The organism is Acetobacter senegalensis, from assembly GCF_001499615.1.
Lineage (GTDB): Bacteria > Pseudomonadota > Alphaproteobacteria > Acetobacterales > Acetobacteraceae > Acetobacter > Acetobacter senegalensis.
This window is the reverse complement of sequence record NZ_LN606600.1, coordinates 3,653,186-3,710,856: the sequence shown is the minus strand read 5'-3', so window position 1 is coordinate 3,710,856 and position 57,671 is coordinate 3,653,186. Positions and strand designations below refer to the sequence as shown.

Sequence of the window (57,671 nt, the reverse complement as noted above, 5' to 3'; positions counted from 1 at the left end):
TACCTTCGTAAAGCTGGCGGCGACGGGCCATGGTCATCCTTACCTGTATGTCACTAGAAACCGATCCCTGATAACCGGTCTGGCGGAAGGGCTGATCCATGCCCTCCCCTGTTCAGACGCCGTCATAGCAGGCTTCGGAAATTGAAGATATAGTCGCGCACCCAGCCTTACTGAGCGGGTCCCGGCTCACCGAACACTTTTTCATAAAGGGCATCGATCGCTTTGAGGTGCTGACGACTATCCATTGCGGCATCCAGTAAATCTGGTGCAATCCGACCGGAAATTTCAGGGTCAGCATCCAGATTTTCGCGGAATGTCCGGCATTCTGGCGTCCCGAGCTTGGTCCAGGTCGCCATGGCATTACGTTGCACGATGCGATATGCATCCTCCCGAGAGAGGCCTGCACGGGCGAGTGCCAGCAACACTTCACCAGAGTGCACAACACCACCAAGGCTCTCAATATTGGCAGCCATGCGGTCTGGGTAAATCAACAGCTTGCTGATTAGACCAGAAAGGCGGGCCAGCGCAAAGTCCAGCCCAATGGTGGCATCCGGACAGATGTTCCGCTCAACCGATGAGTGGCTGATGTCGCGTTCATGCCATAGCGCCACGTTTTCAAGTGCCGGGATGGCGGCAGACCGGACAAGGCGAGCCAGCCCCGTCAGGTTTTCGGTCAGGACAGGATTCCGCTTGTGCGGCATGGCAGAAGAGCCTTTCTGCCCCGGATGGAAGAACTCTTCCGCCTCGCGTACTTCTGAGCGCTGTAAATGTCTGACTTCTGTTGCCAGGCGTTCAATGCCGCTGGCGATCACGGCCAGAGTGCAGAAATAGGCTGCATGGCGGTCCCGCGGAATAACCTGGGTGGAAACAGGTTCTGGTTTCAGACCAAGGCGTTCGGCAACATAGCTTTCAACACGCGGGTCCAAGTGGGCATAAGTGCCAACAGCACCGGAAATGGCACAGGTTGCAATTTCCGCGCGGGCGCTTTCAAGGCGAGCTTTGTTGCGTACGAATTCGGCATAATGCCCTGCCAGCTTGAGCCCGAAGGATGTGGGTTCAGCGTGGATGCCATGGCTGCGACCGATGGTCAGAGTGTATTTATGTTCGAACGCCCGTGCTTTCAGCGCGGTCAGAACGTCATCCAGATCCTTCAGGAGCAAGTCTGTGGCCTGAACAAGCTGAACTGCCAGACAGGTATCCAGCACGTCCGAAGATGTCATGCCCAGATGCACGAAGCGGCTTTCCGGACCAACTTTTTCAGCAAGCCATGTCAAAAAGGCAATCACATCGTGCCGGGTTTCGGCTTCAATCTCATCAATGCGGGCCAGATCGGCATCAGAGAAGGCAGCGAGGGCCGCATCGCCTTTTTCGCGCACCACTTTTGCGGCTTCCTTCGGAACAGCGCCGTATTCCGCCATGGCTTCACAGGCCAGTGCTTCAATCTTAAACCAGATACGGTAGCGATTTTCAGGTGACCAGATAGCGGCCATGACAGGGCGGGTGTAGCGCGGCACCATAACGCGGTGTTCCTCCTGAGAACGGGATAATGCGCGCTTCTCTAACCGATTTCGGTCGTCCCGTCTTCCCGTAATGAATAAAACTTTGACTCGAGGGGACGCTTTAAGGAGTTTCAGGCCGCAGGGTGGTGTTTATCAGCCCTTACTCAGACGAATCGGAGTTTCTGTGCACGGTTTTCTTGATGCTTTCAGCCTGAAAGCAGTGATCGCCTTTTTGCAGGTTGTGTTGATTGACGTGACACTGGCTGGCGATAATGCGGTTGTTATCGGTCTGGTTGTCCGCTCCCTCGCGCCAGACGACCGAAAGAAGGCTATTTTTGCAGGTATTGGGGCTGCAGCGCTTATTCGCATTCTTATGGCGTTGGTGGCGGTTAAACTTCTGGCCATAGTGGGGCTGACGCTGGCCGGTGGCTTTCTGCTGCTCTGGGTCTGCTGGCGTATGTACCGCGAAATGAAATCCGACCAAACTCATACCCAGAACGGAACTGCTCCTGCCCCGGGCAGTCTGGGTAAAGCGATCTTCCGTATTCTGATAGCAGACCTTTCCATGAGTCTGGATAACGTGCTTGCCGTTGCTGGCGCAGCAGCCGAGCATCCGGGCATCCTTGTTATGGGGCTGGTTCTCTCCGTGCTGCTGATGGGTATTGCGGCTTCTTATATCGCCCGGCTGCTGGACCGGTACAAATGGATTTCCTGGGTGGGGCTGCTGATTGTGCTGGGCGTTGCCATTGAGCTTATTGTGAAAGGTAGTGGCGAAGTCTGGGGGCATATTCCCCACTGACATGTATGCCTGATGTGTTTGACCGCACATCAGGTAACAGAACGGCTTGCCAGCCACGCCGGGATGACTCATCTTTCCGCATGGTCTTTTTTTCTTCTTCGCCGCGTATCTGCGTCGCTCTGCCATTGCTTGCTCTGCTCCTCAGCGGGTGCTCGGCGCAGACTGATCAGCCCCCTGCCTCCCCTGCTCAGCCTGCATGGCCTTCCCTCCAGCAGGCGGCCGCTGGTAATGCGCCGGTTGACCCAGTCGCCAGTCGTTTGACTGTCTGGCTCAGTCTTGTCGGCTCATCCCATGGCAGCGCGCAGGAATATGCCGACTTTCTGAATACGCGACCGGTATGGCCCCGATGGCAACTGCTGAAGCTGCGTATGCAGCAGGCGTTGGCCGAAGAGCGTGATCCCGCAGTTTTGGCCCGACTCTGTGCGGAGCAGCCTCTTACTTATGGGCCAGCCCTTGCTCAATGTCAGGGGCAGGTAGGATCCTCACAGCCTGCACTTTCCCAAAAACTCGTCGCAGAAGCCCGGCAGGCCTGGATGAACGGGAATGATACGTCCAAAGATGCAAACGCTTTAACCGCATCCTTCTCCCAGGCTATTACGCCTGAGGCTTCCTGGTTGCGTTTTGATCGGGAAGAAAAAGCAGGCCTGCTTTCCGCCGCACGCCAGACGATATCGTATCTGAGCAGTGCGCGTCAGCCTCTGGCGCAAGCTCGACTGGCTTTGCATGGGGGAGATGTTTCTGCGGAAGGCACACTTGCCGGACTGACCCCTGCCGATGCAGCTAATCCGTTTCTAGTGATTGATTATGCCCGCTGGTTACGCCTTCAAAAACGGTATGACGATGCTCTTGCTTTGTGGAAAAGCAAGGGCCTGCAAGCCGAAGCAACAACCCATCAGGCGGTATTCTGGCGGGAGCGCGATGCGTTGGCCAGAGAGTTTCTGTTAAGCGGACAGAATGAGCAGGCTTTTTTTCTGGCCAATGATGCAGCAGCCAACGGCACGAACCATCTGGATGCAGCTTTTCTAAGCGGCTGGCTTGCTTTGCAAAAACAGAATGCCCCTGCCGTTGCAGAACCTTTTTTCCGGCAGCTTGCGGCTTCTTCTTCCCTTATCACCAAAAGCCGTGGACTTTACTGGCTGGGGCGTGCCCACCTTGCTGTGCATGATGAGGCTACGGCACGGGCTGATTTCTTGCAGGCCGCGTCTTATCCCGGCACATTTTATGGTCAGATGGCGGCAGCAGAGCTGGCTGGTAACAAAGCGACGCTTCTTGCGCCGACCGAGATTCCCGATGAGGTAGTCCGTCGTTTGAAGGCAAGTCATGATCCCTCAGTGGCGACGGCGGAATCCGTTCGTCTTTCCGGGAGTGATCTGGCTCAGGCTGCGCAAATCCTTGTCTCATGGGGAGATCGACCCCATGCGAGAGATTTTCTGACATTGCTCAGGCAGCAGCTTGTCACGCTGCCGGACAAGATGGCGCTTTCCAGCTTGGCACTTCAACTCAACCTACCTGATATTTCGGTGGCCGTTGCGCGGGATGTTGGACGAGATGGGATTTTTCTTTTGCAGTCAGGATGGCCGCAGCCCTACACGCCACCGCCCAGTTCCCTTCCGCCGGGGCTAGTGTTGGGGCTCATGCGTCAGGAGAGCAATTTCAATTCTGACGCCATCAGCTCGTCCAATGCTATTGGCTTGATGCAACTCAAGCCTTCTACCGCTGGAGACATGGTCCACGCCGCAGGACTTTCCTCTTCAGCCGCCACGGCAACAGGCCTGCATGATCCTGATAATAATATGCGACTGGGGATTGCCTATCTGACGCACCTTCAGGATCGGTTTGGTGGCGTGGTTCCTTACATCGCGGCCGCTTACAATGGCGGCCCTACCCGGCTTGCGCGGTGGCTTTCAACCGCAGGAGATCCGGGCCGTACTGGTGCTTCGCAAGTGGATATGATCGACTGGATAGAGAGCATTCCCTTTTCTGAAACACGGAACTACGTGGAGCGTGTGTGGGAAAACATGACCGTTTATGCGGCTCTGGGGCAAAAGACATGAAAATTTCGCGTGTGATTGCCACCTTTGGCGGCTGTGGACTGTCACCAAAAGCGCCAGGAACTGTCGGATCGCTTGCTGCGTTGTTGGTGGCGTTGCCATTCATGCGGCGTAAACGTGTTTTGGCAACGGGGGCTGTAGTGGCCAGTGTTGCCGGTTGGTGGGCGGCGGATCAGGCAGGTGATGGTGAAGACCATGGCTGGATCGTGATTGATGAAGTTGCCGGTATGTGGATCAGCCTTCTGGCCTGCACAGCCTCTAAACCCACAGAAGACACCTCAAGCCAGGAAAGCCCTTTCATCTGGTCTTTGGTTGCGTTTGCACTTTTCCGGTTGTTCGATATCAGGAAACCCGGCCCTGTTGGTGTGCTGGACCGGCGTCATGATGCACTCGGCATTATGGGGGATGATATTGTGGCGGGGATTATGGCTGCCGGATGTATCAAAACGTTCAGGTGGCTTGGGCGGGCGTTGAAGCCAGCCAAAGGATAAATGCCATGCATAACGTCCACCTTCTTGTTACATCTGCCTTGCAGGAAAAGCTGCTGGTACAGTCTTCTGCCATGTTGAATATGTTGCGGCATCATCACGCAAAAATTGTAACGGCAGAAAGTTGCACAGGTGGTTTAGTGGCGGCAGCCCTTACACATCATGCCGGATCATCTGATGTGACTGAAGGAGGCTTTGTTACTTACTCCAACCGCATGAAGCAGGTTGTTCTGGGAGTAAGGGACGCTACCCTGTTACAGTTTGGTGCTGTCAGCGCAGAAACTGTTGAAGAGATGGCAGAGGGGGCGTTGCATATGTCTCCTGATGCAACGCTTGCTGTTTCTGTTTCGGGTATTGCGGGGCCTTCTGGCGGATCTGAGGCCAAACCTGTTGGTCTGGTCTGGTTTGCTACAGCCGTTCGGAATGGAGCCACAATTTCAGATGCGCAGAATTTTGCTGGAGACCGCACTCAAATAAGGACTCTCGCAGCCTTGCATGCCTTGGAACTTGCAGCAAAGCGTCTGGAAACAGAATAAGAAAAAACCCCCGAAAAGTTATCTTTCGGAGGTTTTCGCAAGTCAAATAAGCATTAAATTTTCAATGAAATGAGCAGGATTACTGGCCACCTGTAGGAGCATTGGAAGGCTCTGTGGTGGACGGCATGGTCGGTGCAGACGGTGCTGGTGGAACCGTAACACCGGTGCCGGCAGCCGGAACCGGTGCGGTGACATCAGGAGCCTTCACGGTCGGTGCTTCCGGGAGGGTGCCGGGTGCAGGGGCTACTCCATTTGTCGGAGCCGCCTGCCCGCTCTGAGCTGCTGCCAGACTTTTGCTGTTCAGATCATCTGTGGATGCGCTTCCGTTGTCCGCCTTGGCACCTTTATGTGCATGCTCATATTTGTGGCCATGGTGAGGAGCTGCAAAAACCGGATGAGCGACCACTGTGGCAGAGGCGAGTGCAGCAACGGCAAAGAGTTTCTTCATATCGGTTTGTCCTTATCCCAGATGTTGAAATGCTTTTCAGGTTAGAAAGCCGTTTTCCAACATTTTTGTAATGTATCGAACTTTCGTTCTTTCAACAACAACGTAGCATCTGGCAAAATGTAACCGGCAAAAAACAGTTTTCTGTTAAGTAACAGATCTTTCTTCGCGTACAGCGGGCGATGCACTCAGTGGTGGCCCATAGACATCTTTGGCGCGCCGGAGAAATGCAGACACCATCAGGCGCACGGCTTCACCAAAAACCACGCCAATCGCAGCCTGAAGAATTTTGGACCGAAATTCAAAATCGACAAAAAATTCAACCAGACACCCTTTTTCGTCCGGCGTGAATTTCCAGATGTTTTTAAGGTAACGAAAAGGGCCGCGTTCGTACTGGACGGTAATATAGGTGGGTCTATCCAGCGTAACGCGAGAGGTGAAGCTTTCCCGAAACGGCCCAAAGCCAACCGTCAAATCCGCGACGAGCTGAGTAGCAGTGCGGGACCGGACACGGGCCGCGACACACCATGGCAGAAATTCCGGATAACGCCCCACATCGGCGACAAGATCAAAAATCTGTTCAGGACGATACGCGAGAACACGCTTTTCTGCGTGTTTAGGCATCAGACGCTCCCTTTCAGTCGTGCAGACCGTGCTGCCCGCAGTTCTGCAAAGTCCGCATCAGCATGATAGGAAGAGCGTGTGAGCGGACTGGAACTCACCTGAAGAAACCCTTTTACACGCGCCATGGTGCCATACTCCTCAAACTCTGCCGGGGTAACAAACCGGGCGACTGCCGCGTGTTTGACCGTAGGTTGGAGATACTGGCCCATGGTAATAAAATCCACATCCGCAATACGCAAATCATCCATGACTTGCGCGAGCTCCATTTTCTCTTCCCCCAGCCCCAGCATCAGGCCAGATTTGGTGAAAATGGAGGGATCAAGCTGTTTCACGCGGTCCAGCAAGCGCAGGGACTGGTAATAACGTGCCCCCGGCCGGATGGTGGGATAAAGCCGCGGCACAGTTTCCAGATTGTGGTTGAAGACATCCGGACGCGCTTCAACAACGACTTCCAGTGCGTTGTTTTTTCGTAAAAAATCAGGCGTCAGAATTTCAATTGTCGTTTCAGGAGAAACAGAACGGATCGCGTTGATGACACGGGCAAAATGGTGTGCGCCGCCATCTGCCAGATCATCTCTATCCACTGAGGTGATGACCACATGACGGAGGCCGAGTTTGGCAACGGCTTCAGCAACCCGTTCTGGTTCATCGGCATCCAGAGCATTGGGCAGACCCGTGGTGACATTGCAGAATGAACAGGCCCGCGTGCAGATTTCCCCCATGATCATCATGGTAGCGTGGCGTTGTGACCAGCATTCCCCAATGTTCGGGCAGGCTGCTTCTTCACATACCGTGACAAGCCGATTGTCCCGCATCAGCTTCCGCGTCTCATGATACACTGGATGAGACGGTGCCTTGACGCGGATCCATTCCGGCTTGCGGGCAATAGGGTTATCGGGCCGGTGTGCTTTTTCGGGGTGCCGGGTTTTGCTGGCTCCCCCCTTCCGATGATCAATCAACACACGTGTAGACATGATATTACCCGCTAACACCCTAACATTATATCAGAACTGGAACGCCCTTGCCTGAGCGTCAAGGCAAGAACATTCCAACTCTGCTTATCGTGCCATCACACCCACGAGATGAGAGAGCAAGTCACTCTTTGTTGTCTAGAAATGCAGCGCTCCACCATACGCTGCCAGAACTGCTTCATGCATCGATTCAGAAATGGTCGGATGCGGGAAGATGGTCTCTGCCAGTTCAGCTTCTGTCAGCTCTCCGGTGCGGGCAATAACATAGCCCTGAATCATTTCAGTAACTTCCGCGCCGATCATATGGGCCCCAAGGAGTTCACCGGTTTTTTCATCAAAAACCGTTTTAATGAACCCTTCAGTTTCTCCCATGGCAAGCGCTTTGCCGTTGGCAATCAGCGGGAATTTACCCACCCGCACTTTATAACCTGCCTCTTTGGCGCGCGCTTCCGTGTAACCAACGGATGCTACCTGTGGCCGGCAATACGTACAGCCCGGAATTTTTGTAATATCAATGGGATGGACGGTTTTTCCTGCAATAGCCTCCACGCACATCACAGCTTCATGGCTGGCTTTGTGCGCAAGCCATGGGGCGCCGGCCAGATCTCCAATAGCATAGACACCAGGTTCACCCGTGCGGCAAAAAGCGTCCGTAACCACATGGGTCCGGTCTACCTTGATCTTGGTGCCTTCGAGGCCAAGATTTTCGACATTGCCAACGATGCCGACGGCTGAAATAACCCGGTCGACGGTGAAGTTTTCGGTTTTACCGTTAACTTCCACCGGAACCGTGACATCCTTTTCCGATTTCTTGAGGGCCCCAATTTTAGCGTTTGTCAGCACTTTCATGCCCTGTTTTTCAAACGCTTTCTGGGCCAGCGCGCTAATCTCTTCATCTTCAACTGGCAGAATACGGGGGGCGACTTCAACCAGCGTGACGTCCGCGCCCATATTCCGGTAGAAAGAGGCAAATTCCGTGCCGATCGCCCCGGACCCAATTACCAAGAGTTTGCCAGGCATGGCATCGGGCACAAGAGCTTCCCGATAGGACCAGATCAGCTTGCCATCGGGTTCAATGCCAGGAAGAACGCGCGCGCGGGCGCCCGTAGCCAGAATGACGTGTTTTGCGGTCAGGTTGACAGAAGCAGCCTTCTCCTTGGTTACAAGAAGTTTGCGTTTGCCCTCTTTGGTTACGCCATCCAGCTTACCGAACCCATCGAACACGGGCACTTTTGCTTTTTTCAGCAGATGCGCCACGCCAGAGGAAAGCTGCTTGGAGACAGCCCGGGAACGCGCCACGACCTTGGCAAAGTCAAAGCTGATATTATCAGCCTTGAACCCATAAGGGCCAAGATCATGCAGAAGATGGTTAATTTCAGAAGCCCGGAGAAGTGCCTTGGTGGGGATACATCCCCAGTTCAGGCAAATTCCCCCCAAATGCTGTGCTTCAACCACCGCCACAGAGAGCCCAAGCTGAGAGGCGCGAAGCGCCGCCACATAGCCGCCGGGGCCACCGCCAACAACGAGAATATCAAAATCGGTCTGGCTCATGATCGTCCCCTTGTATCAAATGACCAGTGTCAGGGGAGATTCCACCACTGACCGGAAAGCGGAAAGCCATTCAGCCGCCACGGAACCATCTACTACCCGATGATCAACAGAAAGCGTGACGGTCATGACCGTCGCAATAGCCAGTTCACTTCCCTTTACCACGGGCTGTTTGCGGCCTGCGGCAATGGCCAGAATGGCAGCCTGTGGCGGGTTAATGATGGCCGAGAAGTCTTTCACGCCATACATCCCCATATTGGAGATGGAGAACGTTCCACCCTGGAACTCTTCCGGCTTCAGCTTCCCTGCCCTTGCCCGCTTCACCAGATCCTTGGTTTCCTGACTGATCTGTTTCAGGCTCTTCTTGTCTGCCTGCCGGACAATGGGTGTGATCAACCCGTCAGGAATGGAGACGGCGATGGAAATGTCCACGTCATCATGCAGGATCATCGCGTCTTCAGTGAAGGATGCATTCACTGTCGGGATGCGTTTGAGAGCAACGGCTGCGGCCTTGACCAACATGTCATTCACAGAAAGCTTGAATGAATCAGGCCCTTCTTCTGGCGAGGTCGCGTTTAGCTGGGCGCGCAGGGCCATAAGCGCATCCAATTCAATATCAACCGACACATAGAAGTGCGGAATGGTACTTTTGGCTTCACTGAGGCGCCGGGCAATGACCTTGCGCATCGTGGAGTGCGGCACGCTTGTGCTGCCGCCAGCCGCAGCGATAGCTGGCGCCGTTGCAGCGGCGGACGCGGAGAGCGGCTTTGCTGACGCGTTTTCCACATCCCGACGCACGATGCGGCCATTGGGGCCAGTGCCTTTTATCTGGGTGAGATCGAGCCCCTTCTCTTTGGCGATCCGTTTCGCCAGAGGAGATGCAAAAACCTTGTGGGCGGCAGATGCGGCTGGGGAGGTCACGGGCGACTTCTGAACGGACGGTGTGGCTGCTTTGGGAGCCGTTTCCGCTGGAGCAACTGCATCCGTTTTTGAAGGCGTAGAAGCATCTTTCTGAGGAGCGGCAGCAGTCTCGGGCACTGCCTCCCCTTCTTCCACCAGAATAGCGATAGGAGCGTTGACCGGCACGCCTTGTGTGCCTTCTGAAATCAGGATTTTTCCCAGAATCCCTTCGTCCACGGCCTCCACTTCCATCGTCGCCTTGTCGGTTTCGATTTCCGCAAGAACATCCCCGCTGGAAACAGTATCCCCTTCCTTCTTGAGCCAGCGGGCCAATGTGCCCTCTGTCATTGTCGGAGAGAGAGCCGGCATCAGAACTTCAATAGCCATTGTGTTTTCCTCAGACCAAGCCCTTAACGGCATCAATGATGTGCTGGGGCTGCGGAAGCGCAAGCTTTTCCAGATTGGCGGCAAACGGCATGGGAACGTCTTCGCCAGCTATGCGCACAGGTGGCGCATCAAGCCAGTCAAAAGCGTGTTCAATAATCTGCATGGCCACCTCGGCTCCAATTCCAGCGAAAGGCCAGCCTTCTTCCACGGTGACCAGACGGCTGGTTTTCTTCACGCTCTCAACAATCGTTGCTGTATCAAGCGGGCGAAGAGACCGCAGATTGATGACCTCAGCCTGAATGCCCTGTTCAGCTAATTGCTCGGCTGCCTGTAGTGCCGTACCGACCATGATGGAGAAGGCCACGATGGTCACATCCGTGCCAACGCGTTCAATTTTTGCCTTGCCTATGGGCAGAATGAAATCTTCATCTGTCGGACACTCAAACTTGCGTCCGTAAAGAATTTCATTTTCCAGAAAAACAACTGGGTTGGGATCTCTGATGGCAGCGCGCAGCAGTCCTTTGGCGTCGGCGGCAGACCACGGGGCAATCACCTTCAACCCCGGCACATGAGCATACCAGCTGCCGTAGCACTGGGAATGCTGGGCTCCCACACGGGCGGCAGCACCATTGGGGCCACGGAAAACAATGGGGCACCCCATCTGGCCGCCTGACATATACAAAGTTTTTGCGGCAGAATTTATAATATGATCAATAGCTTGCATTGAGAAGTTCATAGTCATGAACTCGACAATGGGTTTCAGTCCGGTTAATGCGGCACCTACCGCCATGCCGGTAAAGCCATGTTCGGTGATAGGCATATCAATAATACGCTTCTCACCAAATTCAGCCAGAAGACCTTGGGAGATCTTGTAAGCGCCTTGATATTGGGCAACTTCTTCACCCAGCAGGAAAACATCAGGATCACGGCGCAGCTCAGCCGCCATCGCCTGATTCAGGGCTTCACGAACAGTGATCTCGGCTGTTTCACCCCAGTCCTTTTCAGGCTCTGCATTCGGCAGGGAGACAGAAACAGGGGCCACCGTTTTCTTGGCCACGGCCGCTTCAGGAGCAGTATTTTCTTCTGGCGCGCTGGTTTCAGCAGAGGACGAGGATTGCGCCTGCTGCAGATTTTCGGGAACGTCCTCTCCCTCTGCAACAAGAATTGCGATGGGCGTGTTGACGGCTACACCTTGCGTACCCTCGGCCACCAAGGTGCGGCCCAGAATTCCTTCATCAACAGCTTCTACTTCCATCGTCGCCTTATCGGTTTCGATTTCCGCAAGAACATCCCCACTGGAAACAGCGTCCCCTTCCTTTTTGAGCCAGCGGGCCAACGTGCCCTCTGTCATTGTGGGAGAGAGAGCCGGCATCAGAACTTCAATAGCCATAATCGATCAAGCCTCTAGCAGAACATCTGTATAAAGTTCGGCAGGGTCAGGCTCTGGGCTTGTCTGCGCGAATTCAGCACAATCATTAACAACGGCTTTGACATCATTTTCGATGGACCGCAGGGTCGCGTCTTCCACGCCTGCATCCAGCAAAATCTGGCGAACGTGATCAATTGGGTCACGTGTCTTGCGCACCGTATCCACTTCTTCGCGCTTGCGGTATTTTGCGGGGTCAGACATCGAATGACCACGATAACGATAGGTCATCATTTCCAGCAGGTAAGGGCCTTTGCCAGCACGGCAGTGCGCGACCGCTTCGGCTGCGGCTTCATGCACGGTAGCAATATCCATTCCGTCCACGCGCCGGCCGGGGATGCCCCACGGTTCGCCGTTGCGCCAGAGTTCATGGGAAGCAGAGGCGCGCTCTATACTTGTCCCCATGCCATAAAGATTGTTTTCTATAACAAAAATACAGGGAAGCTTGTGTAACGCTGCCAGGTTGAAGCTTTCGTAAACCTGTCCCTGATTGGCGGCGCCGTCCCCAAAGTAGGCAATGGAAACCTCATCCGTACCACGGTATTTGTTGGCGAAAGCCAAGCCAATTCCAAGCGCAACCTGCGCGCCCACAATGCCGTGTCCACCGTAAAAATTCTTTTCACGGGAGAACATGTGCATGGAGCCACCCTTGCCATGCGAATATCCTGTTGCGCGCCCGGTCAGTTCCGCCATCACGCCACGTGCGGTCATGCCTGCAGCCAGCATCTGTCCGTGATCACGATAAGAGGTGATGATTTTATCACCATCCTTGAGCGCCATCTGAATACCGACAACAACAGCTTCCTGGCCGATATATAAATGGCAGAAACCACCAATAAGGCCCATGCCATAAAGCTGCCCGGCTTTTTCCTCAAATCGGCGAATAAGCAGCATATCGTGAAACGCTTGCGTGAATTGTTCCCGCGTGAGGGACGGCCCGTTCCCACCGGTTTTCTGAGCGATCGTCTTACCCGCCTCCATGGGCTCTTCCTTTTATGTTTTGAGTGTTCTCAAAGATCTTCAGGCTGGTCTCTTTTGAACAAGGTCGTATTTCGTCAAGAGGCCGGACTGCTTATCTGCGAAGCATCTTAATGTCTTGTTTCCTGATAGACTTACTGGGCGTGATAGTCTCCAGATTGACCGCCACTTTTATGAAGAAGGCGGATATCGGTAATAAGCATTCCCCGATCAACGGCCTTGCACATATCGTAGAGGGTCAGCGCTGCGGCAGATACCGCTGTCAACGCCTCCATCTCTACGCCAGTTGCCCCTGTTGTAACAACAGTAGCCGTGATCTCAATCTTGTTATCTGTCGGAATCAGATCGATGGTTACGCTGCTTAGTGCCAGCGGATGACAGAGGGGAATGATGTCGGAAGTCTTTTTTGCGGCCATAATGCCCGCAATACGCGCTGTGGCCAACACATCCCCTTTTGGGGCTGTGCCTGACACAATGAGATCCAGCGTCGTGCTTTTCATCTGTACGACGCCGCTGGCAACGGCTTTTCGTTTTGTGGCGCTTTTGGCAGAAACATCCACCATATGCGCCTGCCCTGCTTCATTCAGGTGCGTAAGGTGGCCAGTGGATACCACGTCAGGCAAACCCGAGAAGAGCCCGCGCTGCCTTGCCTGGATCGGCGTCACGCAAAAGTGACTCTCCAACCAGAAAGCCGGTAGCGCCGATTTCGGCCAGCTTCATGATGTCCGCATGCGTTTTGATGCCGCTTTCAGAAACGATGATTCTGTCTGGGGGCACCAAGGGTGCCAGGTCACACGTTGTCTGAATATTGGTTTCTAATGTCTTGAGATTGCGGTTGTTTATCCCAATCAGAAACGTATCAAGTGCCAAAGCGCGGTTGAGTTCTTCCTCATCATGCACCTCGACCAGCACGTCCATATCAAGTCCTTTGGCATGATCGACAAGTGCGAGCGCTTCTTCGTCCTTCAGGATGCTCATGATCAGCAGGATGCAGTCTGCCCCCAGCATCCGACTCTCATAAACCTGCCAAGGATCAAGAATGAAATCCTTGCGCAACACAGGAAGGGAGCAAGCTGCACGTGCAATCTGCAAATCTTCGTTCTGACCATGAAAACAGGAACTTTCGGTCAGCACGGAAAGGCAAGCAGCGCCAGCCTGCTCATAACTGGCGGCAATGCGCGCGGGGTCATACTCTTCGCGCAAAATACCGGCTGAGGGAGACGCCTTCTTGATTTCGGCGATCAGACCAATAGTGCGATCGGCAGCTTTTTCTTTAAGGGCACGTCCAAAACCACGTGGGGAGTCTTTGCTTTCCTGCGCTTTGGCAATGACGTCCTTAAGGGGCAGAAGGGTTGAACGGTGCTCAACCTCAACTCTTGTCCGCGCGACAATACGGGAAAGCACATCAGGCAGTTCTTCCGCCTTGATGCACGCTTCTGCGTCTGTCACTGCATTTGCGGCCGAATTGAGTACTTCGTTCATAATCATCCTGTCATGTTTTCAGCATGCGTCTTGGAAGATGACGTACGCAAACCATTCAGCACAGCTAGCGCTGTGCCATCGGTGAGCGGGCGACTGACTTCCGCAATGCACTCCCTGAGCGCCTGGGTGTCAATTTCTGATCCCCGCAGAATTGTCGTGTGCCCTGCTACATGGAGCGCGCAGGCAGCATTCAGCAAAACAGTATCACGGTAAGGCCCCGTTGCGCCACGGAGAAGCTCTTCCAACGCGGCGGCATTTTCTGCCGCACTTCCTCCTTTGATGGCAGTAACGGGCGTAACAGCAAAACCAGCCATCTCAGGTTCAAGGATTAGGGATTTTTTCTGTCCATTTTCAAGAGCGACAATCTGGGTTGGGCCAGCAAGCGTGACTTCATCAATCCCCTGCCCTCCTTCCGCAGGTTTTCCGCAAACAGCCCATACCCGTTCGGAGCCAAGCTGGGCCAGCACATCAACGATGACCGAAAGCCAAGCAACGGAAAACACACCTACAAGCTGATTTTTGACGCCTGCAGGATTCACCAATGGTCCAATGAGATTGAAAAGAGTCCTCACTCCTAATGCTTTACGAGTAGGAGCTGCGTGCCGCATGGCCGGGTGGTGGTGGGGAGCCGCTAGAAAAACAAGATGATGTGCATTCAACTGCGCGGAGAGAAATTGAGGGTCCGCAGACAGGGGAACACCCAAAGCGCCTAACACATCGGATGCGCCAGATTGGGAAGAGACAGCCCGGTTACCGTGTTTTGCGACGGGAATACCCAATGCGGCCAGAACAAAAGCCGTTGCTGTCGAAACATTCAATGTCCCGTAATTGTCGCCACCCGTACCGCAGACATCAATTGTTCCTGCGGGCACATGGGGTACTGGCAACATTCTGGTACGTAGAGCAGTAACGGCCCCCAGTAGCTCGTCCCCGCTTTCACCGCGCACACGCAGGGCCATCAGAAAAGCAGCAATACGCTCAGCAGAAACACTGCCGTCAACAATTGCGCCAAAGGCTTCTTCTGCTTCCTTGGCCGTCAACTTCAAGCCGTTGCTCAGCTTGATGAGAATGGCAGAGAAAAAAGCGTCCTGTTGGTTATCTCCGCGGGAGAAACTGGTTTCTGACATGTATCAAGCAGCGGCTTTGTTCGTAGCCCATGTCCGGGCGAGCTTCAGAAAGTTACGCAAAAGATCATGCCCGCAGTCAGAGGCAATGCTTTCGGGATGAAACTGAACACCCGAGATAGGGTATTGCTTGTGTCGGACACCCATGATGATGCCGTCTTCCGTCCAGGCTGTAACTTCCAGTGAATCGGGAATGCTCGCAGGCTCGAGAGTCAGACTGTGGTAGCGGGTGGCATTAAACGGGTTGGGCAGGCCTGTGAAAACATCCGTTCCATTGTGAAAGACCGGGCTTATTTTGCCGTGCATGGGAACAGGCGCCCGAACGACACTTGCCCCAAATACCTGCCCGATGGCCTGATGACCGAGGCACACGCCGAAAATGGGAACAATGTTGCCGGCCTGTTTGATCAACTCACAACATATGCCAGCTTCATTAGGGGAACATGGACCGGGAGACAGGACGATTGCATCAGGCTGAAGCGCGATCGCGTCTTCTACGCTGATGGCATCATTTCGCTGCACATTGCATTGCTCTCCAAGTTCACCGAGATAGTGAACCAGGTTGAACGTAAAGCTGTCATAATTGTCGATCAGAAGGATCATGGTGGTATGATGGCCTTATGCTGCCTGCGGGTCAAATAGTACGCAGGGAGATGTCAGTCTCGTCTTTGGGCTGCATAACGGACGGCCTCTTCCGCTGCGCGGAAAACGGCTCGGGCTTTCTGGCGCGTTTCTTCGTATTCGGCCTCTGGCACGCTGTCGGCCACGACACCGCACCCAGCCTGAACATGCATGGTACCCTCTTTGACGACGGCCATTCTTAGGCCAATGCAGGTATCCATATCTCCACCAGCACCAAAATAACCAATACAGCCGGCATATGTCGCCCGGCGCGTTGGCTCTATTTCATCAATAATTTCCATGGCGCGGATTTTGGGGGCACCTGTCAGCGTTCCGGCGGGGAACGCGGCAACCAGCGCATCCAGCGCTTCCAAATCAGGCTGGATACGTCCTTCCACATTGGACGAGATGTGCATGACGTGACTGAAACGCTCAATCACAAACCGTTCTGTGACTTTAACAGAACCCGGCAGGCAGACACGCCCCACATCATTGCGGCCCAGATCTATAAGCATCAGATGCTCAGCCAGTTCTTTCTGGTCCGCCAGCAGATCCTGTTCCAGGCGCAGGTCTTCTTCGGCATCTTTTCCGCGTGGGCGTGTGCCAGCCAGAGGCCGGACTGTCATGACACCATCGCGCAGACGCACGAGGATCTCTGGCGAGGACCCTACGAGAGAAAACGTGCCAAAATCCAGATGAAACAGGAATGGCGCAGGATTGATACGACGTAATGACCGATACAATGCCAGTGCGGGCAGCGGGAATGGTGATGAAAAGCGCTGGCTTGGCACGACCTGAAAAGCATCGCCTGCCGCGATATAGTCCTGAATGCGTTCGACGGCGGTGCAGAACTCCGCTTTTGTGAATGTAGACGTCGGCGCTTCAAAAGGTGCTGTGTGAGGAGCTGCCTTAGCGACTGGCAGCGCGCCATTCAAGCAGGTGCGCGCTTCAGCCAACAGGGTATGAGCGTTGTCCCATGCTTCTCCTGCTGTCTGGTCGCTTTGCGGGCGGACGGGGGCAGCCAGAATGAGTTCATCGCTTACTGTATCAAAGACAGCAAACAGACCAGGGCGCATCAGGACCGCTTCAGGGAGTTCCAGATCATCTGTAGGAGCGTTAGGTAACCGCTCCATCTGTCGCACCATATCGTAACCCAGATATCCGAACAGCCCAGCGATCATGGGCGGAAGGCCATCAGGAAGTTCCAGCCGGGTTTCGTGAATGAGAGTTCTCAGGCTTTCTAATGCAGGCTTGTCGCAGGTGACGGCGGACGTGTCATTATCCTCGGGCGCCATGTCAAGTGTGACGGTACCGTCGTGACAGGCCCATACCAGATCAGGCTTGAGAGCGATGACGGAGTAGCGTCCACGGGATACTCCTCCCTCCACGCTTTCCAGAAGCAGAGTGTAGCGCCCTGTCCCGTTTTTGAAATTCGCCAGACGCATATAGGCGGAAACCGGGGTCAGCAGATCTGCTGGCTCCACTGAAAAAACAACTGAAGCCTTACCCTCACGCCACTTTGCCTCAACCTCATGCCGGGAGGGAGATGCTGCAATTCGTGCGGTTACGCTCATTGCTCGACCGTTCCATCAAAACCAAGAGAGGAAAGTGTGGCGCTGACAGCGCGTTCATCAATTTTAGGGGGCATGTGTTTTGCCAGTGCATCCACGTAGGACGCCACGAGGTCATCTCCTTCTGACTGGCCAAGGGCATCCTTTACACGCTGGAAAGCAACGGGATCGGCCTTGGGGTCGGGAGTGAATACCTTTGTCACGGTTGCAACCAGAAAACCGGAGGAATCTTCCCCCATGATGGATTGCCCGGCTTTCATCTGCGGCAGGTAAGCCATCAGTTCAGATGGAATGGATGCATTGGGCGCCGCACGGGAAAAGGAGAGGTTCTTCTGGATGGGTGCGCCGCCAGCTACGGTGACAATCCCGCCTCTTTCTCTGGCTGCCGTGTAAAGCGTGGTGGCATGTTCGTCTGCGGCATGTTTCCGTGCTTCGGCCTGCCATGCGGCAAGAACATCAGCTTTTGCCTGTTCAAACGTCCGGGGAGAGTCCGGTGTGATGGTGTCAACCTGAACGGCGTACCAACTGTTGTCTGGTCCCTCTATCAGGTTGGGCTGATTACCTTTGGGGAGAGAAAAGATTTTCTGTAAAATGGCGTCGCGCAGTTTGCCAGACGCAGGAAGAGGTGCAGGTTCTTTCTCTGCAGTATTGCCCTGAGCGTCCAATGTGCCGGCGGCGGCGGCGGCGCCAATGTCGCTTGGAATGGCATCCAGCCCCCCGCCTGCAATGGCGTCCTGCAATTGGCGGCTGCGGGCGCTGACAACGGCTGGTGCCTGAGCTTTGCGGAACTGCCCCAGAATATCCTGCTTGGCTTTTTCAAAAGGAGTATCCTGCGGTGCGATCACCTTATTGACGCGGAATACAACCCACCCTGCTTCTGTTTTAAGCGGCCCCTGCACCTGAGAAAGCGGGGCAGCAAAAATGGCTTTGCTAAGTGTTTCTGATGGAATGGTGGAGGGCCGCGCTCCGGGCATGTCAACAGAGGCACCGCCTTTGGCCGCCAACTGCACAGAGTTCCAGTCGGTCCCTTTTGACCAAAGATCAGCTACGGCCTGTGCCTGCTTTTCATCAGAGAGAGTGACAACCTGAACGTCCCGGGTTTCAGGCACGTGATAGCGTGTAATCTGCTCCTCATAGACGCGCTTCAGATCTTTGTCGTCCACAGTGATGGTGTCTGCCACTGTAGAGGGTGAAAGAACGACAACACGGGCATGGCGCAGTTCCGGTGAACGGAAAAGCCACGGATGGTTGGCATAAAAGCGCTGCAATATGGCATCGTCAGGGGTTGGTGGTGTGGGCTGATCCGCAAAAGGAATGCGCAGCATATCCACCACATGGGTTTGCAAACCAAAAGCAGACAGCCGTGTTGCCATGGTTGTGGATGCACTGGCTGCCTGGGCTACGGGCTGGAGAATGGTCCGCGTTGTCAGATCATCCCGGATCATGGTGAGGAAGCGCTGCTCATTCAGGTTATGTTCCCGCAAGCGCGCGTTGAAGATGTTCCGATCAAACTGCCCGTTTGTTCCCTTGAAGTAAGGTTGGGCGAAAACTTCATCCCGCACAGCGCTGTCTGGGACAGCCACATTCAAACGGCGAGCAGATTCCATAAGTTCGGCCTGCCCAACCAGACGCTGCAGGATCTGGTGTGCCACTTGCCGACGCATGGCCGGAGGCACCTGAGAAGGATCCGATACGCCCATCTGCTTGGTTATGGCTGGCATCTCTGCCTGCAAAGCCTGGCCCAGATCAGCGGAACTGATGCGGTTTTGCCCGACTTTGGCAACAACGTCGGTTTCAGTGCCCATATAGCCCAGAACGTCGCCCACGCCCCAGCCAATAAAGGCCAGGAAAATGATGATGGCCGATACACGTCCCAGCCAGGATTCAACAAAAACACGACGCAAATAGGAAATCATGAACCCAAGGATCCGTTGAAAAAACAGGAGGCCATGCCACAAGCATGCCGCAAACGCGGCACCATAAGCGTCTGGCGCGCACTTGACTAGACGTAACAGCGGGTCTGATGAGGAAAGGCGCTGTTCGCATCTTGCCCCCAACGGGCACTGTATGGTTTAGCGTGTGGGTGCAAGCATATGGGTCCGTCTCGGCGGTGATGTGCAACAGGGTAAGGAAACAGACATGAGCAGACAGATTATCGTCGGCAACTGGAAGATGAACGGGACCAGCCGTGACTCGCAGGCGCTTGTGCAGGCTCTGCTTGCAGGGTTGCCAGCGTCCGTTCCGGATGTGGTGATCTGCCCTCCCTTTACCCAGTTGGCGTTGCTGACAGATACCCTGAAGACGACATCTGTGGCTCTTGGGGCTCAGGACTGTCACAAGGATGCCTCTGGCGCGCATACGGGCGATATCTCTGCCCCCATGCTGACGGATCTGGGTGTGTCCTACGTTATTCTCGGTCATTCCGAGCGGCGGCAGGAACATGGCGAGCTGGATGAAACCGTTAGGGAAAAAGCCGTGGCCGCAGGCAAGGCTGGCCTGACACCTATCGTGTGTATTGGCGAGACAGAAGATCAGCGTGACAGCGGTGAGCATTTTGATACGCTGGGTTGGCAGATCAAAGGCTCCCTGCCCGATGGATTTTCAGGCATTCTTGCTTACGAGCCGATCTGGGCGATCGGGACGGGCCGTGCCGCAACAACTGATGAAATTGCCGAAACCATGAAATTCCTGCGTGAGGAACTGGTTCGTCAGTTTGGTGAATCCGGCAAAACAATAAGAATTTTGTATGGCGGCTCGGTTAATGATAAGAATGCGGCTTCCATTCTGTCCATTACGGATGTAGCAGGAGCGCTTGTCGGGGGTGCCAGCCTGAAGGCCGAGGCGTTTCTTTCCATTGTCGGCGCGGCTTCGGCTGCCTGATTTCAGCATTTTACCTGGAATACACCATGACCACTGCCCTGCTGATTCTGCATTTTTGTGTCACCATCGCCCTGATCGGCACTGTGCTTATCCAGCGCAGTGAAGGTGGTGGGCTTGGAATTGGCAGCAGTCAGGGTATGGGGGCGTTCATGTCCGGTCGTGGTACGGCCAACCTGCTGACACGGACGACCGCAGTTCTTGCCGGTTTGTTCATGCTGCTTTCGCTTATTTTGGCGGTTCTTAATCGGGGCGCAGTAAGTGGAGATGGGCATGATATTCTGGCGCAGCCGCCTGCAGCGACAATGCCCGCCCCGGCGGTAGCTCCGTCAGTTCCCCCTGCTCCGGCTCAGCCTGCCCCGCAGGCTGCCGAGCCCGCCAAGCCATAAAATGAAATCCTTCCCTCCATTCCCACAAGGAGTGGAGGGATGAATTGTCTCTATTCCTCTGCGCTTGCTGAAAGCTGCGGAGGAATTCGTGTGTCCACCTTTACCCACCCGGTCCTGTCCGTGTAGGAAGTCTGTCCATGACCCGTTTTGTATTTATCACCGGTGGTGTGGTGTCCTCTCTCGGAAAGGGCATTGCATCCGCAGCTCTTGCAGCTCTCCTGCAGGCGCGGGGCTACAAAGTTCGCCTGCGCAAGCTGGACCCTTATCTGAACGTTGATCCCGGCACCATGAGCCCTTACCAGCATGGTGAGGTATTTGTGACAGATGATGGCGCTGAAACGGATCTCGATCTGGGCCACTATGAGCGCTTTACGGGTGTCAACGCCACCAAGGAAGACAACACAACCACCGGCAAGATCTATTCCGATGTGATTGCGCGGGAACGGCGGGGTGATTATCTGGGCGGGACCGTTCAGGTTATCCCGCATATTACCGATGCCATTAAGGATATTGTTGTCGCCAACACGGATGACGTTGATTTCGTTTTGGTCGAAATCGGCGGTACCGTGGGGGATATCGAGAGCCTGCCCTTTCTGGAAGCCATTCGGCAGCTTCGGAATGATCTGGGACAGGACCAGACCATGGTGGTGCACCTCACGCTTCTTCCGTGGATCCCGTCCGCAGGTGAACTGAAAACAAAGCCTACCCAGCATTCTGTGAAAGAACTTCAGAATGTGGGTATTCAGCCGCAAATTCTGTTGTGCCGGTGTGACCGCGCAATTCCGGATACGGAGCGCCGCAAGATTGCCAACTTCTGTAACGTGCGACCGGAAGCTGTTATTGCCGCCCGGGATGTGGATACGATCTATTCCTGCCCCCTCTCCTATCATGCTGAAGGCATGGATAACGAGGTTCTGAGATATTTCGGTCTGCCATTTGAGGAAGAACCGGATCTGACAGGATGGGGCAAAATTGTTGATGCCATCCGCCATCCAGACGGTGAAGTCCGTATTGCCGTGGTGGGCAAATATACCGCTCTGCTGGATAGCTATAAATCCCTCAACGAAGCCCTGCTGCATGGCGGTATTGCCCATCGGGTGAAGGTCACGCTTGATTGGGTTGAAGCTGAGGCTCTTGAAAAATCAGACGGAGCATTGGAGCGGCTGTCGGGGGCTCATGGCATTCTTGTTCCCGGTGGATTTGGCGAGCGTGGTTCAGAAGGCAAAATTGCCGCCATTCGTTATGCGCGTGAGAATGGAATTCCCTTTATGGGGATCTGCTTTGGCATGCAGATGGCGGTTATTGAATGCGCTCGTAATCTGGCAGGCTTGTCTGATGCCTCCTCAACCGAGTTTGGTTATACCAAAGAGCCTTTGATTGGTCTTATGACCGAATGGGCTCGTGGTGCCGAGCGCCTGCGTCGGAGTGAAGGGGGTGAGCTTGGCGGAACCATGCGTCTGGGGGCTTATCCGGCTTCCTTGGTGGATGGATCTCGCGTTGCAAAAATCTATAACGCTACGTCTATTCGGGAACGGCATCGGCATCGTTACGAGGTGAACATTCACTATCGTGATCAACTGGAAAAGGCTGGCCTGAAGTTTTCCGGTCTCTCTCCGGATGGTATTCTGCCTGAAGTGGTCGAATATCCTGATCATCCATGGTTTGTGGCTGTACAGTACCATCCTGAACTGAAGTCCCGTCCTTTTGCGCCGCATCCTCTCTTTTCCGGGTTTATTGGTGCTGCTCTAGAAAAAGCCCGGCTGGTATGAGCAACGTAGGGCATAATTTTCAGATCAATTCCCTTACGGTCGGCAATGATCAGCCTTTTGTGCTGATTGCAGGCCCTTGCCAGATTGAGTCAGCGGTGCACGCCATGGAAACGGCAACGGCGTTGAAAGAGATCTGTGAGGGAGCGGGAATTGGGCTGATTTATAAAAGCTCATATGACAAAGCAAACCGTACCAGCCTCTCCAGCGCACGGGGGGTTGGTATGCAGCAGGGTCTGCGTATTCTGGCGGACATTCGTGAAATCCTGAATATACCCGTCCTGACAGATGTGCACGCGGCAGAGCAATGTGCGCCAGTGGCAGAAGCCGTAGATGTGTTGCAAATTCCAGCGTTTTTGTGTCGGCAGACCGATCTGCTTCTGGCTGCTGGCCAGACTGGTGCCGTGGTCAATGTAAAAAAGGGACAGTTTCTGGCGCCATGGGACATGAAGCACGTGGCGGCCAAAATTGCTTCGACAGGTAATCAGCGGATAATGCTGTGCGAACGTGGTACCAGCTTTGGTTATAATACGCTGGTTAACGATATGCGCGGTTTGCCGATTATGGCGCAAACTGGCTATCCGGTTGTGTATGATGCTACGCATTCCGTACAGCAACCTGGTGGCTTGGGGGGGAGTTCTGGGGGGCAAAGGGAATTCGCCCCAATTCTGTCCCGTGCGGCTCTTGCAGTGGGGGTTGCTTCGCTCTTTATCGAAACCCATGAAGACCCGGATCGTGCGCCAAGTGATGGTCCGAATATGTTGCCTATCAGGTCTTTGCCGACCCTTTTGGCGCAGTTTAAAAAAATTGATGGGCTTATCAAAAATCTGGACTGAGTTTGTTTTTCCACATGCACTTATAATTGCGTGCGATGTTAAGTGGAAAATAAGAGATCACAACAAAAAGGAGGCTGAAAGGCCTCCTTTTTTGTTGTGCTTAGTATGACGTAAGTCTTTTAGACATCCAGATTGGCAACTTTTAGCGCATTGCCAACAATGAAGTCACGGCGTGGTTCCACTACATCACCCATAAGGGTGGTAAATACCTGCCCTGCTTCTTCCACATCCCCAATCTTGACTTGAAGAAGGGTTCTCATGGCGGGGTCCAGAGTGGTTTCCCACAACTGTTCGTCATTCATTTCGCCCAAGCCTTTAAAGCGGTTAATGGCAAGGCCACGGCGGCCCTGAGCGAGAAGACGGGTATATAATCCTGACGGCCCGGCCAGAGAGACTTCAGTTGTTTCGTGACGCAGAACAACGCCAGTCCCGAAATCCTTCTGCAGCCGTTCAAGCTGACTTGTGAGCCAGCGTGCGTCATTGCTTGCCAGCGCGGTCGGTTCAATCCGGTAGACTTCCCCTACCCCACGCACGTTGCGTGCCAGTTCCAGACCATCATCGCTGGCGACCGCTTTCCACCCGCGTTCTGTCTCGGCAGAAACTGCATCCAGACGTTTTTGCAGGTCGGGTACGCGACTTTGAAGCGTAGCCAGATCAGATGTGAGGGCACCAGCCAGAGCCGCCTGCTCAATAATCCAGGTGGGTGTTTTGTTCGCAAGACGTGCAATGGCCTGGGTGGTCTGCCGGATAAACGGCAGATCAGCTTCAAGCGGTTCCCCTTTTACTTCGCGTCCGTCGCTGTAAACGAAGAGGGCATTATTCAGTGCCTTATCGAGCAGATACTGTTCCAGAGCGGCGTCATCTTTCAGATACCGTTCTTCATTTCCGCGTTTAGCCCGATAGAGTGGTGGCTGGGCAATATAGAGATAGCCGCGCTCAATCAGTTCCGGCATCTGACGGAAGAAAAAGGTCAGCAGCAAGGTGCGGATGTGAGAACCATCCACGTCGGCGTCTGTCATGATGACGATGCGATGATAACGAAGCTTTTCAATGGAAAAACCGCCCTGATCAGCCTCGCCTCGGCCGATACCGGTGCCCAGTGCGGTGATCAGGGTGCCAATTTCAGCTGAGCCGAGCATCCGATCAAAGCGAGCCCGCTCAACATTCAGAATTTTACCCTTGAGAGGCAGGATCGCCTGAAAACGCCGGTCCCTGCCCTGTTTAGCCGTCCCACCTGCAGAATCACCCTCGACTATGAAGATTTCAGCTTTTTCAGGAGACCGTTCCTGACAGTCAGCCAGTTTGCCCGGAAGAGAGGAAATATCCAGCACCCCTTTGCGGCGCGTCAGTTCGCGTGCCTTGCGGGCGGCTTCTCGAGCGGAAGCGGCATCCAGTACTTTGGAAACCACAATTTTGGCTTCCTTGGGGTGAGTTTCAAACCAGTGACCAATCATGTCGGCAGCCGCGGCATGCACAACGGGCTGCACTTCAGAGGAAACCAGTTTGTCCTTGGTCTGGGAGGAAAATTTGGGGTCAGGGACTTTTACAGAAAGAACTGCCGTCAGTCCTTCGCGCATGTCTTCCCCAACCAGAGAGTGAGCATCCTTCTTGGCAATGCTTTCAGCATATTTGCCAACAATGCGGGTCAGTGCCTGCCGGAAACCAGCCAGATGTGCTCCCCCGTCCCGCTGGGGAATGTTGTTGGTGAAGCACAGCATTGTTTCATGGAAACTGTCGTTCCATGTGAGGGCAAATTCAACCTTGATGCCGTTTTCCGAATTTTCGAGGCTGCCAGTGATGGGCGGCGTGACCAGAGGCGTGCGTGCGCGGTCAAGCCATTCCACAAAGGCTTCAAGCCCACCTTCATAATAGAAGGTTTCTTCTTTCTTTTCCTCACTACGCTGATCGCGCAGAACGATCTTCATGCCTGAGTTAAGAAAAGCCAGTTCGCGCAGGCGGCGTTCCAGAATGACAAAATCAAATTCTGTTTTGGGGAAAGTCTGATTGCTTGGCTTGAAGGTAACTTGGGTCCCGCGCTCATGTTCTGAGGGGCCGACAACTTCCAGTGGCCCTTCCCGCTCGCCGTGCTGGAAGCGGATAACGTGTTCCACTCCGCCACGCCATATACGCACTTCCATCTTTTCTGAAAGAGCGTTGACAACGGCAGCCCCCACCCCGTGCAGACCACCGGAAACCTTATAAGAATTCTGGTTGAATTTACCGCCCGCATGGAGACGGGTCAGCACGACTTCGGCCGCACTGATTCCTTCTTCTGCATGAATGTCGGTAGGAATGCCGCGCCCATTATCCCGAACGGTAACGCTCCCATCAGCATTGAGAGTAACGACGCATTCGGTTGCGTAGCCTGCTTGCGCTTCATCCACGGCGTTATCAATAATTTCAAAGGCCATGTGGTGCAGGCCAGAGCCATCATCCGTATCACCGATATACATACCAGGCCGTTTACGTACGGCGTCCAGACCCTTCAGAACAGAGATGGAGGCGGCATCATATTCTTCTTCCATACCGGTAGATGGCGTGGGCTGAGAAAGGTCAGTCATAAGCGAAGGGTACTCCGGCGAAGAAAGAATAAAACCTGTTTGAATTCTTATACTCCGCCCATTCAACTGAGGCCAGATTGTAAGCAGGCATTTCTCTCTTTATGGCAGAAAATCACCATTTTTCAGAGAAATAAACTGCGCTGCATCACGTAACGGGGTAAAGGGCGCAGTATCCGTTCCGGTCAGGATGGTGGTCGTGTCAAAAGAGCGGAGATTTTCCATCAAGGCGTTGCGCCGCTTTTCATCCAGATGGACAAGAGGTTCGTCTAATAAAAGTAGCGGCGGCGCGCCTCGGTGGTCTGTTACGAGGTGCGCATGAGCCAGAACAATGCCGAGTAGCATGGATTTTTGCTGACCTGTACTGGCTGTGGCTGCTGGTTGGCCTGTTGCAAAATCTGAAAGCGAAAAATCGCTCCGATGTGCTCCTCTGCCTGTACGTCCTCGTTCACGGTCTTCTTCCCGGCTTAAAGAGAGTTGCTCCTTGAACCAGTCTTCCACCCATAAGGCAGGATGTTGGTCTAATTGCTGTGTCAGTTCACATTCCAGAACCAGACGGGATGCAGGAAAGGCCCCAAGGCTGGTTTGAGAAAACTGGTTTAACTGCTGCACCAGGTCAGTGCGGGCTGCCGCCACAGCTATGGCATGCCGTGCCATGGAGGCTTCCAGGCCTGCTAACCAGCTTTGTTCGGAATAGCGTGTCTGGAGTAATTTGTTGCGTTGAGTCATGGCGCGGTCGTACGCCAGCAACTGTTTGGCGTGATCTGGCGTAACACCCATTACCAATCTGTCGAGGAAACGACGCCGACCTGATGCGCCTTCACTGAACAGGCGGTCCATTTGAGGCGTTATCCAAACAGCCGAGAGGGTATCTTCTATAATGCCCCGAGTGCGGGCCGGTCGCCCGTTAAGCAGATAGGTGCGTTTCGCGGTGCTATTTCCGGCTGACACTCCCGTCCCCAATTCAAGGATTTCTTCACCTTGGGTGACGCGGGCAGAAATACCCCATTCTGAGGTTCCAGTCTGCCCAAGGTCCGTTAAGGGAGCCCTGCGTAGGCCGCGTCCGGGCGCAAGAAGGGAAAGAGCTTCTAGCAGGTTGGTTTTGCCGCTGCCGTTTTCCCCTGTCAGGACAACAAGCGGGCAATCAGGCTCCCACACCAGACGGTCATAGTTCCGAAAATGGGTGAGAGTGAGCTTGAGAAGTCGTGGCATAGGCGGATCCAGCTAGAAAGCAGAATGCTGGAGGAAGATCCGCTTGCAAGGTATCCGCGCCAAATGCCGTTTTTCCCTTTTGTGAAGGATCATGCAATGGCGCGGTGTAGCGCGGATAATCAGACGCGCATGGGCATCAGCACATAGAGTGCTGAAGGGCTGTCAACATCCCGGACAATGGTCGGAGCAGCACTATCCGAAAAGGCAAATTCTACTTCTTTTTCCACCTGATCAGTTATGTCGTTCAGGTAGCGTGCCTGAAAACCGATTTCCAAGGATTCAGCATCGTAGGAAATGCGGTTATCGTCCAATTCTTCCTTGGCGACACCCTGCTCCGGACTGCTGGCGGAAAGAGTCAAAAGGCCGGGCTCAAGCGTGAGCTTAACGGGACGAGACCGTTCCTGACTGATGGCAGCCACACGGGCCACAGCATCAGAGAAATCTTTTTTCCCTACGCGCAGGATACGGTTGTTGTTGCGGGGAATAACGCGATCATATTCCGGAAATGTGCCGTCAATCAGCTTGGATGTCAGCATGATGGAACCAGCTGTGAATTGAACGCGCGTTTCAGAAAGAGCGACTTCAATCTCTTCTGGTGCCTCATCAATCAACTTGCGCAGTTCGGCAACCGTTTTACGCGGAATGATAACGCCCGGCATCTCTGCGGCGCCTTCTGGTAAATCGGTTTCAACACGGGCAAGGCGATGTCCATCTGTCGCCACGGCACGAAGCAGCGGAACGCCATCCGCATCTGCTGCATGGAAAAAGATACCATTCAGATAATAGCGTGTTTCTTCCGTGGAAATGGCGAAACGCGTCCTATCGATCAGAGAACGCAGAACGCCAGCGTTCAGCTTGAACCGACACGGCAGCTCCCCGGCCCCCATGGAAGGGAAATCGTCCACGCTCAGAACGTTCAGGCGGGTTGCGTAGCGATCCGCCCGCAATTGCAAAGGCGTGTCGCCGTCTGCCTGATCAAGTTCAACCAGCACGTTATCCGGCAATTTGCGGACAATTTCGTAAAGCACTGCAGCTGGGGCTGTTGTCGCCCCTTCCCGTTTGATGGTGGCAGGAATGACCTCCACCACCTCGATTTCCATGTCGGTTGCCTTCAGGCTCAGCTGGCCATCTGCCGCATGAATGAGGACATTGGCAAGGATCGGAATGGTATTGCGCTTTTCCGCTACACTCTGGATATGCGCCAAAGCCTTGAGCAGTGTTGCGCGCTCAGCCGAAAACTTCATCTATGCCTCTTCCCTGCGTGCCAGCCCCCGGCGGGAATTCATGGGAGCCTGAAAATCATTCCGCCAAAACCTATCAGCCGGCTCAAATCAGTCAATCCTCGTGGACTGCAAATAAAGCTGCAACCACCGGAAAAATCTGAAAAATCAGCTCTCCAACATGCGCCGCATCAACTCCACATCTTCAGCGAATGCCGCATCCCGCTCCATGAGTTCGGCAACCCGTGAGACGGCGTGCATGACGGTTGTATGATCGCGATTACCGAACTTACGGCCGATTTCAGGCAATGACCGGCTGGTTAATTGCTTGGCAAGATACATCGCCACCTGTCGCGGCCGTGCTACGGCGCGGGCGCGACGAGCGGAGGACATGTCCGTCAGGCGGATGTTCCAGTGCTCCGCTACTTTCTTCTGAATTTCTTCAATTGTAACCCGACGATCATGCGCCTTGAGAATGTCATGGAGCACATCCTGCGTCGCTTCCAGCGTTACGGGCCGCCCAAACAGATTGGCATGGGCAATCAGGCGGTTAAGAGCGCCTTCCAGTTCCCGCACGTTAGACGTAATTTTATGTGCCAGAAATTCCAGGACTTTTGCTGGCACGACAACACCGGATGCTGCCGCCTTGGCTTCCAGAATGGAAATACGCAGTTCAAAGGTTGTGGCGTGAATATCGGCCACCATACCGCAGCCAAGCCGGGTGCGCAGCCGGTCTTCAAGGCCAGATAGATCAGAGGGGGATTTATCTGCAGAGACCACAATCTGGCGGCCGGCATCCACCAAGGCGTTAAATGTGTGGAAGAACTCTTCCTGCGTGTTGTCCTTGCCGATCAGAAACTGCAGATCGTCAATCATCAGGACATCCACAGAGCGGAGCTGCTCCTTGAATTCCATGGTGGATTGCGAACGGATGGCGGCAATAAAGCGGTACATGAACTTTTCTGCCGACATATAGGCAACAGAAACGTTTCCGCGCTGAAGCAGTTCGGCACCTATGGCGTGCATCAGGTGCGTTTTGCCCAAGCCCACACCGCCGTATAGAAACAGCGGATTGAACCCGACGCTGGATGGTTTTTCTGCAACACGTCGTGCGCAGGCATAGGCAAATTCATTCGGCTTGCCGACGACGAACGTATCAAACGTAAAGCGTGTATCCAGCGATGCGACAATGTCGCTCTTGACTTCTGGTGGGTTGCGCGGCGCTTCTTCCGTGTCATTGCCGGCGGCCATCGTAGGTGCTGTTGATGAGACCTGTTCATCCAGCATGATGGGGGGCGCGACCGGATCTCCGGGGCGAGCGACCTGAAGCTCAACGCGGCGGATGGAGGAGATTTCCTGATTCCATAACTCGCTCAGCCGGTCGCCGTATTGGCTGCGAACCCAGTCACGTAGGAAGCGAGTAGGCAGAAGTAGAGTGATTTCGTCGCCATCAATCGGGCCGAGCGCAATCTTGGTCAACCAGGTGCGATATTCAACCTCGCCGACCTCTCCTTTCAGCTTTGAGCAGATGCGAAGCCATGACTCCTCAACAGCTTTGCTGTCATCCATGCGTGAGAAGGCGCTTTCATCATCGTCCACTCCGATTGTCATCTATGCTCCCGAGCGGTCATAAAACGCGGTTGGCCGCGCATGATTTACGATAAAGGTGCCGCTTGCGCGACAACCAGGCAGCCTTTTCCGGCAAATCTCATGCCGCTTTGAAACAAGGCGGCCAGACAGGCAGACAGCACGCTGTTCCTGCGTTGAGACTATCTGCCGAAACTAATGTAAGGCTCACGCTCGGGCAACGAAAATCTACCTTTTTGCCCGATCATTTCAGCCATGCTGGACTGCGTGGTGTACAAAGACAAAGCCGAACCACCTAACGATGATTCGGCTTTGTCAAAGCGCAAGAAATAAGGCCGCAATGGCCCGTTAAAGCTTAGGCAGATGCCAGGGCTTTAACGCGGGCGGAGAGGCGGGAAATCTTGCGGGCCACAGTGTTGTGATGAACAACACCCTTGGTTGCTGCGCGCTGGATTTCCGGCTGGGCCAGGCGCAGAGCTTCGCGAGCTTCTTCCTGATTGCCAGCCGCAATTGCAGTTTCCACCTTTTTGATGAAGGTGCGCATACGAGACTTGCGAGCAGTGTTGCGGGCAGTCCGCTTAGCGGTCTGCCGGATGCGCTTACGCGCTGAAGCGATATTCGCCATGTGTTCTATTCTGTCCAGCACAAAAAATGAGCGCCGTCGCGGCAAAACCACGTCGGCCAAAAGAGTAGCGGTGCTGTAATCCAGAGAGGTAGGCGCAGTCAAGTATCTTCGCAGGGAAGTGCCGTGGAAATTACCTTTTTCCCTGATGAAGGGGGCAGAAAAAGGTGGAGCGTCCTGCCTGGGTCATATGCTGCACGCCTTCACATTCAGGAAGTCCCGGGCAGTCCGGGCATGCCTGTCCCTTGCGGGCATAAACCTTCCATGCGTGCTGAAAATAGCCCAGACCACCTTCGGGCCTGACATAGTCCTTCAAGCTGGAACCGCCTGCGGCAATGGCTTCTGTCAGGACACTCTGGATGGCTTCGTGTAGAAGTCTGATCTGCTTCTTCTTTAGCGTGCCAGCTGGTGTTTCAGGGTGAATGCCAGCGCGGAACAGTGCTTCACACACATAAATGTTCCCCAGTCCGGCAACAATCTTCTGGTCCAGCAAAACCGTTTTTATGGAGGCGTTTTTACGTGCGAGGCCATTTTCCAGCGTTGAAGAGGAAAAGTCGGCGTCTAGCGGTTCGGGTCCCATTCCTGAGAGCAGGCGGTATGTGTCCTCCATAGGCGTCGGCAGAACGTCGATCATCCCAAAACGCCTCGGATCAACAAAGGCGCATCTTTTCCCGTCATCAGTAACAAGCACCACATGCTCGTGAGGCGCTGGCGTCTTATCAGAATCGAGAACTATGCGTCCGGACATACCCAAATGCAGGATAACGGACAGATCTCCCGCCAGCCGCATGAGAATATATTTTCCGCGACGGCGAAAGCCTATAACCTTGCGTCCCGATATGCGTTGAGAAAAATCGGCGGAAATCCGCCATCGCAGATCATATCTGCGAATGATGGCGGTTTGAATGACGCGGCCTTGCAGAGCAATCTGCATACCACGCATCACGGTTTCGACTTCAGGGAGTTCCGGCATGAGTAAAAAGCAGGGTATAGGGTATGGCCATGACCGACAATAGCTTTGCGCCCTCCCCTGAGTCTTCCGCCGTGCACGCTGAAGAAACTGATTTTGGTTTCCGTTCTGTTCGCAAGGAAGAAAAAAAGCCCCTCGTTCGCGCCGTATTTGATAGCGTGGCGGGGAAATACGATGTGATGAACGATTTGATGTCCCTGGGCATCCATCGTGTCTGGAAACGGATATTCGTGACGGAACTTGGCCCTCAGCCGGGGCTATCCTTGCTGGATCTGGCTGGCGGCACGGGTGACATCACTTTCGGCTGGCTCAAAGGCGGCGGCGGCCCAGCTATCATGACGGACATTAACGCCAGTATGCTGGCAGTTGGGCGGGATCGTGCGGTGAGCCGCGGGTTCGTGTCCGATTTGTCCTTCTGTGTGGTTGATGCCGAGGCGATACCGCTCAAGGATATGTCTGTGGACCGCGTTTCAATCGCGTTCGGGCTGCGGAACTGCACAGATAAGCTGGCTGTTATTCGTGAGGCGCGGCGCGTTCTGCGGCCCGGTGGGCGTTTTATGTGCCTTGAGTTCTCGCGCGTTCAGGTGGCTGCGCTCTCGCCTATCTATGATGCGTGGTCCTTCAAGGTTCTTCCCGCTATGGGGAATTTGGTAGCCAAGGACCGTGAGAGCTATCAGTATTTGGCAGAGAGCATCCGTATGTTCCCTGATCAGGAAACATTGGCGGATATGTTCCGCGAAGCTGGTCTCTCCCATGTTCGCTACCAGTCGCTCTCGGGAGGTATTGCCGCCATCCATTCTGGTTGGCGTCTGTAAGCCACATGACCGAGCAGCCTCGTCGTTCCGTCTTGCTGGTTGTGAGCGGAAGCATTGCGGCATTCAAGGTGCCGGAATTGATACGGCTGCTCATGTTGGCGAATGTGCGGGTGCGTTGTGTGCTTACCGATGGGGGAAGTCAGTTTGTTACTCCCCTCACCCTTCAGGCCCTGACGGGGCAACCTGTACATACCGCCCTGTTTTCGCTGACAGCCGAGCAGGAAATGGGGCACATTGCCCTCTCCCGCTCCTCTGATCTTATCGTGGTATGTCCTGCCTCAGCTAATCTGCTGGCAAAAATGGCTCATGGTTTGGCGGATGATCTGGCCAGTACGGTTCTTCTGGCAACAGATGCACCTGTCATGATCGCTCCCGCCATGAACGTGCGTATGTGGAGCCATGCTGCGACACAAGCCAATCTGACAGTGTTGGCCCAGCGAGGCGTAATCATGGTCCCTCCTGTAGAAGGGCCGATGGCCTGTGGAGAATTTGGGCCCGGACGTATGGCTGAGCCGAACGATGTAATGGATGCGGTAATCGGTTTTTTCCGGCAGCGTGTGCGGCAAGAGGAAACTCCTCTGGCGGGAAAGAAAGTGGTGGTTACGGCAGGACCAACGCATGAACCGCTTGATCCCGTCCGTTATCTGGCAAATCGCTCGTCGGGTCGGCAGGGGTACGCCATAGCGGATGCCTTGGCTGATTTGGGTGCGGATGTTACATTAGTCAGCGGACCAACGGAATTACGGGCTCCGGCAGGAGTTGAGGTGATTCCCTGTGAAACTGCCCGCGATATGCAGGCGACCGTCATGGGGCTTCCACCTCAGGACGTTGCTGTTTGCACGGCGGCAGTGGCTGACTGGCGGCCTGCTTCCGAAGCGAACCAGAAGATGAAAAAGAAAGACCGTAGCGATGTGCCTGCGCCGCTTTCTCTGGTGGCCAATCCAGACATTCTTGCTGACCTTTCCATGCCATCCGCCTCTCGACCGCGTCTCGTTGTAGGGTTCGCGGCCGAGACGGAAAACGTGGAATCCTATGCTATCGCCAAACGGGCACGCAAAGGGTGTGACTGGATTGTTGCGAACGACGTCAGTCCGGCTACCAATGTGATGGGTGGCCTCGAAAACCAGATTCTGCTCATAACGCAAGATGGTGTTGAATACTGGCCACGGATGACAAAAGAAGAGGTGGCGCGCAGGCTTGCCCTCTCCATTTCAGATTGGTTTTGTAGTAAATCTGATTTCTAAACCACAGATGGAGTACATAAATGCCCGCACCTGATTCCCGGAATACCGGCCTTACAGTGCGGGTTCAGCGCCTTGCGCATGCTCAGGATCTTCCTCTTCCTTCCTACGCAACAGCCGGGGCTGCAGGTATGGATCTTGTGGCAGCGGTTGAAGAGCCTGTCACACTACCGCCTGGGGGGCGTGCTCTGGTGCCGACCGGGCTGCGTATTGCTCTCCCTCCTGGTTACGAATTACAGGTTCGTCCCCGCTCCGGTTTGGCGCTCAAGCACGGAATTATTCTCCCCAATTCTCCTGGTACCATAGATGAGGATTATCGCGGAGAAGTCGGGGTGATCATGCTCAATGCGGGCGAGCAGGCTTTTACGGTTGAACGCGGTATGCGTATTGCCCAGGCCGTCATTGCCCCCGTGGAGCGTGTGTCATGGGCTGAATGCGCTGAATTGGATGAAACAGAACGCGGTAGCGGTGGCTTTGGCAGTACAGGAACAGGTTTGCCATGACGGCGACCAAACCCGAGACTTCTTTTAGACCCCAAGCATCTTTTTCTTCCCTTTCCGTCCGCCATCTGAATAGCCTTGATGCGCTCTTGCTGGTGTGTGTGGTTGGGGTTGCCATCCTGGTTGGGAATTCGGTGCGACACATGCTTGCGCCCCTTTCTTCTCCCACCATGGCGCCCCTCCATCTGAATGTTGCTTATCTGCCGGGCTATGCGCTTCGTACAACGCTGCGAATGTTTGCGGCCTTAGCGCTTTCTCTTGTTTTTACATTTTGTTACGCCACGCTGGCCGCCAAGAACCGTCGGGCGGAGCAGGTGCTCATCCCTTTGCTGGATGTCTTGCAGTCCGTCCCTATTCTTGGCTTTCTGACTTTCACCGTGACCTTTTTCCTTGGACTGTTTCCGGGACGGGTGCTTGGGGCTGAATTTGCAGCCATTTTCACCATTTTTACCAGCCAAGCCTGGAATCTGGCTTTGGGCATGTATCAGTCTCTTAAGAATGTGCCTGATGAACTGGAGGAAGCCGCACGCTGTTTTGGGCTGACAAGCTGGCAAAAATTCTGGCGGCTGGAAGTGCCATGTGCTGTTCCGTCGCTGGTGTGGAACTCCATGATGTCTATGGCTGGCGGGTGGTTTATGGTTGTCTATTCAGAGACCATTACTGTGGGAAATACCCACATTGTGCTGCCGGGGATCGGCTCGTACGTGGGGGTGGCTATCACCCAGCGTAATATTTGGGCGGTTCTTGCTGCGATCGTAGCAATGCTTCTGGTTATCCTTGCCTATGATCAGATCGTATTCCGACCTTTGGCTTCTTGGGCGACGCGCTTCCGTCTGGAAGTCGGCCCATCGACAGCGAGCGTCCCAGAACCGTGGATACTTAGAACGCTGCGTCATACGCGGCTTTTGAGTTTACTCGGGGATATGATTTTGGGTGTGGCCAGAAACCTGGGAACCTTGCCGTTGGGGGGGCGATTCAGGCCGCCCTCACAGCAAGGGCAGCCGGTGGCTGCTCGCTGGTTATGGTGGAGCGTGTGGGTTGTTATCTTGCTTGCTGCATTAGAGCAGGCAGGCACTTATGCCTCGGCATTCTACACATCGAGGCAAATTCTTCATGTTTTTATGTTGGGATGCATCACCCTGTTGCGCGTGGTGAGCATGGTCTGTCTGGCCTCGATTATCTGGGTGCCTGTGGGCGTCTGGCTTGGGCTTGATTCTGCACGAGCGCGGCGCGCGCAACTTGTTGTGCAATATTGCGCTGCCTTTCCCGCCAATCTGTTTTTCCCAATTTTTGTGGTTGGAATTATCCGCTTTGATCTCGTGCCGGATATCTGGTTGACGCCGCTTATGATCCTGGGGGCTCAGTGGTACATTCTGTTCAATGTTATTGGCGGCACATCTTCCTTTCCCGGCGCATTGCTGGAAGTGGGGCGCAATTTTAATGTTTCCGGGATGTTATGGTGGCGTAAGATCATGCTACCGGGCATCATCCCTTATTATCTCACTGGTGTGATGGCAGCTTCCGGTGGAGCGTGGAATGCGGCCGTTGCTTCAGAAATGGCGCAGTGGGGCGATATAACCCTCAAAGCGCACGGAATTGGTAGCTATATTGCTCAGGCTACGGTTGAAGGCTCTACCAGCCGGGTGGCGCTTGGTGTTGTCATCATGTCTCTTTTTGTGATGGCCATGAACTGGGTGGTCTGGCGTCCACTTTCAGAATACGCTTATCGCAGGCTCAAATTTAGCTGACGGGAATTAGGTATATGATCTCCCCTCTTCCTGATGCTCAGGAAGGTGCAAAAAGCGCTATCCTGATAGAGGCGCGGCACATTTCCCAAGCCTATCACAAAGATAGTGCTGTTGATCTCCAAGTTCTGGATGATGTGAGTCTCTCCCTTCATTCAGGAGAGATGGTTGGGCTACTAGGGCGTTCTGGGTCAGGAAAATCCACGCTTTTGCGTATCTTGGCAGGACTTCTGACACCCACTTCTGGAGAAGTGCTGTGGCAGGGGAAACCTCTGGAAGGACCCGATCCAGGCATTGCCATGGTCTTTCAGTCATTCGCACTTTTCCCATGGATGACTGTGGAGGAAAATGTAGCGCTTGGTTTGGAAGCGAAGGGGATACACGGCGCTGAGCGTGATCGCCGAGTGGAAAATGCCATAGATCTGATTGGACTTGGCGGATACGAGAACGCGTGGCCCAAAGAGCTGTCTGGCGGGATGCAGCAGCGCGTCGGGTTAGCCAGAGCCCTCGTTGTGCAGCCTGACCTTCTCCTGATGGATGAGCCTTTTTCGGCTCTAGATGTTCTAACGGCGGAAAATCTGCGTACCGATCTGGTGGAGCTTTGGTCAGAAAATAAACTACCCGTGCAGGGCATGTTGGTAGTGACGCACAATATTGAGGAAGCCGTTCTGATCTGCGATAGGATCATGATTTTTTCCTCAAATCCCGGGCGGATAGCGCATATTCTGTCTGTGCCTTTTGCTCATCCTCGGAACAGGGAAGATGCAGCGTTTCGGCAGTTTGTCGATCATATTTATGCTCTCATGACACAGCGTGCGCCGATTGTTTCGGAAGCGGATATCACGTCTGGGCAAGGTCAGGCTGCACAACCTGAGCCCATATTCAAGGCTCTTCCACAGGTTTCCATCACCATGATGATCGGCATGATGGAGGCACTGGCTGCCCCTCCCCTCAATGGTCGGGCAGATCTGCCGATGTTAGCCGAAAAATTGCAGCTTGAACTTGATGATCTGTTTCCGCTGGGAGAATCGTTGGAGCTTCTCGGTCTTGCCGAGCTTGAAGACGGCGACATCCTTCTGACGAACGAAGGTGTCCATTTTGTTCTGAGTGATCTTGATGAGCGTAAAGCCATCATGGGTCATGCACTCATCCACCACGTTCCCTTGGTCAAAACGATTCGCAGTGTGTTGGACGAACGGCCAACGCATACCGCCAATGCGGAGCGTTTTCGGGATGAACTGGAGGTTTCCATGTCCCCCGATTACGCCCGGCAAACGCTCCAGACTGTAGTGGGCTGGGCGCGGTTTGCCGAACTGTTCGATTTTGACGAGGAAGGCGACCGATTTTTTCTGGAAGATGACGGTGTGGAGTAGTTATTCCGCCTACGCGGAATAAAGAGCGGCAAACACTTTCCGCATTTTTGCAACCTTCGGAGCAATTACCGCTGCACAATAGCCAGTTCCGGGGTTCCGCTCATAGTAATCATGGTGCATTTCCTCGGCGGGCCAGAAGGTTGTGAGTGGTTCTATCGCGGTAACCAAGGGAGCTTCCCACAGGTCTTGCTTTTCAATTTCAGCTCTGACCGCCAGAGCCCCCTCTTTCTGCTGCTCATCTTTATAAAAGATGATGGACCGATACTGGGTGCCGATATCATTGCCCTGCCGATTGAGCGTTGTCGGATCATGCAGGGTATAGAAAATTCTTAGTAAATCGTCATAGCTGATGGTGTGTGGGTCAAACTCGACCTTAACAACTTCAGCGTGCCCTGTATTTCCGCTGCATACTTGCTTGTATGTTGGGTGATCCGTGGAGCCGCCCGCATAGCCAGGTGTCAGGGATAAAATGCCGCGCATATCCCGTAAAACGGCCTCGACACACCAGAAACATCCACCACCAAGAATTGCTGTATCAGGCATTTCGTTCTCCGATGAAGCGCTAACATGACAAAATAAAACGCGTGGAACAGACTGATCAGCGCGCTTTTCAGGCGCTAATCAGCCTTTTTATTACGGTCTGGATCAGCCAATCCGCGCTAGGGCTGCTTGCAAGCGAACCTTTTCACCTTGCTGGTTTTCCAGACGCTCCCGCATTTCTTCTACAATTTCGGGCTTTGCGCGGGTCACAAAATTTTCGTTGCCGAGTTTTTTCTCGGTTTTCTGAATTTCATCCTCAGCTTTTGCCAGTTCTTTCTTAAGCCGGTCCTGTTCGGCTGTGATATCGATCAATCCTTCCAGAGGAATAACCAGTGTCGTTTCATCGACAACGGCCTGAGCCGATCCGCGCGGAACGTCTCCCTCCAAGGCGGCGATCTCAGAAACGCGCGCCATACGACCGATGGCCTCTTTCCAGCGCTCGGCGCGAGCAATAGTTTCCGGCTTTGCATCTTTCAGAAAGACGGGCGCTTTTTGAGAGGGAGGAACGTTCATTTCTGAGCGTACCGTCCGTGTTTCTGAAATCAGGCGGATAATCTGGTCGCATTCAGCGAGCGCACTTTCGGCACCTGTTAATGCGACTGGTTCGGGCCAAGATGCCGAAATCAGACTTCCTTCAGCACCGAAACCAAACGCATGCCACAGGTCATCTGTAACAAATGGCATTACGGGCTGAAGGAGGCGTAAGATGATGTTCAGCACATAAGCCGCTACCCCACGAATTTCGGCGGCTTCTGCTGCATCGGCTGAGGCAAACACTGGTTTGGCAAATTCGAGGAACCAATCGCAGAAGCGGTTCCATACAAAGCGGTAACAGGTGAGCGCATATTCATCAAAACGATAGACTTCCAGCGCCTTGGTGGCGTCCTGAATGGCGGTGGAAGCTTCCGTGATTATCCAGCGGCCGAGCGGTGATTTTACCGTCGTCGGATCAAAATCCGCTTGCGCCTTTACGCCATTCATCTCGCAGAAGCGCGCGGCATTCCATATCTTGGTGACAAAGGCACGATAATCTTCAACTTTTTTCCGACCCAGTTTGACATCGCGGCCAATGCCGGTCAGCGCACAGATCGTGAAACGCATCGCATCAGCGCCAAAATCGTCAATCAGATCAAGGGGATCAATCCCGTTCCCTTTGCTTTTAGACATCTTCTGTCCGCGTTCGTCGCGGACCAACCCATGAATGAAGACATGGCGGAACGGCACATCTTTCATGAAGTGCTGTCCCATCATGATCATGCGGGCGACCCAGAAGAAAATGATGTCAAAACCTGTTACCAGAACATCGGTCGGGTAATAACGGGCGAGTTCAGGGGTTTTATCAGGCCAGCCCAATGTGGAAAACGGCCACAGCCCAGACGAGAACCAGGTATCAAGAACATCTTCGTCCTGCGTAAGCGGTTCGGCTTTACCATAATGTGCGAGTGCCTGAGTGTTGGCACCAGCTTCGTCATGCGCGACAAATACGTGCCCGTCCGGACCATACCAGGCCGGGATACGGTGCCCCCACCACAACTGGCGGGAAATACACCATGGCTGGATATCCCGCATCCATGCAAAGAACGTGTTTTCCCATTGCTTGGGAATAAATGTGATTTTGCCACTTGTTACGGCTTCGATAGCCGGGCCAGCCAGTTTCCCGGCATCACAGTACCATTGTGTTGTCAGGCGAGGTTCGATCACTGCCCCGCCACGTTCTGCATGAGGCACCTGATGGCGATGCGGCTCTATTTTTTCCAGCCAACCCAGAGCTTCCAGTTCGGCAACGATAACCTTCCGCGCTTCTTCGCGTGAAAGACCGTTCAATGTTTTGACAAAATGAGGGTCAGCCAGCCCAGAGACCGGCTCAAGCTCGTTTTCTATCTCGTCGAGCGTTATGCGCGCTTCTTCGTCCAGAACGGACAGCATTGGAAGGTTGTGTCGACGCCCCACCTCAAAGTCGTTGAAGTCGTGGGCGGGCGTAATTTTAACAGCCCCGTTCTCTTTTCCGGGTCCGAGTGAAGGTCAGCCACGATAGGAATCAGACGTCCCGTGAGAGGGAGGCGTACGGAGCGGCCAATCAGGCCGGTGTAGCGTTCGTCTTCAGGGTGCACGGCGACAGCCACATCGCCTAACATGGTTTCCGGGCGCGTAGTGGCAACCGTAATGCTGGTATCGGTCAGCCCTTCTACCGGATAACGGATGTACCAGAGCTTGCCAGCAACATCTTTGCTTTCAACTTCCAGATCCGAGATGGCGGAACGGAAAACAGGGTCCCAGTTCACAAGCCGGCGGTCGCGATAGATCAGGCCTTCCTGATATAGCGTAACAAAAACTTCCTTGACGGCACGGGATAGCCCTTCATCCATTGTGAAGCGTTCACGCGGCCAATCGAGAGACGCCCCTAACCGACGAAGCTGCCGCGTAATTCCGCCGCCGGATTCTTCTTTCCATTGCCAGACACGCTGGGTGAATGCCTCTCTGCCCAACTCTTTGCGTGTGGTGTTTTCTGCTGCCAATGCACGTTCGACGACCATCTGTGTGGCGATGCCGGCATGATCTGTACCTGGCTGCCATAGGGTGTCGAAGCCTTGCATCCGTTTCCAACGAACCAGCGTGTCCTGCAATGTCATCGTGAGCGCATGTCCCATATGCAGGGTGCCTGTTACGTTCGGCGGCGGGATCATGATGGTGAAAGGTTTTTTGGTGCTCGCGGGCTGAGCAGAAAAGGCTCTCTGACTTTCCCACAGAGTGTAAAGGCGCTTTTCAGTTTCAGCAGGCTCAAACGTTTTGTTCAGCATCATATCCAACCAGAAAACGTAAAAAAGGCGGAAGGTATATTATACCCCCGCCTCAAGCAGAATCGAAAAATCCTGCATATCAAGAAGAGACCACGTAGTCCTCTCTCCTGAACTCAGGCAGGAAAGAGGAATAGGCGCATGGCTTACAGGCCGCGCTGGGTCAGACGTTCCACTTCCTTGCGGACAGCCGCCTGCACGATTCCTGCCAGATGGGCATCCAGCCATTTCTTGAGGAAAACACGTACTTCCTGACGCACGATATCTTCGACCGTCAGAGAACCTTCATGCGTGATAGCCACTTTTCTCTCCTCATGCTCTCTCAGGTATTTTTCCTGAAGGGTTTTTTGCAGAACGGAAAACGAACTTCCCGTATCGGAAATGGTTTCGTCATTCAGCGGAATCGGCAGGGAACCGGACATATTTTGAGCCTTATCAATCAGTTCAATTTGTCTGAGATCAGTAACAGACAGAACCTCGTTACCGTCCGCATGTTCTGACGGAGAGATACTTGATGGTCCCCCATGCGCCACAACCTGCGTGTTCTTATCCAGTCCATCTGCATGACTGTCATGCTTCTGTTTTATTGCCTCTGAACTAACGGGCTGTCCAGTGTCAGTTTCATCATCTGTTGCTGACTTTACGCCCCCAGACGAAGGAACAGTGGGGTCTTCAGTCATCATGGCAGGAGAAAGCACAAGAATATCGTCATCTTCGTCCTCCGGAGCGATCGAAGATGTTGAGGCGTTTTGAGCGGCAAGGTGCTCATTATGCAGCACCTGTCTTATGGATGACAACACATCCGCAACAGACTGGCCTGTTTCTTCCGACTCATGAGATGATGTCATCAAAAAATTCCTGCTGAACAACTGTTCTCAGGGATTAACGACCTGGCTGATTGACTGCGTAGTCGTTTATTCCCCATAGCCGGTCTTTTACAGCCTGATAATAGGCTTTGTCATCATAAAGGGGCACATTCAGTTTCAGGTCTGCAGCAGTAAGACGCCCGATAGCCGCCGCGACATTATAGGAGGACAGAACCATATTGCTGAGGCTCTGCACCAGTGCAACCTGAGCCTGCAAAAGCGTTTCCTGTTGCTGAAGAACTTCCAGAGTAGTGCTGGTTCCAACAATGGCCTGACGCTCCACGCCGTCAAGAGCAACGGTCCCCGCCCGGATAGCGGCCCGATTACTGGAAATGGCAGCTTGGTAAGAGACTAGCTTCTGCCAGTTGGAAACAGCATCCTGCGCTGCCGTACGGCGCTGAATATCGACCTCCCGATGAGCGGCCTGTACCTGCTGCTTGGCCTGCCGAACGGCAGCATATTCCGACCCGCCTTGGTAGACTGGAATGTTGAAGTTCAGCATGGCGTACTTGTTTTCATCAATCTGATGATTCAGCTGCTGGTTGACTTGTCGGGAATACGCTGCGGTCGCTGAGATTTTCGGCATAATTGCCGCGATTGCGACAGAAACGGCGTCTTTCTGTGAAGACTCGGTGAAAAGAGCGTTAATAACGTCCGGGTTGTTCCGCACGGCCATCGCCGCGGCAGTCTGTTCATTTTTTACCGGCAGAACAAGCGGCTGAGGCGGCACAAGGTTAGGTGGAGGAGCCATTCCTACAATCTGCATATAGGTTGCTTGGGCAGTCTGCAGTGTTCCCTCAGATTGCTGGCGCGCAGCTTTGGCGGTTGCGTAAGCTGATTCTGCCTGTGCCACGTCTGTGCGGGTGATTTCGCCCACCCGGAAGCGCTCGTTGGTTGCGCGTAACTGCTGCTGCAAAACCCGCTCATTGTTGATATTGAGCTGGAGTAGTTGTTCGTCTTCAATAACGCTAACGTAGGCGTTCACGACATTTTTGAAGACTTGCTGTTCCACGGAAATCAGATTGGCCCGAGCGGCCATCACTTTGTTAACAGCCTGATGGGTAGCTGCTGTCGTCTTACCGCCACTGTAAATGGGCTGCTGGATGGTTAGGGCTGCGGTATAGCCAGGTGTGTCATATATCCGTAAATAGCCTGGTTGATCGGCACTACCTTGATAGTCGTTCTGTCCCTTATAATAGCTTAAGCCGACACTGCCCGTTACGGTCGGCCGCCAGCCAGCCAAGGCTGTAGGTACTTGTTCGTCAGTTGCGCGTAACGTTGCGCGGGCCTGTTGCAAGGTCGGGTTGGTCAGATAAGCAGAAGCAAGTGCTTCCTGCAGTGTGTGCGGCACAAAGGTCGGGGAGCCGCTTCCATCATATTTCTGAGCCCACGCGGTGGAACTGCAAAGCGCGGCTGTTAAGCCGATGCCCACTCCGCAAATACGCCTCATGTGCTTCTCCCACTTAAATGACCAAATATTCATGCTGCCATTACATGGCACGATGCAGGACGAATTTCTATCACTTAAAAGCGAAAAACACACTCCCTCTATTTTCCCGGAGGTACATCTCAATTTTAAAACTTGAACGGAGAGGTTTGAGGAAGTCCCTGCAATGGGGGCAGAAAGCCGTCAAATAAAAAGGTCTTGGTGAAAATCTTGGAAGAATTAGAGTCGCGATAGGCCTGAAAACCTGATGCCATGCCGCTTGATGTAGTCAACATACCAACAACAGATCCATCGTCATTCAGCTGATTCTCGCAAAAGTCTGGGATGTCAGAAATCGTCCCTTCAAAATAAATCAGGTCATATGGTGCATTGGGTGGGTATCCACCATCCAGACGACCAACCGTCCACGTGACTGACGGTGCATGAAGGCGGCAAAACTTCTGTCCGATTTCTGCTAGATCAGGATCAGCTTCCAGCGCTGTTACCTGCGCGCCTAAGTGCGCAAAAATTGCAGCCGTATAACCAGTCGCAGCACCAATAATAAGAGCATTTTTGGGTGAATTAGTGGTGAAGCAGGATTGTACCAGCCGTGCGGTGGTGAGCGGTTGGGCAAGAACGCGGCTGGCTCCTAGGGGCACATTCACATCCGCATAGGCAATTGTTTTTTGTGTGGCAGACACACATTCTTCTCGCGGTAATGTGCGCATAACTTTCAAAAGCTGTGGGTCTGTGATTTCGGAGGGCCGTAGCTGGTCATCAACCATGAGATTGCGTGCCTGTGCAAAGTCGTCCGTCTGCCCGGACTGATTTTCACGGAGGCTGGTGGTCGAGTAATCAGCATTCATGTGTTTCAATTGCCCTCTTCCGCGTCGTTTGTGCCACAAAAATCACTGCACACAGGCATGTGTGGCACAAGGTGGATAAAATCGCACAACACAACGGCTTGACCGATCTGCTTTGAGAGGACATAAGGCTCTCACGTCACTGGTCCGGTGGCAGAATGGTGATGCAGCGGACTGCAAATCCGCGTACGTGGGTTCGATTCCCGCCCGGACCTCCAGTTTCTAACTGGAGACCACTCTTTTTGAGAAAAAGAGTGCGGTGGTTCTCCTTGAAAATTGGCAAAATACCCTTCTTCAGAAGGAAGAAAGGTATTTCTTCTTAGGAGTTTTTTACCGGTTTTTGTCCAGCTTTCAGACTAAGCAAGATACGTGCCCGAAGAAAATGCGGCACGAGGCGTTCCACGACACGTAATACGCGGAACTGCCACGGGAAAATATACTCTTTTTTTCCCATTTTGATGGCGCGCATGATGCGGCGGGCTGCACTGCCGGCAGAGACAAGAAAGGGACGTTCTCCCTCAAGACGCTGACTCATCGGCGTATCGACAAATCCCGGCACAATGAGCGTAATGCGGACGTTATGTCTGGACCACCCTAAGTTGGCGGCTTCGGCAAACTGAGCTAGCCCGGCTTTTGAACTGCTGTAGGACGCAGCAAAAGGAAGTTCGTAGAACCCAGCGACAGAGCCGATCAGAGCGATTTTCCCTCCTCCCCTTGCTATCATGCGTTCAGCGGCAGCAGTGGCCAGCGTTGCTGGTATGGTAAAATTGACCAAGCAGAGGTCCAAAACCTTTTCAGGGTCTTCTGTCAGTTGGCCTGCAGGTTGGATGTCTGACAGGCCTGCGCCCAAAACAACAAGGTCTAGCGGGTGTTTGGTATCGTCTTCCCGTAACGCAGCTAAGGCTGCTCTGCCGTCAACCAAGTCAATCTGTCTTGTAACAACTGCAGCTCCTCGCGCACAGCAGAGTGTGGCCAATCGCTGCAGGCGTTCTGCGTTTCGGCCCCATAAAATCAGCGTTCGGCCAGGTCTTGCGTAGCGTCTGGCGAGTTCTATTCCTATGCCACCAGTAGCGCCGGTAATCAGAATCGAGCGCAATTCAGAGTGCTTGGTATGAACCTGGTTCACACTTCCCCCTTTTCCATTCGGTCGGAATAAGGCATCACCTTTCGGTTTGAAGGCGCAGTTGATGGAGCACCGATGACTAATTCTGACCAGATTGTCGTATCCCCCGTTTCGGGTACGCGTCAGCTTGCGCTATTTATCCGGCTGCCCCGCCTTTTGTATAGCGGCTTGCCAAGTTATGTGCCGCCTTTGGATATGGAGCAGAAAGGAATGCTTCACCCCAAACGCTCACGTTTTTTTGAGCATGGAACCGCATGTTACTTTTTGGCTTGGCGTAACGGAAAGCCGATTGGACGTATTTCGGCTCAGATTGACCGTTTGGCGTTGGAGCAGGATGGCCCGCGCACCGGTTTCTTCGGCGCCTTGGACGCCGTGGAAACGGAATGCGTCAAACCATTGTTGGATGCCGCAACGGACTGGTTGCGGCTGCAAGGCATAGAGCGCATTCGGGGGCCGTGGACGCTGAACTATCATGGTGAGTCTGGCACCATGATCGAGGGGCAAATGGAACCCCCTATGGTTGGCACTGGGTGGCATCCAGAAACACTCGGTCCTGCTATCGAGCGCGCGGGCTTTGCCAAGGCAATGGATCTTCTGTCCTATCGGATGGAGGTTAGCCCTGTGGCAGAGCGTGCAAACCGTGTTCCCGCCAATCTACGTGCCCGGCTGGGTGCGGTAACAGTGCGCGGGTTACGCAAGGATCATATTATTGAAGACGCAGATATCCTTAGAGATATCTATAACGATGCATGGGCCGGAACATGGGGAAACGTGCCGATTACCCGTGATGAAGTGCAGGCTCTTTTGGCATCACTCAAACCGGTACTGAAACCAGAGCAATATGTTCTGGTCGAGTTTGAGGGTGAACCTGTTGCCATAGCTCTGGTTGTTCCCAATATTTTTGACATCAGTGGAGATCTGAACGGAGCCCCCTCCCCGCTGGGATGGGTCAAGCTGGGCTCACGTATCTTAACGCATGATTTTCATTCAGCGCGGGTCATTCTGCTGGGGGTGAAAAAGAAACTTGCCGGAACGGCATTAAGCGCCATAATCCCTGCCCTATTGATTGATGAGTTGATGCAGCGGGGGCATGTATTGCCTTACCGATCAATTGAGTTGGGATGGGTTCTGGAAACAAACGTCGGGATACGCAATCTGATTGAGCGTATTGTGCCAACGCCCTACAAAAAACATCGTATGTATGAAAAAAATATTTCCTGAATGGTGGGTGGATCAAGTTATCCTGAATATTTTAGTCTAGCGCCGTGTGTATAAAAAGTTTTTCCGATCATGATATATGTTGGGGGAAACTTTTTTACACTATAAAAATTAATATATTGTGATTGTTTGAATTTATTATTTCTAGAAATGGCTCCAGCCGAATTTTTTGAATGAGAGTATTTTTTCATTCTTGTCAATTACAGTGACGCCATCACTTTTATTATGAAAAACTCCAATGCGTGTGACAGGAATGGCCCCCTCCACGGTCTCTAAGAAGGGAGACTGTAAAAGAGCTTTTTCCTTATCTGGAGGCACAGCGAAAAGAAGTTCGTAGTCATCGCCACCAGTCAGGCATGTTTCCAGCCATTCTGGCCCGCACTCAAGGGCGGCACGAGAGAATGGGACATCAGCCGCATAGACCGTGACTCCAAGAGCATTTTCTCTAGCAAGGTGGCCTGCATCCTGTAGCAGACCATCAGAGACATCCATCGCTCCTGAGGCCAGACCATAGAGTGGAGCTCCCACTCTTGGTTGGGGCATGCGGTAACGGTAAGCAAGATAGCCTGAAGGATCGTCAATAATGCCTTGCAAGGCTCGCAACCCCAGAGCCCCATCTCCTATGGTGCCGGTAACCCAGAGACCATCCCCAGCCCGAATACCCTGACGCTTTATGGCATGTCCGGGGGGGACGGACCCCAGAATGGTGAGGGAGAGAACCAACGGCCCAGAGGTGGATGTTGTGTCTCCTCCAAGCAGACTTAGGTTGAAAAGGGTCTGGTCCTCTTTGATCCCTCGGCAGAATCCTTCAAACCATTTGTCTTCTATGGAGGGTGGACGCGCGACGGTGAGAAGCCACCCTTCAGGGCGAGCGCCCATTGCTGCGAGATCAGACAGATTGCAACGGAGAAGCTTGCGGCCAATAGTTTCTGCCGGATCATCCGGCAGAAAATGTACATTTTCGACCATTGCATCGGCCGCTATCACGAGGTCACGACCGGGTGGTGGCGTAAAAACGGCGGCATCATCTGTCAGGCCAAGTGCGCCGGGGCCTGCCAGATCGGAGAAATGTCGACGGATAAACGTAAATTCCGGCGGAAGATTAGTCAGCTTTGTTGTCCTCAGCTTCAGACGGACGTTGGTTCTTTTCGGTCGAAGTGAGCTGTTTTATGGCGGTGTCCAGCACGCCGTTCACCAGTTTGGGTTCATCGCCGGAAAAAAAGCCGTGGGCGATATCCATATACTCATTGATGATTACGCTTGCAGGAACCTCCCCTGCCAGCGCTTCGCCGAGAGCAGCCATGAAGAGCGCGCGTAAAACTGGGTCAAGACGGGTAACTGGCCATGTTGCAGGCAAGGTTGCGGCCAGTTGGTCCAGAATAAGGCTCCGGTGGGAGACCGCTTCCTTCACCACAGAGACAAAGAGGCGCGTATCAGGCTCTGGCACATAGCCTTCCTCGTAGGAATCGTTGTTCAGCGTTGTGCCGAAGCGATGTACCATGAACTGCTGAACGACACTTTCCGCGCGATCTTCGTTCTGTTCAATCTGGAAAAGTGCTTGAACAGCCGCCACCCGAGCCGCCGTACGCGGTCGTTGCGCTCCCTTAAGTTCTGGTTGATCTTGCAGCTCTGTCATCCCTGTCTCCTGCGTGCCCTGTTGAGGGAGCGGGGTTTCATGACGCCTTTATGGCTCAAGGTCTAGTCTTTTTCCTGATTGTCAGCGTCGGAAACGTCCATTGACGTCAGAATTTCGGAGAAATCCTTTGCTTCCGTGAAGTCTCTGTACACGCTGGCAAAACGGACATAGCCGACGGTATCCACTTCCTTGAGCACCTCCATGGCAAGCTTACCTATACGCGAGGAAGGCACTTCAGTTTCACCCGAGGCTTCAAGCTGTCTGACCAGTCCGCTGACAATCTGTTCGATTCTTGTTTCAGGTAGAGGCCGTTTGCGTAGAGCAATGCGAATGGACCGTGCCAGCTTTTCCCTTTCAAACGGGGCACGCCTTCCGTTTGCTTTGACCACAACCAGATCTCGCAATTGCACACGTTCAACGGTTGTAAAGCGTTGGCCGCACGAAAGGCAGGCTCTGCGGCGGCGTATGGCAGAACCCTCTTCATTCGGGCGGCTATCTTTGACCTGGCTGTCCGGGTTCCCGCAAAATGGGCAACGCATTGGTAATCTGGCCTCTCAAACTGGCTGGCTCCCGTAGCAGAACCTTCTTACAGACCAACAGGATTGCGGTATAGTGTCCGCAACATGCTGGATCTGCCTTGGCAGTATATACTGATACGAGGCTAAAAACACCGGAGTCACGATGAAACTTCACGCCCATCTCGGCATCTTGCCTGCGTTATTCGCCGGACTGCTGGTTCATACCCCAGCTCATGCTGAGGACAGGGATCCGGGCAAGTCAATTCCGGGGCAGGAAAATGCCCAGAAAGATATTGAGATTACAAACGTCAGTATGCAACTTGTCCGGCCTGCCGGGCATGTTTATGCGCTGTATTTCACGCTTACAAACAAAGGTGAAAATGCGCATCTGGTTACAAACGTCTCATCCGCTTCATGCCGGACGCTGGTAGGCCATCATTCTGATCAGGAAAGTACCTCGGGCACACTTTCTCTTTTCACTCACCTTTCCTTGCCTGCCAATACGACGCTCGTGTTTCCTCATGGTGGCTATCATCTTTTATGCCTTGATCCAGACCCCGCTCTCAAGGCGGGACAGAACGTGACGTTCACCTTTTCTTTCCTTGGAGGGTCATCCAAGGACGTAACGGTGGCGGTCGATCCAGGAAAAGCTACGGAGTGAAAGGTAGCAGTGTTTTTCCCTCCCCATGTTCTGGGGAGGGAAAAAGCGCTGGCGTTCAGCCGAGTGAAGGAGTTGTGAGAGTACGTTTTACAGCTTGATGCCATCCGGCAATCATTGTGCGGCGTTGCTCATTGTTCATTGAGGGCTCAAAGAGTTGGCCACGTTTCCATTCGGAAGCGAGGGTTGCTTCATTTTCCCATACGCCGGTAGCAAGACCAGCGAGGAAACCAGCGCCGAGTGCCGTGGTTTCCACGTTGTGAGGACGTTCAACTTTCACCTGAAGCATATCTGCCAGAAACTGACAGAACCAGTCATTGGCGGACATACCGCCATCCACACGCAGGGCGTCTGTCGTGCCGCCTCCATCCTGCATCATTGCCGTCACCAGATCGAGCGTTTGATAGGCTACGGATTCCAGTGCGGCTCGGGCAATGTGGGCGGCAGTTGCATCCAATGTCAGCCCACAGATCAGGCCACGCGCATCTGGGTCCCAGTGGGGAGCGCCAAGGCCAACAAAACCCGGGACCATATAAACGCCGTGGCTATGGGGGATACGGGTGGCCATGTCGTCTGTCTGGGATGCGTGCGTGATGAGATGCAACCCATCGCGGAGCCATTTGATAGCGGCACCGGCTACAAAAATGGACCCTTCGAGAGCGTAAGTCGTTTTGCCGCCAATGCGGTAGGCAATGGTTGTAAGCATCCGGTGCTTGGACACAACTGGCTTTTCGCCCGTGTTCAGCAGAACGAAACAGCCGGTGCCATAGGTTGCTTTTGCCATGCCAGGTGTGAAGCACGCCTGCCCGACAACCGCAGCTTGCTGGTCTCCCGCCATACCGGCAATAGGAATGGCGCGCCCGTAAAGAGAAGGATCAGTTTCGCCGAAGAGGGTGCTGTTGTCTTTTACTTCCGGCAGAAGGGCTGCAGGAATGTGGAACAGGCGGAGCAGGTCGTCATCCCACTGTTGGGTATGAATATTGAACAGCAATGTGCGCGCAGCGTTTGTGATGTCTGTGGCATGCACCTTACCGCCGGTCAGGCGCCAAAGGATGAAAGAATCAATCGTGCCGAACGCAAGCTCTCCTTTCTCGGCCTGTGCCCGAGCCCCGGAGACATTGTCTAATATCCAGGCCAGTTTGGTGGCTGAGAAATAAGGGTCGATCAGCAGGCCTGTCCGCTCGCGCACAAGCGTTTCGGCCCCCTCTTCTTTCAGCTTCTGGCATGTTGCGGCCGTCCTGCGGTCCTGCCACACAATGGCGCGGTGGATAGGCTTCCCCGTTGCGCGATCCCAGACAACAATGGTCTCGCGCTGGTTTGTAATGCCGATGCCCGCAATGCGGGCTGCGCCGCCAGCCTGTTCCACGGCTGTCTTGGAGGTGGTCAGAACATCGTTCCAGATATCTTCAGGGCAATGCTCCACCCATCCGGCATTGGGGTAATGCTGAGCGAATTCCTGCCGCGCTCTGGAAATCTCGTGAGCATGCCGATCAAATACGATCGAACGTGTTGAGGTCGTGCCTTGATCAATTGCCAATACGTAGTCTTGCGCGCTCATCGAGATTATCCTTCTTTGATCGGAGTTTGTTAGTCGTGAGCCGTGTTGGAATCACGGGTTTTGTTTAAAGAGGGCATGAAAGGTTTGAGAAGCCCCTGATAGAAAGCTCCCCCGATAACGCCGCCTATCAATGGGCCAGCAATTGGCACCCACCAGTAGTTTCCAGGTGATGGGAGTGCGGAACCGCCCCATCCGGCAAAATAACAGAACAGGCGCGGACCGAAATCACGGGCCGGGTTGATAGCCCACGCTTCCAGATACCCTGCTGAGGCACCAATGGCCGCAACCAGAAAGCCAATGATCAAGGCGCCAGAATTTGCTTGGGGGGCCTGCGTATTGTACTCGCAGGTGACGGCGAAAATGCCAAGAAGCAGCATGGCGGTCAGGATGATTTCATCCACAAAAGCATGCATAGGCGTGATGAAATCACCGGGATGAGTAAAAAACACCCCTGCCCCTGCTCCATCATGGAGACGGTCTATCTGATGAAGAGCAGCATAGTGGTCAATAACCGGGGAAAAGAGGGTGTAAACAATAACGGCTCCCAGAAAACCACCCAAGACCTGGGCTGCCCAATAAGGCAGAACTTTTTTCCATGAGAAGCCCCGGAAACAGGCAAGAGCTAACGTGACTGCCGGATTAGCGTGGGTGCCGGAAACAGCGCCGGTCACATAAATGGCAATCGTGACCCCCAGTCCCCAGACAATACACACCCCCCAGTAGGCGAGTTTGTAAGGACTGGGGTCGTAGAGCGAATACATCGCCGCTACGGAATCCCCAAACACAATAATAATGAAAACGGCTACACATTCGGCAATCAATTCACCGATGAAAGCCTTGCTCATACCTGTCATACTTTCCTCGTCTTCTTGTTTTTCTTGGGAAAGAAAGGGGATTGCCTATCAGGTCAAGCAGTTTTCTGCTTCACGTAATCGGCAACCTTGGTTTTTTCTGCCTCGTTCAGGTGCAGGCCCAACTTGCTGCGACGCCAAAGAACGTCTTCTGCAGTGCGTGCCCATTCACGATCAATCAGATAGTCAACTTCGCGAGTGGTCAGATCCCCCCCGAGAACATCGCCGAGCTCTTTCATGGAGTTTGCTTCTCCAATAATTTCGTAGGCCCGGCTACCGTAATTACGCAGCAAACGCCATGCAAGTGACGGAACCAGCCAAGGGGCTGCACGCCGCAGGCGTCCAAGGGCGGCGTCAAACCCACCCTCACCCATGTCTCCCCCTGGCAGAACCTCGTTTGCCGTCCAGCTAGCGCCCGCCACAGCAGGCAGAACGGGTGCCAGTTTTTCAAGGGCGTGTTCGGCAAGCTTCCGATACGTGGTAATTTTACCGCCAAAGATGGAGAGAAGCGGTGCGCCGTTCTGGGTATCAAGATCCAGAACATAGTCTCGTGTCACCGCAGAGGCATTGGCAGACGCGTCATCATAAAGTGGGCGGAGACCAGCATAGCTCCACACGACATCGCTCTCCTTCACCTGTGTCTTGAAATAGCGATTTACGCTTTCACAGAGATAGGTGATTTCGTCTGGCGCAATTCCTACGCGTCCCGGCGCATCTTTCCATGGAATATCCGTCGTGCCGATGAGCGTGAACTTCTGTTCATAAGGAATGGCAAACACAATACGTTTGTCTGGGTTCTGGAAGATGTAAGCCTGAGGCCCATCAAACACACGGGGAACAATGATATGGCTGCCCTTAACTAGACGCACTGATTTGGAATTAGGGATCTTCAGGGTGTCAGCAAGAAGCCGGGCAACCCATGGTCCTGCCGCGTTTACAAGCGCACGGGCCTGCACAACCTGGGTGGTTCCGGTCGTGCGGTCTTCCAACGTTGCTTGCCACAGGCCATTCACCCGTTCAGCGTGAACAAGCCGGGTGCGGGTGCGGATATCTGCTCCTCGTTCGCCTGCATCCATCGCATTCAGAACAACCAGGCGGCTGTCCTGAACCCAACCGTCCGAATAGACAAAGCCCTTAGTGTAATCTGCTTTCAGTGGACGCCCAGAGGAATGGGTACGAAAATCAATGGCGCGGGATTTGGGCAGCGTCATGTTCGAGGCAAGGTGATCGTAAAGGAACAGCCCGGCACGTAGCATCCACGCAGGACGAACAAGTTTGGAATGGGGCAGAACGAAACGCATGAGCCACATGATGTGCGGGGCCATTTTCAGCAGACGCTCACGTTCTGTCAGGGCTTCACGCACCAGCCGGAATTCATAGTATTCCAGATAGCGCAGGCCACCGTGGATCAGTTTTGTGCTGGCAGAAGAGGTATAGCTAGCCAGATCATCCTGCTCTACCAGCAGGACAGAAGCGCCGCGCCCGACTGCATCGCGGGCAATCCCAGCTCCGTTCACGCCTCCGCCTACAATCAGCAGATCATAAGGACGGTCTGTTGCAGATGCAGTCTCTAGCATTTTCTCTTCCGATACCAACAAATGAAAACGATCTTTGATCTTCGTATCCGAAAACAAGAGCGGAAAACAATGGCCTTAATATGACTGTTTGGCCCTTATATGGGCTTTCGTGTTTTCCTTTCCGAAAATTCGGCCTCATTGACAACATGCAGAACAACTCCGGCCTTGCGCAGGATGGTTTCCAGCGCAGGTGGAGGGGGCTGATCCGTATAGAATGCGCTGATTTCCGAAATGTGTCCTACACGCGCCATAGGCCTACGTTTGAATTTGGTATGATCTGCCAGCAGAAACACAGTGCGGGCATTCCGGATAATTGCCTGAGCAGCGCTGATCTCATCGGCATCAAAATCAAGGAGTGTTCCATCGTCATCAATGCCGCTTATGCCGATAACACCGAAATCGGCACGGTATTGTTCGATCATCGCAGCAGCGGCAGGTCCGACGATTCCTCCATCCCGTAATCGTACAGTGCCGCCTGCAATGATGAGATTGCATTCAGGTGCGGGGGCCAACAGAGCGGCTACGTGGATATTGTTTGTAATTACACGCAGGCCGCGATGTCCCCGCAGGCAGCGCGCAAATGCTTCTGTCGTGGTGCCGATATTAATAAACAGCGATGCACCATTCGGTATGGCCAATGCGGCCTTTTGTCCGATGGCTTCTTTCTGTTTCAGGTTCAGAATCTGGCGGTCCGAATACGCTATATTTTCCGTAGGGGAAATGGCCGAAGCCCCGCCATGATGGCGTGTGACAATTCCGTCCGCGGCCATACTGTTTACGTCGCGCCTTACCGTTTGGACGGTAACGTTGAGAACCTTGGCCAGGTCTTCATTGGCGGCGTAGCCATGCTGCTGCACAAACTGTAGAATTCGTGCCCGACGCTCCTTTACTCCGGCCGTCACGTGTCTTGCCCTTTTCGGGCCGCCGTAAGCACGTCGAGCACGTTCGCTCCGTAGCGTTCCAGTTTTGATCTCCCTACCCCTTTGATCTCACCCAGTTCTTGCAGAGTGGAGGGCTCTTGCAAGGCGATGTCTCTCAAAGCAGCATCATGAAAAATCACATATGGGGGAATTTCCTGCTCTCGCGCTTCGTCCAGTCGCCATTTTCTAAGCGCCGCAAACAGCGGTTGCTTGTCTTCGGGCAGTTCTACTGCTGGAGAGCTTTGCCTGCTGCGGGAGGCACTTCCTTTTTCAAGCTCCGCAGTGGCATCTGCACGCAGTTCAATGCTTTCTTCGCCCCGCAAGATGGGGCGAGCAATCTCATTATTCAGGGCCAAACCGCCATACTGGCCTTCTGAGCGTAAGGCGCCTCGGGCAATAAGTTGCCGGACAACGCTGCGCCAGAAAGGCTCGGGCTTATCTTTGCCTATACCCCAAACGGACAGGGTATTATGCCTGTTACGTTCGACTGCTTCCGTAAGTTTACCCCGCAAAACCGCAATAACGTGCAGGGCACCATAATGCTGCCCGGTGCGATATACGGCGGAGAGGAATTTGCGTGCAGCCTCTGTGCCGTCAAAAGTGATGACGGGATGCTGACAGGTATCACAATGGCCGCAAGGTTCGTTTAATGTTTCTCCAAAGCAATGGAGAAGAGCCTGGGTCCGGCAACCGGTTGTTTCTGTCAGAGCGATCATGGCTTCCAGACGAGCCCGCATGACCCGTTTTTCAGTCTCTGGTGCATTTGACTGATCCAGCCAGTAACGTGCGCGGGCCATATCTTCTCCACCGTAGAGAAGCACTGTGTCAGACGGCAAACCATCTCGGCCGGCGCGACCGATCTGCTGGTAATAGGCTTCTGGTGAGGATGGCATGTCCAGATGGATCACAGCCCGTACATCAGGTCGATCTATCCCCATGCCGAAGGCAACGGTCGCCACGATTACAATGGGCTCTCCGGACCGAAACCGAAGGAGTGCAGCCCGTTTTTCTATTGGAGAAAGGCCCGCATGAAAGGCCAGAGCCGTCCATCCACGCTCCCTCAGGGACGCGGCTATCCGCTCTGTTCTGGCGCGGCTGCCACAATAGACAATACAGGCCTCTTCCTTATGGCGTTCCAGAACCGTTGTAAGCTGCCGCAGTTCCGACGCTTTGGGCAAGGCTGCGATATTCAGGTTAGGTCTGTGGAAGCTGGAAACCAGAACTCTGGCATGAGGCATATCCAGAGCAGAAAGGATGTCAGCGCGCGTCCGCTGATCAGCTGTTGCCGTCAGCGCAATACGCGGCACGCCGGGGAAATGGCGCGGAAGAGCGGCTAGTTCTCTATATTCCGGTCTGAATTCATGGCCCCATGCTGAAATGCAGTGGGCTTCATCAATCGCGATAACTGAAATGGTCTGGCGGGTTAGGCGCTCTAACGTTCCCGGTGCCAGAAGACGTTCGGGAGACACATAAAGGAGGTCTATTCTGCCATTGGCCAGATCTGAACGGATTTTAGCGGCCTCTTCATTTTCCAGTTCGGAATGAAGGGCAGCCGCGTTGATACCGAGCTGCCTTAACCCGGCAACCTGATCATCCATCAGGGCAATAAGAGGTGAAACGACAAGGCCCATGCCTGCGCGGCACAAAGCTGGTATCTGGTAACAGATACTTTTACCGCCACCTGTTGGCATCAGAACAAGCGTATCTTCGCCATCCATGATGCCTTTGACAGCCTGCGCCTGCAGGCTGCGGAAGTCGGGATAACCGAAGACAGACTGCAACACCTCTTGCGGGGTGTTGCCCACAAACCGGTCCCTTCCCTTCACGCTCTCAGTAAGGACGGGAAGAGAACCAAGACCGATCTGCGATTCCGTCATAGATAAATCAGGGGTTCACCAGTTCGATTTCGACACGGCGAGACCCAACGGCTGAGGCCTCGGTTGTAGAAGGCGCACGTGGCGTCTGACGGATTCGGTCTCCGGATACGCCATCCTGATGCAACTGTTCTGCCACAAGTTTGGCACGTTGTACTGCCAGGAGAGAGTCTGCGGAAAGATCCTGCCCTGCGCCGGCGTAGCCTTCTATCTGCACAACACGAGAAGGATGCCGCTGTGCCTTCGCGGAAATTTCCGAGATCACAGCACGGGAAGAGCTGTCGAGTTCAACGGAGTTGTTCGCAAAAAACACCACATACTTGCGCGCAGGTTGTGTGGCACAACCGGCAAGAAGAGAAAGGCCCAGAACTGGCAGCAGGCGACGCATGAGTTTAATCCCGGCTAGAGTGGCGAAGACGTAACGTCTTGTTCAAATACAGATCTGCCCAGGAATTAAAACCAGGCAGAACACCATCTGGTGCCCTTTGGTGTCCATCTCGTCAACTGCTGTATTTATGAGACAGCAACGGTTGTTGCCTGACCATGTGAAAGACGCCAGATCTGGTCCAGTTTTTCTACCCCTGTAAGGCGATGTGCAATCAGAATAACTGTACGTCCTGCTGTAACAGTATTGAGTGTACGCAGAAAATCCTGTTCCGTTTGAGCATCCAGTCCTGTGGCTGGCTCGTCCAAAATCATGATGGGTGCATTTGTCAGCAAGGTGCGTGCAAGAGCTATTCGTCGTCCCTGCCCGCCAGAAAGATTGACACCGCCTTCACCAAGCCAGGTATCCAGCCCTTCCGGCAAGTTGCGTACGACGCCTGCTACGGCTGCTTCCTCAAGGGCGCGCCATAAATCCTCTTCGGTTGCTTCTGGTTTGCCAAGAAGCAGGTTGGAGCGGATTGTATCGTCAAACAGATGGGTTGCCTGAGAAAGCCACGCAACCTGACGGCGCAAAGAGGTGGCTCGGATGTGGGAGATATTCACCCCGCCAAGCGTGATACACCCGGATTCAGGGGCGGCAGCTTTCAGCAGAAGCGCAGCAAGGCTCGATTTTCCCACGCCGGAGGGGCCCAGAATGGCAACGCGGGAGCCAGCAGGAATATCAAGAGTTAGTCCATCAAACACATAGGGGCGATCTGAGGACCATCTGAATTTCACATTGGTGACCTGAATGTCAGTGCCTGCTGGAGCATCCGCTTCCTGCTCTGTTTGAGCGGATACCGGAGCAACCTGTGCAATTTCTACAACACGTCGGGCGGCAGCGCCCATTGCGCCCGCTTGCACTCCAGCCCGGGTAAGAGCCCCCGCGCTTTCAAAGGCAGCCACTGTCAGGAACAGGATACCCACGCCAGAAAGGGGGGCAACTTTTGAGAACACTATGCCTGAAATGGCCAGTAGAACGAAAAGAATAGCAATTTGTCCGCACAGATAAGCCGTGGCGTTAGCGATAGCTGCGCGGCGCGCAAGATGCTTCTGGCCATCCAGTAATGCCCTGTCATCGGCTTGTACGCGGGCCAGCATCCGGTTTTCTGCTCCGAAAGCGCGGATCTCACGCAGGCCGCTGACCAGATCAAGAACGCTGATGCGTAACGCGGAGAGGTTTTGTGTCAGGCGTTCTGCGTCCTGCCGACCAGAGCGGGCAATCAGGTAAGGAAACAGAAATGCAGAGCAGGCAAAGAGAAGGCCAGTCAGGCATCCAAGAATGATGTTTTGGCTGCAAAGCTGAACCAGCAGAATAGGAAGGGTCAGACATGCGCACATGAACGGCAAGAGAATACGCAGATACAGGCCGTCCAGCGTGCCAATGTCTGAGACCAGACGGGAGAGCATGTCCCCTGCCCGACGAAAGCCCAGTCCTGCTGCGGCACCCCGCGCGAGGGAATGGAAAAACCATACTCGCAAATCTGCCAGCGCCCGAAACATGGCATCGTGCGCAAATAGGCGCTCAGAATAACGGAGAAATACACGGCCTACACCGACCCAGCGCAGGAGAGCCGTTGTAATGATCACCTCACCAAGCACGGCACCAGCCAACCGGAGGCCTGAAACCTGCATGAGCAGAAGCCCGGTGCATAAAGCCAGGA

Annotated in this window: 51 protein-coding genes, 1 tRNA gene and 1 pseudogene (2 of these 53 running past the window's edge); 16 read left to right on the top strand and 37 right to left on the bottom strand. The window is 54.0% G+C overall.

Annotated features, from left to right (window positions below):
- Together purC and purB are read right to left on the bottom strand one after the other, a co-directional pair.
- Positions 1-31, bottom strand: the 5' end (the start) of a protein-coding gene (gene purC, locus ASN_RS17025; protein WP_039905147.1) for a phosphoribosylaminoimidazolesuccinocarboxamide synthase. Its footprint begins 737 nt before the window's first position; 31 of the gene's 768 nt are visible here — the first part of the coding sequence; its start codon is at positions 29-31; the stop codon falls past the left edge of the window.
- A 136-nt stretch (positions 32-167) separates the two neighbouring features.
- Entirely contained in the window at positions 168-1,517 is a 1,350-nt protein-coding gene (gene purB / locus ASN_RS17020; RefSeq protein WP_058988923.1) for an adenylosuccinate lyase, read from the bottom strand.
- Positions 1,518-1,683: 166 nt separating this feature from the next.
- On the opposite strand from purB, the gene ASN_RS17015 reads away from it, so the two are divergent.
- The 4 genes from ASN_RS17015 to ASN_RS17000 all read left to right on the top strand — a co-directional run bounded on the left by ASN_RS17015 (position 1,684) and on the right by ASN_RS17000 (position 5,373).
- Positions 1,684-2,298 (top strand): YjbE family putative metal transport protein, encoded by a 615-nt coding sequence (locus ASN_RS17015; protein ID WP_058988922.1) that lies wholly within the window; start codon positions 1,684-1,686, stop codon positions 2,296-2,298.
- 80 nt (positions 2,299-2,378) lie between these two features.
- Positions 2,379-4,352 carry a lytic transglycosylase domain-containing protein gene (locus ASN_RS17010; protein ID WP_058989437.1) on the top strand — a complete coding sequence of 658 codons (1,974 nt, stop codon included), beginning with the start codon at positions 2,379-2,381 and terminating at the stop codon, positions 4,350-4,352.
- Positions 4,349-4,840, top strand: coding sequence for a phosphatidylglycerophosphatase A family protein (locus ASN_RS17005; protein ID WP_058988921.1), 492 nt, complete (start codon positions 4,349-4,351; stop codon positions 4,838-4,840). Before ASN_RS17010 ends, ASN_RS17005 begins: the two co-directional genes overlap by 4 nt.
- A gap of 5 nt (positions 4,841-4,845) precedes the next feature.
- Positions 4,846-5,373: a CinA family protein gene (locus tag ASN_RS17000; protein WP_099048327.1), complete on the top strand. Its 528-nt coding sequence runs from the start codon at positions 4,846-4,848 to the stop codon at positions 5,371-5,373.
- Positions 5,374-5,452: 79 nt separating this feature from the next.
- Here ASN_RS17000 and ASN_RS16995 read toward each other — a convergent pair whose 3' ends face one another.
- The 13 genes from ASN_RS16995 to ASN_RS16935 form a co-directional block, all read right to left on the bottom strand.
- Entirely contained in the window at positions 5,453-5,821 is a 369-nt protein-coding gene (locus ASN_RS16995) for a hypothetical protein (protein ID WP_058988920.1), read from the bottom strand.
- A 144-nt stretch (positions 5,822-5,965) separates the two neighbouring features.
- The gene (locus ASN_RS16990) at positions 5,966-6,442 is read right to left on the bottom strand and encodes a type II toxin-antitoxin system RatA family toxin (protein ID WP_006559918.1); all 477 of its coding nucleotides are present in this window, start codon (positions 6,440-6,442) and stop codon (positions 5,966-5,968) included.
- A complete protein-coding gene (lipA, locus tag ASN_RS16985) occupies positions 6,442-7,416 on the bottom strand; it encodes a lipoyl synthase (RefSeq protein ID WP_058989435.1) in 975 nt (324 codons plus the stop codon). Before lipA ends, ASN_RS16990 begins: the two co-directional genes overlap by 1 nt.
- A 135-nt stretch (positions 7,417-7,551) precedes the next feature.
- Positions 7,552-8,964 (bottom strand): dihydrolipoyl dehydrogenase, encoded by a 1,413-nt coding sequence (gene lpdA / locus ASN_RS16980; RefSeq protein WP_058988919.1) that lies wholly within the window; start codon positions 8,962-8,964, stop codon positions 7,552-7,554.
- 15 nt (positions 8,965-8,979) lie between these two features.
- Entirely contained in the window at positions 8,980-10,248 is a 1,269-nt protein-coding gene (locus ASN_RS16975; RefSeq protein ID WP_058988918.1) for a pyruvate dehydrogenase complex dihydrolipoamide acetyltransferase, read from the bottom strand.
- Between the two features lie 10 nt (positions 10,249-10,258).
- Positions 10,259-11,638, bottom strand: a complete 1,380-nt coding sequence (locus ASN_RS16970; protein WP_058988917.1) for a pyruvate dehydrogenase complex E1 component subunit beta — start codon at positions 11,636-11,638, stop codon at positions 10,259-10,261.
- Positions 11,639-11,644: 6 nt separating this feature from the next.
- Entirely contained in the window at positions 11,645-12,655 is a 1,011-nt protein-coding gene (pdhA, locus tag ASN_RS16965; RefSeq protein WP_006558731.1) for a pyruvate dehydrogenase (acetyl-transferring) E1 component subunit alpha, read from the bottom strand.
- Between the two features lie 131 nt (positions 12,656-12,786).
- Positions 12,787-13,215, bottom strand: coding sequence for a cyclic pyranopterin monophosphate synthase MoaC (moaC, locus tag ASN_RS16960; protein WP_058989434.1), 429 nt, complete (start codon positions 13,213-13,215; stop codon positions 12,787-12,789).
- Positions 13,216-13,267: 52 nt separating this feature from the next.
- Positions 13,268-14,134 carry an indole-3-glycerol phosphate synthase TrpC gene (gene trpC, locus ASN_RS16955; protein ID WP_058989433.1) on the bottom strand — a complete coding sequence of 289 codons (867 nt, stop codon included), beginning with the start codon at positions 14,132-14,134 and terminating at the stop codon, positions 13,268-13,270.
- Positions 14,135-14,136: 2 nt separating this feature from the next.
- Positions 14,137-15,261 (bottom strand): anthranilate phosphoribosyltransferase, encoded by a 1,125-nt coding sequence (gene trpD / locus ASN_RS16950; protein WP_058988916.1) that lies wholly within the window; start codon positions 15,259-15,261, stop codon positions 14,137-14,139.
- Between the two features lie 3 nt (positions 15,262-15,264).
- Complete coding sequence (locus ASN_RS16945; RefSeq protein WP_058988915.1) at positions 15,265-15,861, bottom strand: anthranilate synthase component II; 597 nt, start codon at positions 15,859-15,861, stop codon at positions 15,265-15,267.
- Positions 15,862-15,914: 53 nt separating this feature from the next.
- Positions 15,915-17,453 (bottom strand): anthranilate synthase component I, encoded by a 1,539-nt coding sequence (gene trpE / locus ASN_RS16940; protein WP_058988914.1) that lies wholly within the window; start codon positions 17,451-17,453, stop codon positions 15,915-15,917.
- On the bottom strand, positions 17,450-19,366 hold the full coding sequence (locus ASN_RS16935; protein ID WP_058989432.1) for a peptidyl-prolyl cis-trans isomerase: 1,917 nt from the start codon (positions 19,364-19,366) through the stop codon (positions 17,450-17,452). The genes trpE and ASN_RS16935 overlap by 4 nt, the downstream gene beginning before the upstream one ends.
- Positions 19,367-19,589: 223 nt before the next feature.
- Here ASN_RS16935 and tpiA point away from each other — a divergent pair, with 223 nt between their 5' ends.
- The 4 genes from tpiA to kdsA all read left to right on the top strand — a co-directional run bounded on the left by tpiA (position 19,590) and on the right by kdsA (position 23,318).
- Positions 19,590-20,330, top strand: a complete 741-nt coding sequence (gene tpiA, locus ASN_RS16930) for a triose-phosphate isomerase (protein WP_039904445.1) — start codon at positions 19,590-19,592, stop codon at positions 20,328-20,330.
- Between the two features lie 26 nt (positions 20,331-20,356).
- Positions 20,357-20,716 carry a preprotein translocase subunit SecG gene (gene secG / locus ASN_RS16925; protein ID WP_058988913.1) on the top strand — a complete coding sequence of 120 codons (360 nt, stop codon included), beginning with the start codon at positions 20,357-20,359 and terminating at the stop codon, positions 20,714-20,716.
- A gap of 137 nt (positions 20,717-20,853) precedes the next feature.
- Entirely contained in the window at positions 20,854-22,485 is a 1,632-nt protein-coding gene (locus ASN_RS16920; RefSeq protein WP_058988912.1) for a CTP synthase, read from the top strand.
- Entirely contained in the window at positions 22,482-23,318 is an 837-nt protein-coding gene (gene kdsA, locus ASN_RS16915; RefSeq protein WP_058988911.1) for a 3-deoxy-8-phosphooctulonate synthase, read from the top strand. The genes ASN_RS16920 and kdsA overlap by 4 nt, the downstream gene beginning before the upstream one ends.
- Positions 23,319-23,437: 119 nt before the next feature.
- Here the strand turns inward: kdsA and gyrB are convergent, their stop codons facing one another.
- The 6 genes from gyrB to mutM all read right to left on the bottom strand — a co-directional run bounded on the left by gyrB (position 23,438) and on the right by mutM (position 31,490).
- Positions 23,438-25,879 (bottom strand): DNA topoisomerase (ATP-hydrolyzing) subunit B, encoded by a 2,442-nt coding sequence (gene gyrB / locus ASN_RS16910; RefSeq protein ID WP_058988910.1) that lies wholly within the window; start codon positions 25,877-25,879, stop codon positions 23,438-23,440.
- 99 nt (positions 25,880-25,978) lie between these two features.
- Positions 25,979-27,088, bottom strand: a complete 1,110-nt coding sequence (recF, locus tag ASN_RS16905) for a DNA replication/repair protein RecF (protein WP_058988909.1) — start codon at positions 27,086-27,088, stop codon at positions 25,979-25,981.
- 119 nt (positions 27,089-27,207) lie between these two features.
- Positions 27,208-28,332, bottom strand: a complete 1,125-nt coding sequence (gene dnaN / locus ASN_RS16900) for a DNA polymerase III subunit beta (protein WP_006558718.1) — start codon at positions 28,330-28,332, stop codon at positions 27,208-27,210.
- Positions 28,333-28,476: 144 nt separating this feature from the next.
- Positions 28,477-29,919, bottom strand: coding sequence for a chromosomal replication initiator protein DnaA (gene dnaA, locus ASN_RS16895; protein ID WP_058988908.1), 1,443 nt, complete (start codon positions 29,917-29,919; stop codon positions 28,477-28,479).
- A 331-nt stretch (positions 29,920-30,250) separates the two neighbouring features.
- A complete protein-coding gene (gene rpsT / locus ASN_RS16890; protein WP_039904438.1) occupies positions 30,251-30,520 on the bottom strand; it encodes a 30S ribosomal protein S20 in 270 nt (89 codons plus the stop codon).
- A gap of 130 nt (positions 30,521-30,650) precedes the next feature.
- The gene (gene mutM / locus ASN_RS16885; RefSeq protein ID WP_058988907.1) at positions 30,651-31,490 is read right to left on the bottom strand and encodes a bifunctional DNA-formamidopyrimidine glycosylase/DNA-(apurinic or apyrimidinic site) lyase; all 840 of its coding nucleotides are present in this window, start codon (positions 31,488-31,490) and stop codon (positions 30,651-30,653) included.
- Between the two features lie 29 nt (positions 31,491-31,519).
- Here mutM and ASN_RS16880 point away from each other — a divergent pair, with 29 nt between their 5' ends.
- From ASN_RS16880 to ASN_RS16860, 5 genes are read left to right on the top strand one after another with little or no spacing between them, the layout of a single operon-like run.
- The gene (locus ASN_RS16880) at positions 31,520-32,302 is read left to right on the top strand and encodes a class I SAM-dependent methyltransferase (protein WP_039904448.1); all 783 of its coding nucleotides are present in this window, start codon (positions 31,520-31,522) and stop codon (positions 32,300-32,302) included.
- 5 nt (positions 32,303-32,307) lie between these two features.
- Entirely contained in the window at positions 32,308-33,546 is a 1,239-nt protein-coding gene (gene coaBC, locus ASN_RS16875) for a bifunctional phosphopantothenoylcysteine decarboxylase/phosphopantothenate--cysteine ligase CoaBC (RefSeq protein ID WP_058988906.1), read from the top strand.
- 20 nt (positions 33,547-33,566) lie between these two features.
- Entirely contained in the window at positions 33,567-34,046 is a 480-nt protein-coding gene (gene dut, locus ASN_RS16870; RefSeq protein ID WP_058988905.1) for a dUTP diphosphatase, read from the top strand.
- Positions 34,043-35,791, top strand: a complete 1,749-nt coding sequence (locus ASN_RS16865) for an ABC transporter permease (protein ID WP_058988904.1) — start codon at positions 34,043-34,045, stop codon at positions 35,789-35,791. Before dut ends, ASN_RS16865 begins: the two co-directional genes overlap by 4 nt.
- A 14-nt stretch (positions 35,792-35,805) precedes the next feature.
- A complete protein-coding gene (locus tag ASN_RS16860; protein ID WP_058988903.1) occupies positions 35,806-37,161 on the top strand; it encodes an ABC transporter ATP-binding protein in 1,356 nt (451 codons plus the stop codon).
- Positions 37,162-37,170: 9 nt separating this feature from the next.
- Here ASN_RS16860 and msrA read toward each other — a convergent pair whose 3' ends face one another.
- The 5 genes and pseudogenes from msrA to ASN_RS16835 form a co-directional block, all read right to left on the bottom strand.
- Positions 37,171-37,704, bottom strand: coding sequence for a peptide-methionine (S)-S-oxide reductase MsrA (gene msrA, locus ASN_RS16855; protein ID WP_058988902.1), 534 nt, complete (start codon positions 37,702-37,704; stop codon positions 37,171-37,173).
- A gap of 102 nt (positions 37,705-37,806) precedes the next feature.
- Positions 37,807-40,499, bottom strand: a pseudogene (locus tag ASN_RS16850) (valine--tRNA ligase).
- A gap of 143 nt (positions 40,500-40,642) precedes the next feature.
- Entirely contained in the window at positions 40,643-41,344 is a 702-nt protein-coding gene (locus ASN_RS16845; RefSeq protein ID WP_099048326.1) for a DUF2497 domain-containing protein, read from the bottom strand.
- Between the two features lie 34 nt (positions 41,345-41,378).
- Positions 41,379-42,812: a TolC family outer membrane protein gene (locus ASN_RS16840; RefSeq protein ID WP_058988900.1), complete on the bottom strand. Its 1,434-nt coding sequence runs from the start codon at positions 42,810-42,812 to the stop codon at positions 41,379-41,381.
- Positions 42,813-42,937: 125 nt separating this feature from the next.
- Positions 42,938-43,573: a protein-L-isoaspartate O-methyltransferase family protein gene (locus tag ASN_RS16835; RefSeq protein ID WP_058989431.1), complete on the bottom strand. Its 636-nt coding sequence runs from the start codon at positions 43,571-43,573 to the stop codon at positions 42,938-42,940.
- A gap of 222 nt (positions 43,574-43,795) precedes the next feature.
- Between ASN_RS16835 and ASN_RS16830 the strand changes: the two genes are divergently transcribed.
- Positions 43,796-43,869, top strand: a tRNA-Cys gene (locus ASN_RS16830).
- A 101-nt stretch (positions 43,870-43,970) separates the two neighbouring features.
- On the opposite strand, the gene ASN_RS16825 is transcribed toward ASN_RS16830, so the two are convergent.
- Positions 43,971-44,777 carry an SDR family NAD(P)-dependent oxidoreductase gene (locus ASN_RS16825; RefSeq protein WP_197603307.1) on the bottom strand — a complete coding sequence of 269 codons (807 nt, stop codon included), beginning with the start codon at positions 44,775-44,777 and terminating at the stop codon, positions 43,971-43,973.
- A 72-nt stretch (positions 44,778-44,849) separates the two neighbouring features.
- Here ASN_RS16825 and ASN_RS16820 point away from each other — a divergent pair, with 72 nt between their 5' ends.
- Complete coding sequence (locus ASN_RS16820) at positions 44,850-45,995, top strand: hypothetical protein (RefSeq protein ID WP_058988898.1); 1,146 nt, start codon at positions 44,850-44,852, stop codon at positions 45,993-45,995.
- A gap of 141 nt (positions 45,996-46,136) precedes the next feature.
- Here the strand turns inward: ASN_RS16820 and thiL are convergent, their stop codons facing one another.
- The 3 genes from thiL to nrdR all read right to left on the bottom strand — a co-directional run bounded on the left by thiL (position 46,137) and on the right by nrdR (position 48,167).
- Positions 46,137-47,123, bottom strand: a complete 987-nt coding sequence (thiL, locus tag ASN_RS16815) for a thiamine-phosphate kinase (RefSeq protein ID WP_058988897.1) — start codon at positions 47,121-47,123, stop codon at positions 46,137-46,139.
- Positions 47,095-47,628, bottom strand: a complete 534-nt coding sequence (nusB, locus tag ASN_RS16810; RefSeq protein ID WP_039904829.1) for a transcription antitermination factor NusB — start codon at positions 47,626-47,628, stop codon at positions 47,095-47,097. The genes thiL and nusB overlap by 29 nt, the downstream gene beginning before the upstream one ends.
- A 62-nt stretch (positions 47,629-47,690) precedes the next feature.
- Positions 47,691-48,167, bottom strand: a complete 477-nt coding sequence (nrdR, locus tag ASN_RS16805; protein WP_006559195.1) for a transcriptional regulator NrdR — start codon at positions 48,165-48,167, stop codon at positions 47,691-47,693.
- A gap of 142 nt (positions 48,168-48,309) precedes the next feature.
- Here nrdR and ASN_RS16800 point away from each other — a divergent pair, with 142 nt between their 5' ends.
- A complete protein-coding gene (locus ASN_RS16800; protein WP_058988896.1) occupies positions 48,310-48,807 on the top strand; it encodes a copper chaperone PCu(A)C in 498 nt (165 codons plus the stop codon).
- 55 nt (positions 48,808-48,862) lie between these two features.
- Here the strand turns inward: ASN_RS16800 and glpK are convergent, their stop codons facing one another.
- The 7 genes from glpK to cydC form a co-directional block, all read right to left on the bottom strand.
- Positions 48,863-50,362, bottom strand: coding sequence for a glycerol kinase GlpK (gene glpK, locus ASN_RS16795; protein ID WP_058988895.1), 1,500 nt, complete (start codon positions 50,360-50,362; stop codon positions 48,863-48,865).
- A gap of 29 nt (positions 50,363-50,391) precedes the next feature.
- Positions 50,392-51,216, bottom strand: a complete 825-nt coding sequence (locus ASN_RS16790) for an MIP/aquaporin family protein (protein ID WP_058988894.1) — start codon at positions 51,214-51,216, stop codon at positions 50,392-50,394.
- Between the two features lie 53 nt (positions 51,217-51,269).
- Entirely contained in the window at positions 51,270-52,790 is a 1,521-nt protein-coding gene (gene glpD / locus ASN_RS16785; RefSeq protein ID WP_058988893.1) for a glycerol-3-phosphate dehydrogenase, read from the bottom strand.
- A 95-nt stretch (positions 52,791-52,885) separates the two neighbouring features.
- Positions 52,886-53,692, bottom strand: a complete 807-nt coding sequence (locus tag ASN_RS16780) for a DeoR/GlpR family DNA-binding transcription regulator (RefSeq protein WP_058988892.1) — start codon at positions 53,690-53,692, stop codon at positions 52,886-52,888.
- Complete coding sequence (recQ, locus tag ASN_RS16775) at positions 53,689-55,587, bottom strand: DNA helicase RecQ (RefSeq protein WP_082666751.1); 1,899 nt, start codon at positions 55,585-55,587, stop codon at positions 53,689-53,691. The genes ASN_RS16780 and recQ overlap by 4 nt, the downstream gene beginning before the upstream one ends.
- Positions 55,588-55,594: 7 nt before the next feature.
- A complete protein-coding gene (locus ASN_RS16770; RefSeq protein ID WP_006559244.1) occupies positions 55,595-55,972 on the bottom strand; it encodes an OmpA family protein in 378 nt (125 codons plus the stop codon).
- Positions 55,973-56,097: 125 nt separating this feature from the next.
- A protein-coding gene (cydC, locus tag ASN_RS16765) for a thiol reductant ABC exporter subunit CydC (RefSeq protein ID WP_231948295.1) crosses the window boundary here: on the bottom strand, positions 56,098-57,671 show its 3' portion. 154 nt of this gene lie beyond the right edge of the window; only the last 1,574 of its 1,728 coding nucleotides appear in the window; its start codon lies off the right edge, out of view; its stop codon occupies positions 56,098-56,100.

Bases quoted from the DNA above. Each gene is read 5' to 3' on its own strand.
- ASN_RS16840 (WP_058988900.1), bottom strand. From the start codon at position 42,812: ATGAGGCGTATTTGCGGAGTGGGCATCGGCTTAACAGCCGCGCTTTGC.
- lpdA (WP_058988919.1), bottom strand. From the start codon at position 8,964: ATGAGCCAGACCGATTTTGATATTCTCGTTGTTGGCGGTGGCCCCGGC.
- coaBC (WP_058988906.1), top strand. From the start codon at position 32,308: ATGACCGAGCAGCCTCGTCGTTCCGTCTTGCTGGTTGTGAGCGGAAGC.
- trpD (WP_058988916.1), bottom strand. From the start codon at position 15,261: ATGTCAGAAACCAGTTTCTCCCGCGGAGATAACCAACAGGACGCTTTT.
- ASN_RS16945 (WP_058988915.1), bottom strand. From the start codon at position 15,861: ATGATCCTTCTGATCGACAATTATGACAGCTTTACGTTCAACCTGGTT.
- ASN_RS17010 (WP_058989437.1), top strand. From the start codon at position 2,379: ATGGTCTTTTTTTCTTCTTCGCCGCGTATCTGCGTCGCTCTGCCATTG.
- ASN_RS16845 (WP_099048326.1), bottom strand. From the start codon at position 41,344: ATGACATCATCTCATGAGTCGGAAGAAACAGGCCAGTCTGTTGCGGAT.
- ASN_RS16990 (WP_006559918.1), bottom strand. From the start codon at position 6,442: ATGCCTAAACACGCAGAAAAGCGTGTTCTCGCGTATCGTCCTGAACAG.
- nusB (WP_039904829.1), bottom strand. From the start codon at position 47,628: ATGACAGAGCTGCAAGATCAACCAGAACTTAAGGGAGCGCAACGACCG.
- ASN_RS16770 (WP_006559244.1), bottom strand. From the start codon at position 55,972: ATGCGTCGCCTGCTGCCAGTTCTGGGCCTTTCTCTTCTTGCCGGTTGT.
- ASN_RS16860 (WP_058988903.1), top strand. From the start codon at position 35,806: ATGATCTCCCCTCTTCCTGATGCTCAGGAAGGTGCAAAAAGCGCTATC.
- moaC (WP_058989434.1), bottom strand. From the start codon at position 13,215: ATGGTGGATGTTTCTGCCAAAAGCGCCACAAAACGAAAAGCCGTTGCC.
- ASN_RS16835 (WP_058989431.1), bottom strand. From the start codon at position 43,573: ATGGTTGATGACCAGCTACGGCCCTCCGAAATCACAGACCCACAGCTT.
- glpK (WP_058988895.1), bottom strand. From the start codon at position 50,362: ATGAGCGCGCAAGACTACGTATTGGCAATTGATCAAGGCACGACCTCA.
- msrA (WP_058988902.1), bottom strand. From the start codon at position 37,704: ATGCCTGATACAGCAATTCTTGGTGGTGGATGTTTCTGGTGTGTCGAG.
- ASN_RS16790 (WP_058988894.1), bottom strand. From the start codon at position 51,216: ATGACAGGTATGAGCAAGGCTTTCATCGGTGAATTGATTGCCGAATGT.
- ASN_RS17005 (WP_058988921.1), top strand. From the start codon at position 4,349: ATGAAAATTTCGCGTGTGATTGCCACCTTTGGCGGCTGTGGACTGTCA.
- mutM (WP_058988907.1), bottom strand. From the start codon at position 31,490: ATGCCGGAACTCCCTGAAGTCGAAACCGTGATGCGTGGTATGCAGATT.
- ASN_RS16995 (WP_058988920.1), bottom strand. From the start codon at position 5,821: ATGAAGAAACTCTTTGCCGTTGCTGCACTCGCCTCTGCCACAGTGGTC.
- dut (WP_058988905.1), top strand. From the start codon at position 33,567: ATGCCCGCACCTGATTCCCGGAATACCGGCCTTACAGTGCGGGTTCAG.
- lipA (WP_058989435.1), bottom strand. From the start codon at position 7,416: ATGTCTACACGTGTGTTGATTGATCATCGGAAGGGGGGAGCCAGCAAA.
- dnaN (WP_006558718.1), bottom strand. From the start codon at position 28,332: ATGAAGTTTTCGGCTGAGCGCGCAACACTGCTCAAGGCTTTGGCGCAT.
- ASN_RS16880 (WP_039904448.1), top strand. From the start codon at position 31,520: ATGACCGACAATAGCTTTGCGCCCTCCCCTGAGTCTTCCGCCGTGCAC.
- ASN_RS16820 (WP_058988898.1), top strand. From the start codon at position 44,850: ATGACTAATTCTGACCAGATTGTCGTATCCCCCGTTTCGGGTACGCGT.
- nrdR (WP_006559195.1), bottom strand. From the start codon at position 48,167: ATGCGTTGCCCATTTTGCGGGAACCCGGACAGCCAGGTCAAAGATAGC.
- gyrB (WP_058988910.1), bottom strand. From the start codon at position 25,879: ATGACTGACCTTTCTCAGCCCACGCCATCTACCGGTATGGAAGAAGAA.
- kdsA (WP_058988911.1), top strand. From the start codon at position 22,482: ATGAGCAACGTAGGGCATAATTTTCAGATCAATTCCCTTACGGTCGGC.
- dnaA (WP_058988908.1), bottom strand. From the start codon at position 29,919: ATGACAATCGGAGTGGACGATGATGAAAGCGCCTTCTCACGCATGGAT.
- ASN_RS16920 (WP_058988912.1), top strand. From the start codon at position 20,854: ATGACCCGTTTTGTATTTATCACCGGTGGTGTGGTGTCCTCTCTCGGA.
- tpiA (WP_039904445.1), top strand. From the start codon at position 19,590: ATGAGCAGACAGATTATCGTCGGCAACTGGAAGATGAACGGGACCAGC.
- ASN_RS16935 (WP_058989432.1), bottom strand. From the start codon at position 19,366: ATGATTTCCTATTTGCGTCGTGTTTTTGTTGAATCCTGGCTGGGACGT.
- ASN_RS16975 (WP_058988918.1), bottom strand. From the start codon at position 10,248: ATGGCTATTGAAGTTCTGATGCCGGCTCTCTCTCCGACAATGACAGAG.
- ASN_RS16970 (WP_058988917.1), bottom strand. From the start codon at position 11,638: ATGGCTATTGAAGTTCTGATGCCGGCTCTCTCTCCCACAATGACAGAG.
- glpD (WP_058988893.1), bottom strand. From the start codon at position 52,790: ATGCTAGAGACTGCATCTGCAACAGACCGTCCTTATGATCTGCTGATT.
- ASN_RS17000 (WP_099048327.1), top strand. From the start codon at position 4,846: ATGCATAACGTCCACCTTCTTGTTACATCTGCCTTGCAGGAAAAGCTG.
- trpC (WP_058989433.1), bottom strand. From the start codon at position 14,134: ATGAACGAAGTACTCAATTCGGCCGCAAATGCAGTGACAGACGCAGAA.
- ASN_RS16865 (WP_058988904.1), top strand. From the start codon at position 34,043: ATGACGGCGACCAAACCCGAGACTTCTTTTAGACCCCAAGCATCTTTT.
- purB (WP_058988923.1), bottom strand. From the start codon at position 1,517: ATGGTGCCGCGCTACACCCGCCCTGTCATGGCCGCTATCTGGTCACCT.
- pdhA (WP_006558731.1), bottom strand. From the start codon at position 12,655: ATGGAGGCGGGTAAGACGATCGCTCAGAAAACCGGTGGGAACGGGCCG.
- ASN_RS16800 (WP_058988896.1), top strand. From the start codon at position 48,310: ATGAAACTTCACGCCCATCTCGGCATCTTGCCTGCGTTATTCGCCGGA.
- trpE (WP_058988914.1), bottom strand. From the start codon at position 17,453: ATGAGCGTAACCGCACGAATTGCAGCATCTCCCTCCCGGCATGAGGTT.
- rpsT (WP_039904438.1), bottom strand. From the start codon at position 30,520: ATGGCGAATATCGCTTCAGCGCGTAAGCGCATCCGGCAGACCGCTAAG.
- secG (WP_058988913.1), top strand. From the start codon at position 20,357: ATGACCACTGCCCTGCTGATTCTGCATTTTTGTGTCACCATCGCCCTG.
- recF (WP_058988909.1), bottom strand. From the start codon at position 27,088: ATGCCACGACTTCTCAAGCTCACTCTCACCCATTTTCGGAACTATGAC.
- recQ (WP_082666751.1), bottom strand. From the start codon at position 55,587: ATGACGGAATCGCAGATCGGTCTTGGTTCTCTTCCCGTCCTTACTGAG.